The sequence below is a fragment of the Flavobacterium sp. GSP6 genome, from assembly GCF_003984855.1.
Lineage (GTDB): Bacteria > Bacteroidota > Bacteroidia > Flavobacteriales > Flavobacteriaceae > Flavobacterium.
On sequence record NZ_RYDO01000009.1, the window covers coordinates 1 to 57,671 of the forward strand.

54 protein-coding genes, 1 pseudogene and 1 riboswitch (1 of these 56 running past the window's edge) are annotated in these 57,671 nt (G+C 36.0%); of the genes and pseudogenes, 16 read left to right on the forward strand and 39 right to left on the reverse strand.

The annotated features are described in order from the left end of the window. Positions 1-110 precede the first annotated feature (110 nt). The 4 genes from EKM03_RS10150 to EKM03_RS10165 all read right to left on the reverse strand — a co-directional run bounded on the left by EKM03_RS10150 (position 111) and on the right by EKM03_RS10165 (position 8,740). Entirely contained in the window at positions 111-2,972 is a 2,862-nt protein-coding gene (locus EKM03_RS10150) for an alpha-amylase family glycosyl hydrolase (protein WP_126740335.1), read from the reverse strand. 75 nt (positions 2,973-3,047) lie between these two features. Then, positions 3,048-4,160, reverse strand: a complete 1,113-nt coding sequence (locus EKM03_RS10155) for a SusE domain-containing protein (RefSeq protein ID WP_126458358.1) — start codon at positions 4,158-4,160, stop codon at positions 3,048-3,050. A gap of 24 nt (positions 4,161-4,184) precedes the next feature. Next, positions 4,185-5,783: a RagB/SusD family nutrient uptake outer membrane protein gene (locus tag EKM03_RS10160; RefSeq protein ID WP_126458356.1), complete on the reverse strand. Its 1,599-nt coding sequence runs from the start codon at positions 5,781-5,783 to the stop codon at positions 4,185-4,187. A gap of 17 nt (positions 5,784-5,800) precedes the next feature. Then, positions 5,801-8,740, reverse strand: coding sequence for a TonB-dependent receptor (locus EKM03_RS10165; RefSeq protein WP_126576932.1), 2,940 nt, complete (start codon positions 8,738-8,740; stop codon positions 5,801-5,803). 233 nt (positions 8,741-8,973) lie between these two features. Between EKM03_RS10165 and EKM03_RS10170 the strand changes: the two genes are divergently transcribed. From EKM03_RS10170 to EKM03_RS10200, 7 genes are all read left to right on the forward strand, one after another. Beyond that, the gene (locus EKM03_RS10170) at positions 8,974-9,996 is read left to right on the forward strand and encodes a LacI family DNA-binding transcriptional regulator (protein WP_126515124.1); all 1,023 of its coding nucleotides are present in this window, start codon (positions 8,974-8,976) and stop codon (positions 9,994-9,996) included. A gap of 246 nt (positions 9,997-10,242) precedes the next feature. Further along, positions 10,243-11,604: an MFS transporter gene (locus EKM03_RS10175; RefSeq protein ID WP_126458348.1), complete on the forward strand. Its 1,362-nt coding sequence runs from the start codon at positions 10,243-10,245 to the stop codon at positions 11,602-11,604. A 3-nt stretch (positions 11,605-11,607) separates the two neighbouring features. Next, positions 11,608-12,264 carry a beta-phosphoglucomutase gene (pgmB, locus tag EKM03_RS10180; protein ID WP_126740337.1) on the forward strand — a complete coding sequence of 219 codons (657 nt, stop codon included), beginning with the start codon at positions 11,608-11,610 and terminating at the stop codon, positions 12,262-12,264. 93 nt (positions 12,265-12,357) lie between these two features. Beyond that, a complete protein-coding gene (locus EKM03_RS10185; protein WP_126740339.1) occupies positions 12,358-14,664 on the forward strand; it encodes a glycoside hydrolase family 65 protein in 2,307 nt (768 codons plus the stop codon). 213 nt (positions 14,665-14,877) lie between these two features. After that, positions 14,878-16,755 (forward strand): glycoside hydrolase family 13 protein, encoded by a 1,878-nt coding sequence (locus tag EKM03_RS10190; protein WP_126740340.1) that lies wholly within the window; start codon positions 14,878-14,880, stop codon positions 16,753-16,755. Between the two features lie 115 nt (positions 16,756-16,870). Next, complete coding sequence (locus EKM03_RS10195) at positions 16,871-18,556, forward strand: alpha-amylase family glycosyl hydrolase (RefSeq protein WP_126740341.1); 1,686 nt, start codon at positions 16,871-16,873, stop codon at positions 18,554-18,556. Between the two features lie 81 nt (positions 18,557-18,637). Then, positions 18,638-18,832, forward strand: a complete 195-nt coding sequence (locus tag EKM03_RS10200; protein WP_126553117.1) for a transposase — start codon at positions 18,638-18,640, stop codon at positions 18,830-18,832. 65 nt (positions 18,833-18,897) lie between these two features. On the opposite strand, the gene EKM03_RS10205 is transcribed toward EKM03_RS10200, so the two are convergent. Then, positions 18,898-19,311, reverse strand: a complete 414-nt coding sequence (locus tag EKM03_RS10205; RefSeq protein ID WP_126458331.1) for a hypothetical protein — start codon at positions 19,309-19,311, stop codon at positions 18,898-18,900. Between the two features lie 162 nt (positions 19,312-19,473). Between EKM03_RS10205 and greA the strand changes: the two genes are divergently transcribed. The 4 genes from greA to EKM03_RS10225 all read left to right on the forward strand — a co-directional run bounded on the left by greA (position 19,474) and on the right by EKM03_RS10225 (position 21,357). After that, the gene (gene greA / locus EKM03_RS10210; protein ID WP_126458328.1) at positions 19,474-19,950 is read left to right on the forward strand and encodes a transcription elongation factor GreA; all 477 of its coding nucleotides are present in this window, start codon (positions 19,474-19,476) and stop codon (positions 19,948-19,950) included. A 55-nt stretch (positions 19,951-20,005) separates the two neighbouring features. Further along, positions 20,006-20,395, forward strand: coding sequence for an HIT family protein (locus EKM03_RS10215; RefSeq protein ID WP_126553115.1), 390 nt, complete (start codon positions 20,006-20,008; stop codon positions 20,393-20,395). A gap of 225 nt (positions 20,396-20,620) precedes the next feature. Beyond that, the gene (locus EKM03_RS10220; protein ID WP_126563431.1) at positions 20,621-21,079 is read left to right on the forward strand and encodes a transglutaminase-like domain-containing protein; all 459 of its coding nucleotides are present in this window, start codon (positions 20,621-20,623) and stop codon (positions 21,077-21,079) included. 65 nt (positions 21,080-21,144) lie between these two features. Beyond that, on the forward strand, positions 21,145-21,357 hold the full coding sequence (locus EKM03_RS10225) for a hypothetical protein (RefSeq protein WP_126458319.1): 213 nt from the start codon (positions 21,145-21,147) through the stop codon (positions 21,355-21,357). 12 nt (positions 21,358-21,369) lie between these two features. On the opposite strand, the gene EKM03_RS10230 is transcribed toward EKM03_RS10225, so the two are convergent. Next, positions 21,370-22,524 carry a PAS domain-containing sensor histidine kinase gene (locus EKM03_RS10230; protein WP_126740343.1) on the reverse strand — a complete coding sequence of 385 codons (1,155 nt, stop codon included), beginning with the start codon at positions 22,522-22,524 and terminating at the stop codon, positions 21,370-21,372. A 174-nt stretch (positions 22,525-22,698) separates the two neighbouring features. On the opposite strand from EKM03_RS10230, the gene EKM03_RS10235 reads away from it, so the two are divergent. The 3 genes from EKM03_RS10235 (at position 22,699) to aat (ending at position 24,718) form a co-directional block, all read left to right on the forward strand. After that, positions 22,699-23,574 carry a flavin reductase family protein gene (locus tag EKM03_RS10235; RefSeq protein WP_126740412.1) on the forward strand — a complete coding sequence of 292 codons (876 nt, stop codon included), beginning with the start codon at positions 22,699-22,701 and terminating at the stop codon, positions 23,572-23,574. Between the two features lie 26 nt (positions 23,575-23,600). After that, positions 23,601-23,978, forward strand: coding sequence for a DUF3127 domain-containing protein (locus EKM03_RS10240; RefSeq protein ID WP_091203008.1), 378 nt, complete (start codon positions 23,601-23,603; stop codon positions 23,976-23,978). A gap of 101 nt (positions 23,979-24,079) precedes the next feature. Continuing rightward, the gene (aat, locus tag EKM03_RS10245) at positions 24,080-24,718 is read left to right on the forward strand and encodes a leucyl/phenylalanyl-tRNA--protein transferase (RefSeq protein WP_126740345.1); all 639 of its coding nucleotides are present in this window, start codon (positions 24,080-24,082) and stop codon (positions 24,716-24,718) included. Positions 24,719-24,721: 3 nt separating this feature from the next. On the opposite strand, the gene EKM03_RS10250 is transcribed toward aat, so the two are convergent. The 17 genes and pseudogenes from EKM03_RS10250 to rplM form a co-directional block, all read right to left on the reverse strand. Continuing rightward, positions 24,722-25,432, reverse strand: coding sequence for a HesA/MoeB/ThiF family protein (locus tag EKM03_RS10250; protein ID WP_126740347.1), 711 nt, complete (start codon positions 25,430-25,432; stop codon positions 24,722-24,724). Positions 25,433-25,664: 232 nt separating this feature from the next. Continuing rightward, the gene (gene thiH / locus EKM03_RS10255; protein WP_126740349.1) at positions 25,665-26,792 is read right to left on the reverse strand and encodes a 2-iminoacetate synthase ThiH; all 1,128 of its coding nucleotides are present in this window, start codon (positions 26,790-26,792) and stop codon (positions 25,665-25,667) included. Positions 26,793-26,931: 139 nt separating this feature from the next. Continuing rightward, the gene (locus EKM03_RS10260) at positions 26,932-27,309 is read right to left on the reverse strand and encodes a GxxExxY protein (RefSeq protein WP_126553103.1); all 378 of its coding nucleotides are present in this window, start codon (positions 27,307-27,309) and stop codon (positions 26,932-26,934) included. Positions 27,310-27,496: 187 nt separating this feature from the next. After that, positions 27,497-28,267 carry a thiazole synthase gene (locus EKM03_RS10265; protein ID WP_126740351.1) on the reverse strand — a complete coding sequence of 257 codons (771 nt, stop codon included), beginning with the start codon at positions 28,265-28,267 and terminating at the stop codon, positions 27,497-27,499. After that, entirely contained in the window at positions 28,254-28,886 is a 633-nt protein-coding gene (locus EKM03_RS10270; RefSeq protein ID WP_126740353.1) for a thiamine phosphate synthase, read from the reverse strand. Before EKM03_RS10270 ends, EKM03_RS10265 begins: the two co-directional genes overlap by 14 nt. Next, positions 28,879-29,634, reverse strand: a complete 756-nt coding sequence (locus EKM03_RS10275) for a hydroxymethylpyrimidine/phosphomethylpyrimidine kinase (RefSeq protein WP_126740356.1) — start codon at positions 29,632-29,634, stop codon at positions 28,879-28,881. Before EKM03_RS10275 ends, EKM03_RS10270 begins: the two co-directional genes overlap by 8 nt. Beyond that, the gene (locus tag EKM03_RS10280; protein ID WP_126561256.1) at positions 29,610-30,206 is read right to left on the reverse strand and encodes a thiamine phosphate synthase; all 597 of its coding nucleotides are present in this window, start codon (positions 30,204-30,206) and stop codon (positions 29,610-29,612) included. Before EKM03_RS10280 ends, EKM03_RS10275 begins: the two co-directional genes overlap by 25 nt. Before the next feature lie 32 nt (positions 30,207-30,238). Further along, positions 30,239-32,083, reverse strand: a complete 1,845-nt coding sequence (thiC, locus tag EKM03_RS10285; protein ID WP_126740358.1) for a phosphomethylpyrimidine synthase ThiC — start codon at positions 32,081-32,083, stop codon at positions 30,239-30,241. Positions 32,084-32,187: 104 nt separating this feature from the next. Next, positions 32,188-32,394: a sulfur carrier protein ThiS gene (gene thiS / locus EKM03_RS10290; RefSeq protein WP_126567973.1), complete on the reverse strand. Its 207-nt coding sequence runs from the start codon at positions 32,392-32,394 to the stop codon at positions 32,188-32,190. 63 nt (positions 32,395-32,457) lie between these two features. Beyond that, a riboswitch (TPP riboswitch) is annotated at positions 32,458-32,554 on the reverse strand. Between the two features lie 81 nt (positions 32,555-32,635). Further along, the gene (locus EKM03_RS10295; protein ID WP_126515140.1) at positions 32,636-33,202 is read right to left on the reverse strand and encodes a DNA-3-methyladenine glycosylase I; all 567 of its coding nucleotides are present in this window, start codon (positions 33,200-33,202) and stop codon (positions 32,636-32,638) included. Continuing rightward, on the reverse strand, positions 33,199-33,852 hold the full coding sequence (locus EKM03_RS10300; protein WP_126567972.1) for a queuosine precursor transporter: 654 nt from the start codon (positions 33,850-33,852) through the stop codon (positions 33,199-33,201). Before EKM03_RS10300 ends, EKM03_RS10295 begins: the two co-directional genes overlap by 4 nt. Before the next feature lie 395 nt (positions 33,853-34,247). After that, on the reverse strand, positions 34,248-35,621 hold the full coding sequence (locus EKM03_RS10305) for a S8 family peptidase (protein ID WP_126563440.1): 1,374 nt from the start codon (positions 35,619-35,621) through the stop codon (positions 34,248-34,250). Positions 35,622-36,023: 402 nt separating this feature from the next. After that, positions 36,024-36,439: pseudogene (locus tag EKM03_RS10310) on the reverse strand (queuosine precursor transporter); the annotation flags it as partial. A gap of 147 nt (positions 36,440-36,586) precedes the next feature. After that, positions 36,587-37,411: a translation elongation factor Ts gene (tsf, locus tag EKM03_RS10315; RefSeq protein ID WP_126458271.1), complete on the reverse strand. Its 825-nt coding sequence runs from the start codon at positions 37,409-37,411 to the stop codon at positions 36,587-36,589. A 107-nt stretch (positions 37,412-37,518) separates the two neighbouring features. Continuing rightward, positions 37,519-38,322: a 30S ribosomal protein S2 gene (gene rpsB, locus EKM03_RS10320; RefSeq protein ID WP_126740360.1), complete on the reverse strand. Its 804-nt coding sequence runs from the start codon at positions 38,320-38,322 to the stop codon at positions 37,519-37,521. 180 nt (positions 38,323-38,502) lie between these two features. Beyond that, positions 38,503-38,889 carry a 30S ribosomal protein S9 gene (gene rpsI, locus EKM03_RS10325; RefSeq protein WP_126453913.1) on the reverse strand — a complete coding sequence of 129 codons (387 nt, stop codon included), beginning with the start codon at positions 38,887-38,889 and terminating at the stop codon, positions 38,503-38,505. Continuing rightward, positions 38,889-39,344 carry a 50S ribosomal protein L13 gene (rplM, locus tag EKM03_RS10330; protein ID WP_066080505.1) on the reverse strand — a complete coding sequence of 152 codons (456 nt, stop codon included), beginning with the start codon at positions 39,342-39,344 and terminating at the stop codon, positions 38,889-38,891. Before rplM ends, rpsI begins: the two co-directional genes overlap by 1 nt. Before the next feature lie 340 nt (positions 39,345-39,684). Here rplM and EKM03_RS10335 point away from each other — a divergent pair, with 340 nt between their 5' ends. Next, on the forward strand, positions 39,685-40,710 hold the full coding sequence (locus tag EKM03_RS10335) for a LacI family DNA-binding transcriptional regulator (protein ID WP_126458265.1): 1,026 nt from the start codon (positions 39,685-39,687) through the stop codon (positions 40,708-40,710). A gap of 245 nt (positions 40,711-40,955) precedes the next feature. Here the strand turns inward: EKM03_RS10335 and EKM03_RS10340 are convergent, their stop codons facing one another. The 4 genes from EKM03_RS10340 to EKM03_RS10355 form a co-directional block, all read right to left on the reverse strand. Then, positions 40,956-41,912 carry a geranylgeranylglycerol-phosphate geranylgeranyltransferase gene (locus EKM03_RS10340; RefSeq protein ID WP_126458262.1) on the reverse strand — a complete coding sequence of 319 codons (957 nt, stop codon included), beginning with the start codon at positions 41,910-41,912 and terminating at the stop codon, positions 40,956-40,958. Positions 41,913-42,004: 92 nt separating this feature from the next. Continuing rightward, positions 42,005-42,943, reverse strand: a complete 939-nt coding sequence (locus EKM03_RS10345; protein WP_126458259.1) for a mevalonate kinase — start codon at positions 42,941-42,943, stop codon at positions 42,005-42,007. A gap of 59 nt (positions 42,944-43,002) precedes the next feature. Further along, a complete protein-coding gene (locus tag EKM03_RS10350; protein ID WP_126458256.1) occupies positions 43,003-43,197 on the reverse strand; it encodes a hypothetical protein in 195 nt (64 codons plus the stop codon). A 44-nt stretch (positions 43,198-43,241) separates the two neighbouring features. Continuing rightward, the gene (locus EKM03_RS10355; protein ID WP_126740362.1) at positions 43,242-44,342 is read right to left on the reverse strand and encodes a diphosphomevalonate/mevalonate 3,5-bisphosphate decarboxylase family protein; all 1,101 of its coding nucleotides are present in this window, start codon (positions 44,340-44,342) and stop codon (positions 43,242-43,244) included. A 113-nt stretch (positions 44,343-44,455) separates the two neighbouring features. On the opposite strand from EKM03_RS10355, the gene EKM03_RS10360 reads away from it, so the two are divergent. Further along, positions 44,456-44,935, forward strand: a complete 480-nt coding sequence (locus EKM03_RS10360; protein ID WP_126740364.1) for a TspO/MBR family protein — start codon at positions 44,456-44,458, stop codon at positions 44,933-44,935. A gap of 44 nt (positions 44,936-44,979) precedes the next feature. On the opposite strand, the gene EKM03_RS10365 is transcribed toward EKM03_RS10360, so the two are convergent. From EKM03_RS10365 to EKM03_RS10420, 12 genes are all read right to left on the reverse strand, one after another. After that, a complete protein-coding gene (locus EKM03_RS10365; protein WP_126740366.1) occupies positions 44,980-46,188 on the reverse strand; it encodes an NAD(P)/FAD-dependent oxidoreductase in 1,209 nt (402 codons plus the stop codon). Continuing rightward, positions 46,185-46,862 (reverse strand): glycerophosphodiester phosphodiesterase family protein, encoded by a 678-nt coding sequence (locus EKM03_RS10370; protein ID WP_126740368.1) that lies wholly within the window; start codon positions 46,860-46,862, stop codon positions 46,185-46,187. The genes EKM03_RS10365 and EKM03_RS10370 overlap by 4 nt, the downstream gene beginning before the upstream one ends. A gap of 538 nt (positions 46,863-47,400) precedes the next feature. Beyond that, positions 47,401-48,771, reverse strand: coding sequence for an NADH-quinone oxidoreductase subunit N (locus tag EKM03_RS10375; protein WP_126740370.1), 1,371 nt, complete (start codon positions 48,769-48,771; stop codon positions 47,401-47,403). A 13-nt stretch (positions 48,772-48,784) separates the two neighbouring features. Further along, entirely contained in the window at positions 48,785-50,227 is a 1,443-nt protein-coding gene (locus EKM03_RS10380; protein WP_126740372.1) for a NuoM family protein, read from the reverse strand. Between the two features lie 107 nt (positions 50,228-50,334). Next, on the reverse strand, positions 50,335-52,218 hold the full coding sequence (gene nuoL, locus EKM03_RS10385; protein ID WP_126564497.1) for an NADH-quinone oxidoreductase subunit L: 1,884 nt from the start codon (positions 52,216-52,218) through the stop codon (positions 50,335-50,337). A gap of 6 nt (positions 52,219-52,224) precedes the next feature. After that, complete coding sequence (nuoK, locus tag EKM03_RS10390) at positions 52,225-52,545, reverse strand: NADH-quinone oxidoreductase subunit NuoK (RefSeq protein ID WP_066079401.1); 321 nt, start codon at positions 52,543-52,545, stop codon at positions 52,225-52,227. 1 nt (position 52,546) lies between these two features. Then, entirely contained in the window at positions 52,547-53,059 is a 513-nt protein-coding gene (locus EKM03_RS10395) for an NADH-quinone oxidoreductase subunit J (protein ID WP_126453958.1), read from the reverse strand. Continuing rightward, a complete protein-coding gene (locus tag EKM03_RS10400) occupies positions 53,060-53,605 on the reverse strand; it encodes an NADH-quinone oxidoreductase subunit I (protein ID WP_126458232.1) in 546 nt (181 codons plus the stop codon). 205 nt (positions 53,606-53,810) lie between these two features. Further along, positions 53,811-54,863: an NADH-quinone oxidoreductase subunit NuoH gene (nuoH, locus tag EKM03_RS10405; RefSeq protein ID WP_126453962.1), complete on the reverse strand. Its 1,053-nt coding sequence runs from the start codon at positions 54,861-54,863 to the stop codon at positions 53,811-53,813. Beyond that, on the reverse strand, positions 54,856-55,905 hold the full coding sequence (locus EKM03_RS10410) for a 2Fe-2S iron-sulfur cluster-binding protein (protein ID WP_126740374.1): 1,050 nt from the start codon (positions 55,903-55,905) through the stop codon (positions 54,856-54,858). Before EKM03_RS10410 ends, nuoH begins: the two co-directional genes overlap by 8 nt. Before the next feature lie 67 nt (positions 55,906-55,972). After that, complete coding sequence (gene nuoF, locus EKM03_RS10415) at positions 55,973-57,340, reverse strand: NADH-quinone oxidoreductase subunit NuoF (RefSeq protein WP_126553081.1); 1,368 nt, start codon at positions 57,338-57,340, stop codon at positions 55,973-55,975. A 1-nt stretch (position 57,341) separates the two neighbouring features. Continuing rightward, positions 57,342-57,671, reverse strand: partial view of an NAD(P)H-dependent oxidoreductase subunit E gene (locus EKM03_RS10420; protein ID WP_126740376.1) — the 3' portion only. It continues 201 nt past the right edge of the window; 330 of the gene's 531 nt are visible here — the last part of the coding sequence; the start codon falls outside the window, past its right edge; the stop codon is at positions 57,342-57,344.

Genomic DNA, 57,671 nt, shown 5'->3' on the forward strand with positions numbered 1-57,671 from the left:
TAAATTCATAATTGTAACTGACTTTTCTTTCCATAAAAATACCCCCAGATAATGTCTAATTATTTGGGGGCAGTTCATTATGGACAGCCTTTTCAATCTTCAAGGTATTCTTAATTTTTCAACAGTTTCAATACTTTCATTTCATTATTTTCATCAAATGTTTTTACGATGTAAAGTCCTTGATTCAAATCACTAACCGAAAATTGAGATCCTGCCGTTTTATTGGTATCAAAACTTTTTAGCAATTGTCCCGTGATAGAAAACACCTGCACCTTAGCCGTTGTTTCATTCAATGTAAAATAATCAGATGCCGGATTTGGATACAACACAATCGTTGGTGATTTTTCGTAATCCGCTATTGCCAATGATGCTGTTTTATTCCCATAGATTTTAAATTCTCCCGGTTTCAAAGTAATTGCAACTGAGGTACTGATTACATTAATAGATGTATTGTCCATCAAATTGTACCATGTTCCGGTGTATGGAAACCCGGAAGGAGCATTTTTTGGCGTCACATCAAAATTAGCTACAATCAATACATCTTTCAGTTGTGTTGATGCTAGTGCACTGTTGGTAATTTTGATATTCGGTAATAACGAACTGCTATTATTGATTGTTACAGTTCCTAAAAACACAGGTTCTTCGGTCTTCATCGTAATCATTTTTGCCCAGTCGTCGTAAATTATGCTTCTGTTGGTATCTCCAAGCCAACTACCCGTCCATTGTGGCTGTGGCTTAGTGTCTAATTTACAATCCCCGGATGTACCATCAGAAGGAGAGTTCACAGTTCCATTATTGCAGGTAAAAATAGAAGAATTCCATCCTAATTCTCCAAATTGCCAAATCATTTTTGGCCCTGGAACCAATAAAGAAACAGCTCCTAATGCAGACATTCTGGATAAAGCTACAGTAAGGGTTCGTACATTATGGTCCGCAGTAGTATTGTTTCCTGCTTGCACATTATTGTACATTAAGCGCTCCTCATCATGACTCTCTGCATAGCCCATCAATCGGTGTGCAGTAAATCCTCGGCTTGATGAACTCATTCTTGAAATATTACCTGCATACCCTTTTGTAAGATTGTTATAGTCAAAAGTCATGATTCCCCACATCATCACGCCTTTACTTAGCGTTTCATTCAACCTGTAATTAGCCCATTGTTGTTCTTCCTCATTACCACCCAAATGTTCGAAAATAACGTAGTGATTTGGATCTAAATTCCAAGAATAATCGGCATATTTTTTCAATACATCTATTCTATCTTGTTGTAAACTGCCGGTACAATTTTCTTGCCCGCCAGCTACGTTCGCTGGACAATTTTGTGTAAAACCTTTGGTTAAATCCCAACGGAAACCGTCAATTTTATATTCTTCAACCCATTGTTTAATGACCCGTTGTACATAATTTTGTGTTCTGGGCTGTTGATGATTAAAATCTTCCCCCACACTATAACTGTGCATCGCTGTTGTATTAAAATAAGGATTTTCAGTGGAAGGCGAGCCCCAACCATTGCCGTCAGGATCATTCATCCACATGCGAAGCATTGGGTTTCTACCAAAAGCGTGATTTAGCGCCACATCAAGAATAACAGCAATTCCGTTTTGATGGCATAAATCAATAAACTCTTTCAATTTATCCGAAGTGCCATAGAATTTATCCAAAGCCATGTGAAAAGAGGTATTGTAACCCCAACTTTCATTACCTTCAAACTCCATTACTGGCATTAATTCAATCGCATTTATCTTCAAATTTTTGAAATAATCGATTTTATTAATCAAGTCCTGATAGCTTTTATTGGCATCAAAATCACGCACTAACAATTCATAAACTACTAATTTTTCTTTAGCTGGTTTAACAAAGTTTGTAGTGGCGCTACTCCAAGCGTAAGCAGCTTTCCCGGTTTGCAAAACGGTTACTTCACGTTCCTGACCAACGGGATATACCGGAAGATTTGGATAATTTACAGATGAAATCCCTGGATCATCAAAAGGAGATAAAACCAAAGTGGAATAAGGATCCGCAGTTTTTACTAAACCAGGCGAACCGGCCAAGGGAGTTGCGTCCCCCACCCAATATTGATACATGTAATTTGTCCCCGAGACCAATCCGGTTAATTCTAACCAAAATTTACCGCTGGTTGGGTCTTTTTTCATAGAGTGCGCTGATGTTGGCTGCCAGTTATTAAAACTCCCTGCTACATAAATAAAATCTTTTAAAGGTGCATCCAACACTAAAGTTGCTTTTGTCGCATCACCAGTATTGTAATTAATTCCGTCTAACAAACCATTAGCCATCGCGGCACTTATCGTTCCCGTATTTACAATCACACTGAATTTTTTAGTAATAACAGTAGTTCCTTGAGTAACTTCCAACTCATAGATTTGATTTCCGGTGATATTTGTGTGATTAAAAGTATAACTGGAAGCAGCTGTATTTATGTTTAAAGTTGTTCCGTTTGCCTTCAAAACATAACTGGCATTTCCGCCTGTATTAGAAGCTGAAATATTCAAACTGCCACCAGATGCAATAATTGTCGAGCTGTTTTCTGCTGGAGAAGTTAAAGTTGCCTGAAAAGCTCCAACATTAAAAAAAGTATCAGCAGTCTGCATATTTCCGGCATCATTTCTTAAGACTACACAAATTTCTGTAATAGAGCTCGTATTTGGAATCCCAAAATAAGCATACAAATCCGGAGTAAGATCCAATTTATAAGTAGTTCCTGAAACCAATGTTAATGCGGGTTGTGTGGAATTATTACCCCAACTCCCTTTCACGTTTTGCCATCTTGTGCCATTAACAGTTAAACCAATATGCGCATATATTGTACCTGTATAACTGGCGAGTGGCGTTCCTGTTTTGTTAAAATTAAGAGTAACTGCACTACTTGCAATTGCAGGTGATGGCGTAGTTGTAAATTGGGAATAACTTATAGAGGTTATAAGTAAAATTAATAAAAGTAGATTTTTTTTCATGGCTAAGTATTAATTAAATTAAAAACTAAAAAAAAGGGCTACCCATAGATAGCCCTTAAAAATTTTTGAAATAAATTATCCTTGATTAGGAATCATTAAATAACTACCATCTAAATCATTAAAATAGATTTTGTATTTAGATTTTGCAACCGGTAGGTCACCTCCACTTGTTCCGTTATTTGGGAATCCTGAAAAAGCAGTGTTTCCACCCCAACTTACGTCCCATGCATTATTTGCTCTAAATTTAGCTTTACCATCATTTAATGGCAACAAATTTAATGACCAAACATGAGAATTGAACGTAGATTGGGTTAATGCTGTTGAAGCATCCCATTTTAATGGTGTGCTATCTCCAATGATACCTACGGTAGTGAAAGTTTTAGCAGCAGCTGCATTATACGTCACTAAAGTGTATTTTAATGTTTCAGTATTCATTGTAAAAGTATAATAGCCTTCCGTTGCAATAGTAAAAGATGCTGGATCTGGATCAGCTTCTGTAGGTCTAGCCACAATAGCACCATTATCTCCTTTACCATACATTGGAGCCCATTGTCCAAGTGTAGAAATTAATTTGAATGCACCCGCTTTGAAAAATCCAGTAAATTGATACAAACTTGGGTTTGTTCCGCTTCTGAATAAAGGTTGGTTTTTATTATTATTGTTCCATCCTGAAGCAGTTGCGTCGCCTACAAAATACCAGTCTTTAAATGCGTAAGGAATTAATCCAGTGTACGCATTAACTAAAATAGTCAGTGGAGTTTTAGACATCATTTTTTCAATTCCTGCTAAACTAGAAACTACTTTGACATCATAAGAACCCAGTTGATCAGGTGTTCCTCCCAATTGAATTACTGCTTGATTCAATGTTTTTACAGTTACTTCAATTTGAGTTGCTCCAGAAGTTCCTCCTAATTCAATTGCTTTTGTAAAATTTCCTCCTTTAACATCCATCAAAAGTTTGTACCCAATCTCTACATTACCAGCATAAGTTGCTTTGGTCCACACAAAACGTTCTATAACATCTTCCGCATTTTCTTCTAGTAAAACGTATGATTTATCATTTTCAGGCGCCACTAATTCAGGAGTATCCACTCCTTGAATTACTGGTCTGTCTTCTACATCCTCTACGCTACAAGACAAGGTAAGAACTGCGAATAAGGCAATTACTGATTTAGTTATATTTTTCATTTTTTATTTATTATTTAAATTTTATTAATACCCAGGGTTTTGTTTCAATTTATTGTTTGATGCTAATGCTGTAGCAGGAATAGGAAATAAATTTTTAAATGCTTGCGTTGGCGCACCACCCGCTACATTTCCTTTCCAAGGCCACACATAACTACCGCCTGTAAATTTACCAAAACGAATTAAATCCGTTCTTCGGTGTCCTTCCCAGTGCAGTTCTTTTGCTCGCTCGTCTAGAATCAGGTTAGCACCTGCAGCATCCGCAGTAAGAGCGCTTATCGTTGAAGCATTCGCTCTGGTTCTTAAAGCATTTACATATCCTCTGGCAGTTCCTAGATCTCCTACTTTACCAACTACCGCACATTCAGCATACATTAAATACGCATCGGCTAAACGGAACATTGGAAAATCAGAGTCAGAAAAGTCTCCTGATTTATCTGAGCCCTGAACTCCGTTTACGGTCACATTTCTAAATTTCTGAATTGCGTATCCATCAGTAAATGTACCAATATCAGCAATTTCTTTAGTTTGTCCATCGGTATAAAATTGACCTCTTGCGTCTGTAGTATTTTCACTAAACTTATTTACAAATGCTGATGTTGTTCTGATACCAGCCCAACCACCATTGATTCCAAATTCAGAAGCCTTCATAGTACCACCAACTGGTGCATGCGTCAAGAAAGTAGTCCCACCATACGTTTGCGTTCTTAGTCCATCAAAAGCAATTGCAAAAATGAATTCGTTTTGAGCTCCGTTTCTATCATTATCCGCAAAAAACAATTGGTTATAATTGTTGTGTAAAGTATACCCTGATCCTATTACTTTAGTAATCAAAGGCAATGCTCCTGCATAATTATCAGTACCAATATATACTTTAGCATTCATGTATAACTTAGCTTGTAACATCCAGGCAGCAGCTTGATCCACACGATACGCCTCATTTGATTTTGGCGCTTTCAATTCTGGAATAATTGCTGTTAATTCGGCATCCACAAATTTGTATAATTCTGCTCTTGACGCATATTCCGGGTAGTAAAAACTCGTTGGGGAATCTTCAGTAACCAAAGAACCTCCGCCAAACATATCAATCAAGTGCCAATAGGTGAATGCTCTAATAAAACGCGCTTCTGCTCTGTAGGTTTTAATCTTTGCTATCAAAGCGGCATCAAGACCTCTGGAGGCTAATTTAGCATCCGTAGTTTGTCTTAAAAACTCATTACAGTTTACAATTTGAAAAGAAAATCGAGCAAATGTAGCCGTGATAAAACGGTCTAAAGAAGTCCATGTTTGTGAATGAAGGTCTTTTATTGTTCCGTCATTCCAGGCAATAACAGCTTCATCTGTTGTTAATTCCTGCATCAACCAGATCCCTCTGATGTATTGACTTTCCCCTTCATCAATTCCGGAGATATCTGGAGAACCAGCTGCAGTTTGCCCTGAAGTAGCAAATCCTGCGTATAACTTGGCCAGATTTTGTTTGTACGATTCCGGGGTGCTAAAAAACTGTTCTCCCGGAACTGCAACACTACTTGCCGGGGCTTGGCTCAAATCATCTGTACACGATGAGAATACCATCACGCACAGTAACAAAGAAATACCCAATAATTTTATTTGTATCTTTTTCATTTTTCTTACTATTTGTATTAAAAATTAACGTTTAAACCTAACGTGAAAGTAATTGGTCGTGGGTATAAATTTCCATCTATACCTCCAGAAATTTCTGGATCTAATCCTTCATAATTAGTAATGATCAAAACATTTTGTGCTGATAATGTCAATTTAACTAATGAAGACGTATTCTCTTTTTGATTGAAAGTATAGCCAACACTTACGTTGTCTAATCTTACAAAAGAGGCATCTTGAATGTAATAATCGGATTCGAAACGTTTGGTGTCATTAGATCTGAAACCTGTTTCCAAAACATTTTCAACTCCGTTTGACAAATCTGTGTTTCTGATCAAAATATTATTGAAAGATCCTTTACTGGAATCCACATTGTTGTAATTGTAATTACCCCATGATCCTCTCCAGTTCATTCCCATGTCAAAATTTTTGTAGGTCACACTAGTGTTAAACCCGTAAAAAACATCTGCTGCCGGTTTATGAAAACGGTATTTATCCAACTCTGATATTATTCCATCTTGATTTCTGTCAACATACACCCCATCTAAAGGTTTTCCGTTTACACCATACGCTTGCTCATACACGTAAAAAGAACTTGGTGCATAACCCACTTGGTGATTTTGAATAAAATTTCCGGTAGCACCTTCATAGCCTCCAACATTAATTCCTGGCGTATTAGGAAGTGTAGTAGTCAGCTTAGTGATTTTAGACTCTTGAAAGGTTACGTTTCCGCCAATTCTCCATTCAAAATCATCAGAACGAAATGGGATTACTTCTGCAGCAATCTCAATCCCCCTATTTTCAATTGTTCCTACGTTATAATTGTCAAAATTTGAAAACCCGAAGAAAGATGGATTTTGTGTGTACAATAATAAATCTTCTGTTGTTCTTTTGTACAAATCAACACTACCATTGATTCTATTGTTCAAAAATCCAAAATCCAACCCTGCATTCACAGTGGTGGTTTGTTCCCATTTCAAATTACTGTTGTACGGCTGTGGTCTGTAAGTGGTGTAAAACTGACTTCCAAACGGGTATTGAGCAGCAGTATTAGAGGCTAAATACAACGGAATAGAAGGATAACTTATTCCAATATCCTGTTGTCCGGTAATACCCCAACCCCCACGGATTTTTAAGGTAGAAATACTACTTACGTCTTTCAAAAAGTTTTCTTCGTTCAGTTTCCAAGCCAAAGCAACGGCAGGGAAATTAGCCCAACGATTTGATTCTGTAAATCTTGAAGTACCATCACGTCTATAGGACAAAGTCACTAAATACTTATCGGCGATATTAATATTTGTTCTTGCAAAGAAAGACTGCAAGTTGATACGGGACGGGAAATTAGGATCTACCGTAGTGTTATTACTCTGAAAATTAAAATTGGAAGAGTAAAAAGTCTCTCTGAAATCTTGGTAGGAATACCCTCCAGTAACATCAAAAACGGTATTGATCGATTCTACTTTTTTGTTGTAATTCAAGTACAAATCCATCAATTTATTGAAACGTGATTGGGTTTTTTCATACGTATTCTTGAAACCGGAACCGGAAAGTCCATTCAAAAAATTAGCTTCTGTATTACCAAATGAACGTCCTGTTAATTGATCGTATCCAAAATTAGCTACTGCTTTTAATTCTGGTAAAAAATGCATTTTATATTCGGTTTGAATATTTCCAATGCTTCTGTACGCTGTTCCAAAACTGTTTTGTTGTTCGATTTGAGACAATGGGTTTCTGCCTGCCAATTGGTTGATTTCAGTTGGAGACGTATACCATTGAAAAAAGGTTCCGTCAGGATTTCTTACCGCTTGTGTTGGATCAAAACGAATGGCTGAACCAATAGCACCACGATTACTATAATTACTATTAATCAGAGACGTATTATTATTCAATTCTATCTTTAAATGATCGTCAAAGAAGTTTCCGGTTATACCAGCAGACATTGTAGTACGCTCCATGTTATCTCTTTTTAAGATACCATTCAAATTAGCATATCCCACAGAGGCTCTGTACACTATATTATCAGAACCACCGCTTAGGGCAATATTATGATCTGTACCAATAGCTGTTCTGAATATTTCATCCTGCCAATCTGTATCAGCAGCACCCATCAACGCGATTTGAGCAGCATTTCCGTTAGCCGTTACAAAATCTCTGAATTGTGTACTTGATAAAGCATCTACTTTATTCGTGATTTCAGAAACCTGGAAGTTTGCATTATAATTAATTTGCATTTCCCCTGCTTTACCTTTTTTGGTAGTAATTATAATTACCCCATTCGAAGCACGAGATCCGTAGATAGCAGTTGCCGAAGCATCTTTCAAAACCGTAATCGATTCAATATTATTTTGATTAATAGTACTCAAAGGATTTCTACTTCCTTCTACGCCACCAGCAGCAACCGGTACACCATCAATAACATACAACGGATCGTTATTAGCAGATAGTGAAGAGCCACTTCTAATTCTGATAGTTGCACCTTCACCTGGAGAACCTCCTCCATTAATAACCTGCAAACCAGCTACTTTCCCTGTTATCATTTGATCTGCAGAAGTAACAGGTCCTTTATTAAAATCTTTGGAAGTCAGCACGGTTACCGCTCCTGTAGCATCTTTTTTCTTAACAGTCCCGTAACCCACTTGGATCACCACTTCTTTTAATTGATTGGCATCTTCTTCTAAAGACACGTTTAATGAATTTTGAGCAACATAAGTCACGACCGTATTGGTGTAACCAATATAAGAGAACACAATTTTATCCCCTCTTTTTACATTAGACAACTGATATTTACCATCAAAATCAGTAGAAACACCATTATTTGTACCCTGTACATTTATGTTTACTCCCGGAATTGGCTCTCCTGACACTTTATCAAGAACGGTTCCGCCAACAATATTCTGAGCCAGAACACTAAAAGGGAGCAGCAGTACTAAAATCAACAACTTTTTATAAATTGTTTTCATACATTTTCTTTAATTTAATTGAATTTTCCTTGAATTTTTAAGCGTAACTATTACTTCGAATGTTAAATTTATGTAAATTTTTGCACGCCCGACAAGAGCCCTTTTTAATTGGGTTACGAAAACGTAATAGTGTTGAAAACTTTTTGTTTTATTTAAATTTTAACCCGTTTAATTACCATTTGTAAAATTAAATTTTATCTTTATTACGAAATAAAATTTTACTCCCTCTCCACATGAAAAGGAAAATAACGCTTAAACAAATTGCCAAAGAATTAGACGTTTCTATTTCTACCGTTTCTAAGTCATTACGGAACAGTCCAGAAATAGGCGAGGAAACCAGACTTAAAGTACAAGCTTTCGCCAAATTTTACAATTACAAACCCAATAACATTGCGCTGAGCCTAAAAAACAGAAAAACAAAAACCATTGGAATTATCATCCCGGAAATTGTGCATCATTTCTTCTCCACTGTCATCAATGGAATTGAACAAGTGGCCAATGAAAACGGGTATAGCGTACTCATTTGCCTCTCAGACGATTCCTTTGATAAAGAAGTCCTGAATATGGAAATGCTCGCTAACGGCAGTATTGACGGATTCATTATGTCACTGTCTAAAGAAACCCAATTCAAAGGCGATTTTCACCACATTACAGAAGTCATCAATCAGGGAATGCCTGTAGTCATGTTTGACAGAGTTACGAACGATATCCTTTGCGACAAAGTCATTATAGACGATCAATCTGCAGCCTATGAAGCCGTTCAGAGCTTGATTGATAAAGGACGGAAAAAAATCGCCTTAGTTACCACTGTTGATTATGTGAGTGTGGGTAAACTTCGCACAGATGGTTATATCAAAGCATTACTGGACAATGACATCCCCTTCAATGAAAATCTTATTATCAAAATTGAAGATGTTGATACCTGCGAAATCACCATTGGAAAACTATTAGAAGACAAAGCCATTGATGCCGTCTTTGCAGTAAACGAACTTTTTGCAGTAACGATAATTAAAACTGCCAATAAAATAGGATTAAATGTTCCTAAAGACTTAGCCGTTATTGCCTTTACTGATGGTATCATTTCTAAATATTCTACACCTACTATTACTACTGTAAGTCAGAATGGTATCAAAATGGGAAATAAAGCGGCAAAAATGCTGATTGAAAGACTTGAATCTGAGGAAGATGAAGAAGATGAAAATTACAAAACTGAAGTAATTGAAACGCATCTGATAGAAAGAGAATCTACACATTAGATATTATACGTTTTCAGTTGCCTTCATAAAACTGCGACTGAAAACTGTGACTAATTTTTAAAACAGCTGTATTATATTCAGTACTACAACCTTGTAGTGAAAAATGTTCCTTTTTATTTGTATCTGAAAAACAAAAGTTTAAAATATATTTTTATATTTACCCCATCAAAGCCTCACTTTTACTTCGAAAATAAGACAAGTTTTGATAAGCATATCGCTTATCGTATTAATTTATAAATTACGATAATGGAAAAGCGTAGATTAAGTTTCTGGCAAATTTGGAACATGAGTTTCGGATTTCTGGGAATACAGATGGGTTTTGCACTGCAAAATGCTAATGCCAGCAGAATTCTTCAGATTTTTGGTGCTGATGTGCACGAACTATCCTGGTTTTGGATCATTGCCCCGTTGATGGGACTTATTGTACAGCCCATCATAGGCCATTACAGTGATAAAACGTGGGGGAAATTTGGAAGACGAAAACCCTTCTTTTTAGTGGGTGCTTTGTTGGCCTCCATTGGCTTAATATTAATGCCGCAAGCCGAAATTTTCATTGCTCTTTTGCCTGCCTTATGGGTAGGTGCCGGAATGTTGATGATTATGGATGCCTCTTTCAATATTGCTATGGAACCTTTCAGGGCTTTAGTAGGCGACAATTTAAGAACGGATCAAAGAACACTTGGATTTAGCGTACAAACCGCCTTAATTGGTTTCGGTGCCGTGATTGGTTCTTGGCTGCCTTATGTTTTGACGAATTGGTTTGGCGTTTCCAATAGAGATGAAGATGGCGGTGTTCCCATGCATTTGATTTTATCTTTTGTAATAGGAGCTGTTATACTTATAGGTTCTATCCTGGTTTCCATTTTTTCTACCAAAGAATATTCTCCGGAAGAGCTAGCCCAATTTGAAGACGAAATGGCGCATCAGAAAACCAAAGTGGCTGATGCCAATGCTAAAGAATCCAGCGTACTGGACATTTTTGATGATTTCAGAAAAATGCCTACCACGATGCGGCAATTGAGCTGGGTACAATTTTTCTCTTGGTTTGGTTTGTTTGGAATGTGGGTTTTTACCACTCCGGCCATAGCCCATCATATTTATGGTTTACCTATTTCGGACAGCAAAAGTGAGGCGTATCAAAATGCAGGAGACTGGGTTGGCGTGTTGTTTGGTATTTACAATTTGGTTTCTGCTTTCTATGCTTTTGCGTTGCCTTATATCGCAAAAAAAATCGGAAGAAAATTAACCCATTCCCTATCCCTTATTATTGGTGGCCTTGGATTAATTTCGATCTATTTTGTCCCTAACGAAAACTGGCTTATTCTTTCTATGGTTGCAGTGGGTATTGCTTGGGCTAGTATTCTATCTATGCCGTATGCCATATTAGCCGGATCAATCTCCCCAATGAAAATGGGAGTTTACATGGGTATTTTCAACTTCTTTGTCGTTATTCCCCAAATTATTAATGCCTTAATTGGCGGACCATTAGTTAAATATGTATACCATGACAATGCCATATTTGCATTAGTCACTAGTGGTGTCAGCTTTTTGATTGCTGCTATTTTAGTAGTTAAAGTACAAGATGTTGATGACCTAATAAAACAATAATCAATGAATACAAAAGCATTTATATTCGACCTAGACGGAGTGATTGTAGACACGGCTAAATACCATTATTTAGCGTGGCAAAAAATTGCAAATGAATTAAATATCGAATTTACACTGGAACACAACGAATTACTAAAAGGAGTCAGCCGGGTGCGCTCTTTGGATATTATATTAGAACTAGGAAAAGTAACCGCCTCACAAGAAGACAAAGACCAATGGTTAGTCCAAAAAAACGAGGAATACTTATCTTATTTAGTGGATATGAATGAAAGTGAGATTCTTCCGGGAGTTTTTGAAATTTTAAAATTTTTAAAACAAAACAACCAACCCATCGCATTGGGTTCAGCCAGTAAAAACGCCAGACCAATTCTGGAGAAAACAGGACTACTCTCTTATTTTGACGCTGTTGTAGACGGAAATGATGTGACCAATGCGAAACCCGATCCGGAAGTATTCTTAATGGCCGCTAAATTATTAAAAATAAAACCAGAAGATTCAATTGTTTTTGAAGATTCAGTCGCAGGAGTTCAAGCGGCGAATATTGGTAATATGACCAGCATAGGAATTGGGGAAGCAACTACTTTGCACGAAGCAAAATATATCTTCAACGATTTTATAGCTATCGATACCCAATTCATAGAAGAATTAATTAACAAATAACGAAACAAATTCAAAAAAGTAAAAAGGATAATGTTATTTGTGTATCACAATAATTTTTGAATTTTTAATCTTTGAATTTTTAAATTATAAAAAATGAATCAAGATTATATAAAACCAGACAATTGGTCTATCATAGAAGAAGGATTTGATGCCGAGTGTGTAAAATCATCTGAAAGTCTGTTCAGCATTGGCAACGGTGCTATGGGACAACGGGCTAATTTTGAAGAAAATTATACTGGTGAAACATTTCAGGGAAGTTATATTGCGGGAATTTATTATCCGGATAAAACCAAAGTGGGCTGGTGGAAAAACGGGTATCCAGAATACTTTGCTAAAGTTTTGAATGCACCAAACTGGATTGGAATTGATATTGAAATCAATGGAGAAAAATTAGATTTGAATACCTGTGCTGAAGTCAAAAACTTTCGTCGGGAGCTGAACATGAAAGAAGGTTGGTACCACCGCTCTTTTGAAGCCACTTTAAAAAACGGAACCGAAATCGCAGTTAGTATTCGTCGTTTTCTTTCAATCGTGTTGGATGAAGTTGGGGTTATCAATTATGAAATTACCCCTTTGAACAAAGATTCAAAAATCGTTTACAAACCTTACATTGATGCTGGTGTAACCAATGAAGATGCGAACTGGGAAGAAAAATTCTGGGAACCGCTTGATGTAAAAAAATCAGGAAATGAAGCTTTTGTAACGGCACAAACCTTCAAAACACATTTCAAAGTAACCACTTTCATGCAAAATAGCATTTTTACTAGTGGTGAAAAAACGGGAATTTCTCCTTCTAATATTGATGCAACTGCTGATAAAATTCAGTTTAGTTATGATGTAATTGTGGGACAGGGTCAAAAATCATCGATCCAAAAAATTGGCGGATATACGGTTTCTTTAAACCATGAAAATACCATTACTGCTGCCGAAAAAGTGATTCAATCCGCTTTAGCAGTAGGCTATGACCAAATGTTGCAGGACCAGATTGATGCTTGGGCAAAAATTTGGGAAATGTCAGACATTACAATTGATGGCGATGTTAAGGCACAACAAGGAATTCGTTTCAATATTTTCCAATTAAACCAAACCTATTTAGGCAAAGATTCCCGATTGAATATTGGTCCAAAAGGTTTCACCGGAGAGAAATACGGAGGTTCTACCTATTGGGATACGGAAGCGTACTGCATTCCGTTTTACATGGCGACCAAAGATCAGGAAGTGGCTCGGAATTTATTGACGTACCGTTACAATCAATTGGATAAAGCCATTGAAAACGCTACTAAATTAGGATTTACTAACGGAGCAGCTTTGTATCCAATGGTGACGATGAACGGCGAGGAATGTCATAACGAATGGGAAATTACTTTTGAAGAAATTCATAGAAACGGAGCTATCGCTTTTGCCATTTATAACTTTTACAGATACACTGGCGATTACAGTTATATTCCTGAAAAAGGACTGGAAGTATTAATAGGAATTGCTCGTTTCTGGCATCAAAGAGCGAATTTTTCGACTAATTTAAACCAATATGTAATTCTTGGCGTTACGGGTCCAAACGAATATGAGAACAACGTAAACAATAATTTTTACACCAATTATATTGCAAAATGGTGTCTGGAATATACCTACGAACAAATTCAGAAAGTATCGCTGGAATATCCTTCGGATCACAAAAGAATTACCGAAAAGGTAAAAATCTCCGATTCCGAATTACAGTCTTGGAAAAAAATTTCGGACAATATGTACTTCCCTTTTTCGGAAGAACATAATGTGTACTTGCAACAAGACGGTTTCTTGGACAAAGAATTGGTTCGTGTAGTTGATTTGGATAAAAGCCAAAGACCCATCAATCAGAAATGGTCTTGGGATAGAATTTTGCGTTCGCCATACATCAAACAAGCCGATGTTTTACAGTGTTTTTATTTCTTTGAAGATCATTTTTCGAAAGAAGAACTGAAAAACAATTTTGAATTTTATGAATCCTTTACGGTTCATGAGAGCTCCCTTTCGCCCTGCGTACACTCGATTCAAGCCGCTTTATTAGACAAAATGGACATGGCGTACTCGTTCTATTTGAGAACGTCACGTCTGGATCTTGATGATTACAATAAAGAGGTCGAAGAAGGGTGTCATATAACATCAATGGCCGGAACCTGGATGAGTATCGTAGAAGGTTTTGGCGGAATGAGAGTTAAAGATGATACGCTTCATTTTTCTCCAAAAATCCCAAAACAATGGAAAGGCTATTCGTTTAAAATCAACTTTAGAAATCAAATTCTGAAAGTAGCGATCAATCATAAAGAGACTTCATTTACAATTCTTGGAGATAAAGAATTGGAAATTGTGGTAAATGGCAAGACTCTTGTGGTCACTACTGAAAATTTAGTCTCCGTAAACTAACATTTGCTAGAACTTGTAGTTAATTCTATCATTTGAACCCAAGCCTTGCTAGGCTTACTGACAATCCCAATATCTATTGGGATTGTTCGATTGAAAACTACTCTTAAATAAAAAAAGAATGGCCTCTAAAATGCTGAAAATAGTTCTTTTCAAACATGAATCCGTTTTATTTGAAGCCAACACAACATTAAATAGCACTAAAAAATACATACAATGAAGAAAACAGATCAATTTCCGTTCTTAAACAGAAGCTTTCTAAAAAAAATAACTTTATTCCTTTTTTTTATGTCAATAACTGTACATGCGCAAATCGACAAAGTGGAACCGCCTTTTTGGTATGCAGGAATGCAGAATCCAGAGCTGCAAATTCTTTTTTATGGCAAAGGCATTGCTCAAAACCAAGTAACGGTTTCTAATGGCATAAAAATAACCGACGTAAAAAGAACGGAAAATCCCAACTACCTATTTGTTACCATTGACACTAAAAAAGTGGTGGCATCAGATCTGATTTTTACCTTTAAAAACAAAAGTAAAGAAACCTTTACACAAAAATACAGCCTTAAGAAAAGAAGAGAAAACTCAGCACAACGCAAAAGCTTTGACGCTTCGGATATGATGTATTTGTTGATGCCAGATCGCTTTGCCAACGGAAACAGAAACAACGATAGTGAAAATTCAACCCAAGAAAAATACAATAGAGAATTACCCGGAGGAAGACACGGTGGCGATATTGAAGGGATTATAAAAAATCTGGATTACATAGCAGAACTAGGTGCAACAACAATTTGGAGTACACCACTGTGCGAGGATAATGACGCTGCTTTTTCGTATCACACCTACGGACAATCTGATGTGTATAAAATAGATCCCCGTTACGGAACCAATGAAGATTATGTTCGATTGGCTGCTGAAATGCACAAAAAAGACCTGAAACTGGTGATGGATTACGTGACGAATCACTGGGGAATTGAACATTGGATGATCAAGGATTTGCCCACAAAAGAATGGATCAATCAATTTGACACCTACACCCAAACCAATCATAAAAGAACAGTTATTCACGACACCAATGCCTCTGAAATTGATAAAAAAATCACGCTGGACGGTTGGTTTGTCCCATCGATGCCCGATTTAAATTTGAAGAATCCGTTGACTTTAAAATACTTGATTCAAAATGCCATTTGGTGGATAGAATATGCTGATTTAGATGGCTTCAGAGTCGACACCTACAATTATTCTGATCCAAAAGGAATTGCAAAATGGACCAAATCCATAACCGATGAATACCCCAATTTTAATATTGTAGGCGAAGTCTGGATGCAAAGTCAAGCGCAAATGGCGTATTGGCAAAAAGACAGTAAAATTGCAGCAATACAAAATTACAATTCATATCTGCCAAGTGTAATGGATTTTACATTATATGAAGCAGTCACTAAAGTTTTCAATGAAGATGACGGCTCTTGGGACAAAGGAATGGTAAAACTCTATGACAATTTCACCAATGATTTTCTGTATCCTAATGTCAATAATATGTTACTATTTGCAGAAAATCATGATACCAATCGCATCAATCAAACCTACGGGAACGATATCAGAAAATACAAAATGGCAATGACTTTGATGGCTACCGTTCGCGGGATTCCACAATTGTATTACGGAAGCGAAATAGGCATGGCCGGTGATAAAAACAAAGGTGATGCAGCTATTCGTCTTGATTTTCCAGGCGGTTGGGAAGGCGATAAAAACAATGCTTTTACGAAGGAAGGACGAACTCCGGAGCAAAACCACTATTTTGATTTTACCGCCAAATTGTTCCAATGGAGAAAAACAAAAGCAGTGGTTCATTTTGGAAAAACAACCCATTATATTCCGGAAAATAATATCTACGCTTATTTTAGATACAATGCAAATGAAACGGTAATGGTTTTAATGAACAACAGCAACGAAACCAAGACGGTAAACACACATCGTTTCAAAGAAAATATCAAAGACTTTAAAACTGGAAAAGATGTCATTTCTGAACTCACCTTTGAGGTGACGAACGAAATTATAATCGAACCTAAATCTGTTTTGATTTTAGAACTGAAGTAATTCACACTCTAAAATACAAGAATCCGGAGAACTACTGAAAAAAATACCAGATACTGACTGCTGCTCCTTGAAAAAGAAGCTCCAGCAAAAAAATAATTATTCAATTTAAAAAAAAATGAAAAAAAAATCTTTACTATTAATTCTATCCGTGCTCGCTTTTTGCGTGAGTTGTTCCGGTACCAAACCTGTTACGGAAAACAACACTCCAATAAAAAAAACAAAAAAAACCCCTTTTGTCTGGGAAGGTGCTAATGTCTATTTCCTTATGACAGATCGCTTTAATAATGGTGATCGTTCCAATGACATTACTTTAAACAGAACTAAAACTACAGGAAAACTTCGTGGTTTTGAAGGAGGAGATATCAAAGGAATTACTAAAAAAATTGAAGAAGGTTATTTTGACAAACTAGGGATAAATGCCATTTGGTTTACTCCTGTAGTGGAACAAATTCATGACGCTGTAGATGAGGGCACTGGATTGAGTTATGGCTATCATGGCTATTGGGCCAAAGATTGGACGGCATTAGATCCCAATTTTGGAACTAAAAAAGAGTTAGCTGAATTAGTAAAAAAAGCGCATGCACGAGGAATCAGAATCATTCTTGACGGCGTCATTAATCACACCGGTCCTGTGACTGAAATAGATACTGTTTGGCCAAATTACTGGGTTCGTACCAATCCGGTTTGTGATTATAAAAATTATCAAAATACAACAACCTGCACTTTGGTGGCCAATCTTCCAGACATCAGAACTGAAAGCACCCAGAATGTAGACTTACCTCCTTTTCTTGTCGAAAAATGGAAAAAAGAAGGTCGATACGAACAGGAAATGAATGAGTTAGACGCTTTTTTTTCTCGGACAGGCTATCCTAAAACTCCAAAATATTACATCATAAAATGGCTGACAGACTACGTTGCTGATTATGGGATAGACGGCTACAGAGGAGATACCGTAAAACATACAGACGAAACCGTCTGGGCAGATTTCAAAACACAATGTGACTATTCATTTGAGACTTGGAAGAAAAAAAACCCTACAAAAGTACTGGATAACAACTCCTTTTACACCATTGCCGAAGTCTATAATTATGGTATCAGCGGCGGACAATATTTTGATTTTGGAGACAAAAAAATAAACTATTTTAAAAATGGTTTCAACAACATGATTAATTTTGAGTTCAAATGGGACGCCCAAAAAGACTATGAATTCATATTCTCAAAATACTCTGACAGGCTCAACAACGACCTAAAAGGATACAGTGTATTGAACTATTTATCCTCACATGATGACGGCGCTCCTTTTGATGCAAAACGCACCAAAAGCATCGAAGCCGGTACAAAATTATTGTTGAGTCCAGGACTTTCTCAAGTATATTATGGTGATGAGAGTGCACGTCCCTTAGTAATCAAAGGCACAAACGGCGATGCTACCTTGCGTTCCTTTATGAACTGGGAAGACATAAAATCCAATCCTGAAACTAAAAAAATACTGACACACTGGAGAAAATTAGGAAAGTTCAGAAAGAACCATCCTGCTGTGGGAGCTGGAATTCACACCATGATTTCGGACACGCCCTACACATTTTCAAGAACATACACTAAAGGAACTTTCACAGACAAAGTAGTGGTTGGTCTGGATCTCTCTACTGGCAAAAAAGAAATTATTGTAGCCCCTATTTTTGAAGATGGATCTAGAGTAAGAGATGCCTATTCCGGAAAAGAAGCCAAAGTTTCAAAAGGAAAAGTGACTATTCGAACCGACTTTGATATTGTTTTATTAGAAATGCGAATCAAGGGTTAAGAAGATAGATGTTCTTTTGGAGATAAAATTTATCAAAACAAAGAATTTTTATCTGATTTTGAAAAAGAAAAAAACGCTGTAATGTTCACACCCGTTAAAGCAGTAAAAGGAGAATCTCAAGAAATTAGAAATAGAGATAAAGTTTCAAACGACTTGTATTCAAAAGCAGTATCAAGAATTAGACAACCTATTGAATCCCTTTTTAATTGGTTGATTGAAAAAACCAATATTCAAAGAGCATGCAAAGTTAGATCCACAAAAAGATTATTAGAGTAGCTGTTTGGCAAGATAGCAGCTGCCTTTATAAACTTAATATTTTAACCCTTGATTCGCATTTGTAATTAATTATAAACCCGAAGCACATTTCCATTGACTTGAACGCGATACTGCTTCATAGGATATTGTAAAGTTCCTTGTCCGGTAAATAAACTGTATTCTTTACCGTCGCATCCGCAAACGGCATTTATCCCATTTATGGTCATGGTAGAACAAGAACTCATCGCTTGATTGGGACAAGCGGCATCAAAAGCATTGTAACCACTGCCTGTATTGAAAACAATAACACCTCGAGCGCCTATTCCGGATACATAAACCGCATTACTAACGAATTTAAGATTAGAGTATTCCGGCAAATTCAGGTTCAGGTCTACGGCGAAAGTATAATTAGGCACAAATGGATTGGTGTTGTCAAAACCAGAATCACTACACGAAAAAAATAAAGGAATAACAACGAAGAGCAGCAGAATTTTTTTCATTTTAAAATAGTGTCGAAGTATTAGTGAAACAAATTTAATTTATTTAACTTTGAATTATATATGATTAACATATATTTATCGACGAAAAAAAAATAATAATATCTTTGTGGAAAGAAATCCCGTCCTGATGGGATTTTTTCTATTTATATAAATGAAGAATTTATGAGTACAGTATCGTATTACACAGCAGAAGGCTTAAAAAAATTAAGAGAAGAATTAGATTATTTAAAAAGCGTAATGCGCCCAAAAGCATCGGCTGATATAGCTGAAGCACGAGATAAAGGTGATCTTTCTGAGAATGCAGAATACGATGCCGCAAAAGAAGCACAAGGGATGCTGGAAATGCGTATTGCCAAAATGGAAGAAATACATTCTAACGCCAGATTGATTGATGAAACCCATCTGGATGTTTCTAAAGTATTGGTATTATCCAATGTAAAAATCAAAAACCAAACGAACGGAATGGAAATGACTTATACATTAGTTGCCGAAAGTGAAGCCGATTTAAAAACAGGTAAAATCTCGGTAACCTCACCTATTGGAAAAGGTTTGTTAGGAAAATCAGTTGGAGAATTTGCTGAGATCACGGTTCCAAACGGTGTGTTGAAATTCGAAATTTTAGAAATATCTCGCGACTAATTAAAGGTTTATTCGGTTAACCGATTAATCGATTCAACAATTAACCAATTTCACAATGTCAAGTATATTTACCAAAATTATAAACGGAGAAATTCCGTGCTACAAGATTGCTGAAGATGTAAATTTCTTGGCTTTTTTGGATGTAAATCCAAATGCAAAAGGACACACACTTTGTATTCCGAAACAAGAAATTGATAAGATTTTTGAGATGGAAGATGATTTATATATTGGACTGATGCAGTTTTCTAAAAAAATCGCAGTTGCGCTTGAAAAAACGGTTCCGTGTAAACGAATCGGAATGGCAGTTGTAGGACTTGAAGTTCCTCATGCGCACGTTCACTTGATTCCATTGAATGAAATGGATGAAATGCGTTTTCAAAATAAAGTATCGCTGTCCAAAAATGAATTTGAAGCGTTGGCAGAAAGTATTAAAACCAATTTGTAAATTTGCACAAATAAAACAAATTGGTATGATTTTAGTTTAAAAGGGAATAGGTGAAAACCGATTCCCTTTTCTATTTTAGAGAACTTAAGTAAGTCGAAAGTTTAAAAGTCGTAAAGTCAAAAGAATTAACTTTAAGTAAAATAGCTTTAAATCAGATTGTTAAATAATTTTATCCTGATTTTAAAATACGACATTATACCATGGTTATTACTTACATTCGAGGCTATGAAAAATATATTTTTGTTGCTTACCTTCTTTTTCTCCTTTATGAGTGTTGGACAGGTCAATCCCGGATATCTATTGGTTGATGCTAAAACGGCAGCTATTCCAGCTAATTCAACTACATCTACTGAAGCTATTGCCAATTATATCAATGCTAATTTTAAAACAGAAACCGATAAAATAAGAGCTGATTTCTATTGGACCGCATCTAACATCAGCTATGATGTTGCGAATAGGTATGCCGTAAATTCCCATGAAACGGGAGCTGAGAAAATCACGAAGACATTAAAAACTAAAAAAGGGGTTTGCATTCATTATGCAACGGTTTTTAATGCGCTTGTGCAAAAGATAGGAATCCAATCCTATATCATTGAAGGATATACCAAACAAAACGGAAAAGTAAGTGACTTGGCTCATGCTTGGACAGCAGCTGAAATTGACAAAAAGCGGTTGTATTGTTGAATGATTTTATACACTATCGAAACAATAAGTTTAAGCCTTCTTTTTCAGATACTGAAATTAGCCGTATGATTGAAATTCCGAGAATGAAACTGGTAAAGTGTCAAAACGATATGTATATCGTGGGTTCCGTTGGTAATCAAAACGTTTCTAATGTCACATCGATTAAAAAATCAATTGGAGCCTCTTTGGCGCAAGCCGAAGAGCACGCATTGTTTGTTAAAAATTATTTGAGTAAGTCCAAAATAGTCAGAAAAACAATGTTTTCTAAAGTTACATAGTTTGGAGTTCCGTTACGCTAGGTTGTTTTTTTTAAAACTCACCTGCATAGTGGTTCCTTTTCCAATTTCGGAGTTCAGTACTTTGATGGTTCCTTTGTGGTATTCTTCCACGATTCTTTTGGTTAGTGAAAGTCCCAATCCCCATCCGCGTTTTTTAGTGGTAAATCCAGGTTCGAAAATGGTTTTAAATTGTTGTTTGTGAATTCCGCCGCCAGTATCAGAAACATTTATTTTTACATAATCCCCTTCTTGTTCAATTTCTAAAGCTAATTTTCCTTTTCCTTTCATTGCATCGATGGCGTTTTTTACTAAATTCTCGATGGCCCAACTGTGCAGCGTAGGATTAAGAGATACCATAATAGGAGTTTTTGGCGCTTGGAACGAAAACTCAATTTGTTTGGAGAATCGGGATTGCAAATAGTCGTAAGATTGTTGTGTTTCGGCTACAATATCTTTGTTTTCTAATTTGGGTTCCGATCCTATTTTCGAGAAACGATCGGTTATGGTTTGCAAACGCTCAATATCTTTTTCAATTTCGAAAGTAGTACTTTCATCCATGTTTTCAGATTTCAGGAGTTCAACCCAGCCTATCAGTGACGAGAGCGGCGTTCCTATCTGGTGAGCAGTTTCTTTAGCCATTCCTGCCCAAAGTTTGTTTTGTGTTGCCATTTTGGTGCTTCTATAAAAATTATAAACTAAACCGCCAAAAAGCACTATGATCAGCACTAAAGCAACGGGATAATATTTCAATTTATTCAGTAAAGCCGAGTTGCCGTAATATAATTTTTGAAATTTCCCAGGGACATACTCAATGACTATGGGTACGTTTTCGTTTTTTAGGTTATGCAAGAATGCGACTGCCTTTGAATTATTTTTTACAATAGCGTCGTCAATATTTACGGTATTTATGATGCTATCATTCTCTGTCAGTATAATAGGAATTGAAGTGTTGTCACTGAAAATTTGCAACGGAAGATCAACATCTGTATTTTCATTGGCATTAATGAGTGTTTTTTGGGCTTGTGCCCAAAGATTCATTTTTAATCGTTCTTCGTTTTTGAAGATTTGAAAAAAAGTGTATGTGTTCCAAAGAATCAGTGAAATGATTAAAAAAGAGGCAGAAATTATAATCCAACGGGTTGTATTTCTTCTTTCAGAAAACTGCATAAATGAAAATTTGAATTATAAATATAACGAAATAAACGCTGTGGTATTTTAGTTTTAAAGAAAGATTTTTTTTCAGAGTAAATTCAGATGTAATTTTATTCTAATTGGATATACTCTTTCATAAACTGATCCGATTTGTTTACTTTTGTAGAGTACAGCTATAAAGTAAAAAATATGATTACGATTGATCCTAAAAGTATCGAAACAGCAAAATTACAAGGCTATTTGCAAAGTTCAGTTGGACCTAGACCTATTGCTTTTGCCAGTACTATGGATGCGGAAGGTAATGCTAATGTATCGCCTTTTAGTTTTTTTAATGTGTTCAGCGCCAATCCTCCAATCCTTATTTTTTCACCAGCAAGGCGCGTTCGTGATAATTCGATAAAACACACGTTGATCAATGCTGAAGCAACTCGGGAAGTAGTCATTAATGTGGTGAATTATGACATGGTACAACAGATTTCGCTGGCCAGTACAGAGTATGCTGATGGTGTGGATGAGTTTTTAAAATCAGGCTTGACTCCGATTGCTTCAGAGGTGGTGAAACCCTTTCGAGTAAAAGAATCACCGGTTCAATTTGAATGCAAAGTCACTCAGATTATTCCGCTGGGAACAGAAGGAGGTGCGGGGAATTTAGTACTGTGTGAAGTTGTTCGCATTCATATTGACGAGTCTGTTTTAGACGAAAATGGTGCGATTGATCAATATAAAATTGACTTGGTTTCCAGGTTAGGCAGCAATTGGTATTCCAGATCAAACCAAGGGCTTTTTGAAGTGCCAAAACCCTTGTCTACTTTAGGAATTGGAGTGGATGCCATTCCAAATTTTGTTAAAGAAAGTTCGGTTTTTAACGGAAATGATTTAGGGATGTTAGGGAATATAGAAGCCTTGCCCACAATGGAAGAAGTTAGTATATTTGTAAAACAGAATTTTGCTGTAAAAGGAGTTTTAAGTGCTGATGACCAGCAAAAAGTACACTTGGAGGCAAAAAAATACCTGAATGAGAATGATGTCTTATCGGCTTGGAAAGTACTTTTGGCAAAAAAATAATATAAATAACATTAAAAACAACGAAGATGGAAGTTACAGGAAAAATTAAAATGCTTGGGGATGCAAAAAATGTGGGAAGCGGAAGTTTCTTAAAAAGAGAATTGGTCGTAACCACCGAGGAGCAATATCCACAACATATTTTAGTAGAATTTGTACAAGATAAATGCGATTTATTGAACAGTTTTAAAGTAGGTGAAGCGGTTAAAGTTTCGATCAATTTAAGAGGACGCGAATGGGTTGACCCACAAGGAGTGACTAAATATTTTAATGCAATTCAAGGATGGAGAGTAGAAAGAGTAGCCACAGAAGCCACTGCTGCTCAAATGCCTCCGATGCCGGCTGCTGAAGCATTTGCACCAGCAACAAACCTAAACGAAGAAGAAGCAGACGATTTGCCTTTCTAAGGGATGAAAAAATTAGAATTTAGAAGTCAGAAGTTTGAGTTTTACTTGAATTTCTGACTTTTTTATTTTTTGAAATTGGTATTGATTTTTGAAATTGAAAAATGTATTATTTATCCCCAACCTTATTTTTCCCTTCTGTTGACCAAGCCAATTGCGATGGAATTTTGGCCATTGGAGGTGATTTGTCCCCGGAACGCTTGCGACTTGCGTATCAAAGCGGCATTTTCCCTTGGTTTGAAGCGGGAGAACCTATTATGTGGTGGTCTCCAAATCCCAGAATGGTGCTATTTCTCGATGAATTGATTGTATCTAAAAGCATGCGAAATATCCTGAACCGGAATATTTTCAAGGTCACTTTCAATCAGAATTTTAGGGACGTAATTTCAAACTGTCAAAATATAGAACGTGACGGTCAAAACGGAACTTGGATTACCAATGACATGATTGAAGCCTATTGTAAAATGCACGAATTAGGAATAGCAAAATCAGTTGAGGTTTGGCAAGATGCCGTTTTAGTTGGAGGTTTATACGGAATTGATTTGGGAGGTATTTTTTGTGGTGAAAGTATGTTCTCGAAAGTATCTAATGCGTCGAAAATGGCTTTTATAGCTTTGGTCAACCAATTAAAAAAAGAAGATTACAAACTTTTGGATTGTCAGGTTTATAATCCGCATCTTGAAAGTTTAGGTTGCAGGGAAATCGACAGAACAGATTTTATGGAAATTTTAAAGAGTAAATAACTCTTAAAATTCCAGCTTCTTAAAACTCCAATCCAGCGTATTAAAAAGAACCAATTCATTTTCCAATGTCGGTAAATCCATAACAAGTTTCAACGTTTCATGCGCCATCATGGTGCCAATAATTCCCGGAAGTGTGCCCAATACTCCGTTCAAATTACAATTAGGAACATCTTTAGGATTTGGAGGTTTCGGGAATAAGTCCCGAAGATTTTTATTTCCATTATGGTTAAAAACGGCCACTTGCCCCTCGAATTTTAAGATGCTGCCGTAAATCAATGATTTACCTAATGTTACGCAAGTATCATTTACCAGATAACGGGTTTCAAAGTTATCACAACCATCAACAACTACATCAAAATCCTGGATGATTTGTACTGCATTTTTAATGGTTAATTTTTCTTCAAAAGCAACAACATGAATCAATGGATTCAGGATTTCTAAAACTGATTTTGCCGTGATTGCTTTTAATTGACCAACGTGCCTCTCCGTATATAAAATTTGACGGTGTAAGTTGTGCAACTCGATTTTGTCAAAATCAACTATACCAATAGTTCCTACTCCGGCCGTTGCAATATATTGTAAGATTGGACAACCCAATCCGCCTGCGCCGATCACTAAAACTTTCGCTTTTTTGAGTTTTTCCTGTCCGGAATCGCCTATTTCCGGCATCATCATCTGGCGGTTATAGCGTAAAAAATCTTGAATAATACTCATTTTTTTAGTCTTAAAGTTGAGAAGTCATAAAGTTGGACAGTTATAAAGTCAAAAGTCATAAAGTTGGAAAGTTTTAAAGTCAAAAGTTAAAAACAAGTCAATTCGAGCGCAGTCGAGAACTTTTTTAAAGTTAGTTGCTATTAGTAATAAATATTAAGGTGTGGCCCCATGTTGCTTTCTAAATTTTTAGACTCTTGTCTCTTGTCTAATTTTTTTGTTGATTTCTAAACTTTTAGACTTTCGACTTTTGACTAAAATTTCTGTCCCAATCTTTCCAAACGGGTTCATATCCTTTACTGGAAATGACTTTTGCAATCTCTGCCGCAGAACGTTCGTCACTGATTTCAAATTGCTCCAAGGATTGTGGGTCAACTGAATAACCCCCAGGATTAGTTTTAGAACCTGCACTCATACTAGTGATTCCAATGGGAATAATATTATCCCGGAATTTTTCGTTCTCCCGGGTAGACAGGGAGATTTCTAAGTCTTCATTCCACAAACGGTAGGCACAAATGAGCTGGGTCAAATCAGCATCATCCATGATAAAGTTGGGTTTAATTACACCTTCTGCCGGTCGTAATCTGGGAAATGAAACTGCATATTTCGTTTGCCAATACGTTTTTTGTAAATAATCTAAATGCAAGGCATTAAAAAAACTGTCAGTGCGCCAATCTTCTAATCCCAATAAGACACCCAAGCCTATTTTATGAATGCCCGCAGTTCCTATGCGATCGGGTGTTTCTAAACGAAAATCAAAATTGGATTTCTTTCCTTTGGTATGGTACTGTTTGTAAACATCACGGTGGTAGGTTTCCTGATAGACTAAAATCGAATAGACACCGGCTTCGTGTAATTGTTCGTATTCTTCTGTTGACAAGGGTTGTACTTCGGCTGAAATGGTGGAGAAATCGTTTTTTATCTGAGCAATTGTCTTTAGAAAATAATGAATGTTTACGGTCTGATTGGCTTCGCCTGTAACTAATAAAACATGATCAAATCCTGCTTTTTTTAAGACTTCAATTTCTTGCGTAATTTCATTTTCGGTAAGTGTTTTTCGTTTGATTTTGTTGTCTAAACTAAACCCACAATACGTACAAATGTTCTGACACTCGTTGCTTAAATACAAAGGAGCATACATTTGAATCGTTTTGCCAAATCTTTTTTTGGTTAGTTCATGTGTCAGTTGTGCCATTTGCTCTAAGTAAGGTTTGGCAGCTGGTGAAATCAACGTCAGAAAATCATCGAGACTGCGTTTGTTTTTGCCTAACGCAGATTCGACTTCTATCGAAGTGGTATGGTATATTTTTGTTTTGATTGTTTCCCAATCGTAGTTGTCAAAAACCGATCTAAATGTGTTCATTGTTTTATTTTTTTTCGCAAAAAGGATATGCGGTTTTTGGCACGCAGATTCTGCAAATTTTCGCAGATTTTTTTAACCGTTTTTTTTAATTTTAGCTGTATATATAAGTGAAATCTGCGTGCTATTTTCTAATCCTTAATTATAATTTATTTGCAATTCGTTTAATGTCATCTAAAATAGTGACTGTATTAAAATTGACAAGTAGGCCTAATTTTTTATTAGTAAGTTTTAAATAGTTTGTAATTTGTTTGTAATGAATAGGTGCTAAATCTTCGACAGATTTCAATTCAATAATTACTTTGTCTTCTACTAATAAATCAATTTTAAAAGCAACATCTAATATGATTTCATCGTAAGGAATAGTGATTTCTAATTGTCTTTCAACTTTTAAATTTATTTTAGTTAATTCATAATACAAAGCGCTTTCATAAACAGATTCAAATAAACCTGGACCGAGTGTATTGTACACTTTGAAAATGGCTCCTCTTATTTTGAATGATATGTCGTTTTCGGTCATTTTTAAGAATTTAAAAATTAGTACTAATTAAAAACTAAATGTAGTTATTTTGATACAACTATAAATTTCTGTAGTATGTAAATTGTACGAATTTTTGTAGATTTTTTTTAAGTTTTTATCTGCGTAAATCTGTAAAATCTGCGTGCCATTTTTTCAACAGTTTTCTTGTAAATAGACCAAAAACATATTACTCATACAAAAACGCAGTCAAAGGACTTGAGGCCATTGCATGATTTACTTTTTGTGCTAATTGTGCTTCGTAGGCTTTTCGACCTGCAATAACGGCTTCTCTGAAAGCCTCTGCCATCAATATAGGATTTCTTGCCACGGCAATTGCTGTGTTTACTAAAACCGCATCAGCTCCAAGTTCCATGGCTTTTGCTGCGTCGGATGGTGCGCCAATTCCGGCATCTATAATCACGGGAACTCTGCTCTGTTCAATTATTATTTCTAAAAAATCGATCGTTTTTAATCCTTTGTTGCTACCAATTGGAGAACCTAAAGGCATCACCGCCGAAGTTCCTGCGTCTTCCAGTCGTTTACATAAAACGGGATCCGCATGGATGTAAGGCAAAACGATAAACCCTAATTTGGCTAAAGCTTCCGTAGCTTTTAAGGTTTCGATTGCATCTGGCATTAGATATTTTGGATCAGGATGAATTTCCAGTTTAAGCCAATTGGTCTCCAAGGCTTCTCGTGCTAGTTGTGCCGCAAAAACGGCTTCTTTGGCATTTCGTGCGCCAGAAGTATTGGGGAGCAAATTAATTAGCGGGTGTTTGAGATGGGATAAAATGGTATCGGTTTCGGTTTCTAAATCGATACGTTTTAGCGCTACGGTTACTAACTCGGTTCCAGAGGCTAAAATGGCTTCTTCCATCTGTTGATTAGAACCGAATTTTCCTGTGCCTAAAAACAAGCGGGATTGAAAGGTCTTGTCTCCTATTTTAAATGGTACCATATAATTTGTCGTTAAGTTGAGTAATAAGTTGTGCTGGGTTTTCGCTTTGGGTGATCAAACCAGAAACGGCAATACCCTGAATTCCGTTTTCCATCAGGTCTTCAACGTTTTCTAGTGTGATTCCTCCAATGGCATAAATGGGAATTTGGATGTTTTTTATTTTCATTTGTTGGATAATCAATCGATACCCTTCCAATCCTAAAATGGGACTTAAATTTTGTTTGGTTGTCGTAAATTGAAATGGACCCAGACCTATATAATCACAGTTTTCGGCTGTCCTTTGGCGCACATCTTCAAAAGTATTTGCCGTTCCTCCAATAATTTTTGTTTTTCCTAAAATTAGTCTTGCTTCTTCCACTTTCATGTCACTTAAACCCAAATGAACGCCATCGGCATCCAATTGCTTTACCAAATGCACGTTGTCATTGATGATAAAAGTGGCTAAATATTCTTTACATAACATTTTTACGGCTTCCGCCAAAGTGAAAACTTCAAGCGCGTTTTGATTTTTGAATCGCAATTGTATCCAATGGCAGCCATTGTCCAGTGCTTTGTGAATGTTGTGCAATTGTTCTTCGACAGTATTTCCTTGCGAAATGTAGTGTAGCTTATTATACATGATGGTATCCTAATTTGGTTTGATTAGATTGTAAATAGGTTTCTATATATTTTTTGGCATTGATGCAAGCTGTTTTCAGGTCTAATCCCAAAGCTAAATTGGCTGTAATCGCTGATGATAATACACAGCCAGAGCCGTGTTTCTCGAAAACCGAAGTGTTATTTGGCGTAAGCATGAAGATTTCCTTTCCGGTATACAAACAGTCAACACCAATTGCCAGAGGATTGTGACCACCTTTTAGCAATACAGCGCACTGTTTTGACAGCTCGTGAGCAATTAATTCAGGATTTTTTTCTGCTGCGGAAAGCTGTAAAATTTCATTGTAATTGGGTGTTATCAAATCTATTTTTTTCAATATTTCGATCAAAACAGCTTGATTTTCTATAGTTATAAAACGAAATTTGGTTGTAGATTTTAATACGGTATCCCAAACAATCTTTGTTTTTGGCGAAAGCTTTTTTATAGCAAAAACAATTTTTTTTAAATAATCCAGTGAAGGAACAATTCCAATTTTTACGGCTTTGATAGCATAATTTTCAAACAATTTGTCCAGTGATCTCAAAACGAAAGCTTGGTCAGTCCAGTGCATTTCGAAGAACTGATTTTCGGTTTGAATGGTATTACCGGTATTGACGGCAAAACCATAAACGTGATGTTGCTCGAATGTCTTGATGTCTGCTAAAACTCCCGCGCCTGCAGAAGGATCAAAGCCTGCAATTGTTACTACGAAAGGTCTCTTTTCTTGCATTGTTTAAAATTTTCTATTGGATGGTTACTGTTCCAAATGGCACCTAAAAGTGCCACATCATCAAAGCCATATTTTAATGCCGTTTTAATTTTATCAGCTGTAATTCCACCAAGTGCTACTAATGAAGTTTCGTTATTCTTCCTTTGTTGCAATGCTTTTTTAAAGTCAATATCCGAAGCATACTTTGGTTTTGAAATACTTTCGAAAACAGGACCAAAAAAAGCATAAGCAAAAACAGTAGGTAGTTCTTCAAAATCAATCATTTGATGAATCGAAGTAGAGAGTTTAAATCCACTTTCTTTCCAGTTTTTTAAACTTTTCTCCGATGTTTCAATTCTTGCTTTTTCTGTAAAATGAATCCGATGTATTCCAGATGCTAAAGCCAGTTGGTGATGACTGTGCAAAACCACTTGCTGACGGAAATCTGATTTTATTTCGGATAAAAAAGCGTTCATTTCTGTTTCTGAAAAATCAGGTTTCCGAATATGAAGCAACTCCAGTCCATTCTCAAAAAGAGAATGAATGGTGTCGATTTCATTAATTACAGGAATTGGATTTGTGATTACGATCATAATCTTTTTTCTTTCCTCTTTCTTCTACAGTCTTATAAGTAAATTTCTTTGCCGCTTTCTACAAATTCTTTTGATTTTTCTTTCATGCCTTTTTCGGCTTCAGCTACATCGCGAATTTCCTGGGAGATTTTCATAGAACAAAATTTGGGGCCACACATCGAACAAAAATGAGCTACTTTGGCGCCATCCGCCGGTAATGTTTCATCATGAAATTCACGAGCTGTATCGGGATCTAGGGATAAGTTGAATTGGTCTTGCCAACGGAATTCAAAACGGGCTTTGCTCAAGGCATTGTCACGGTATTGCGATCCGGGATGCCCTTTGGCCAAATCAGCAGCATGAGCCGAAATCTTATACGTGATTACGCCGTCTTTAACGTCTTTTTTGTTGGGTAAACCAAGGTGTTCTTTTGGTGTCACGTAGCATAACATCGCACAACCATACCAGCCAATCATAGCCGCGCCAATGGCAGAGGTGATGTGATCATAACCTGGAGCAATATCAGTAGTTAATGGTCCTAAAGTATAAAAAGGAGCTTCATCACAGTGCTCTAATTGTTTGTCCATGTTTTCCTTAATCATGTGCATGGGTACGTGGCCAGGGCCTTCAATAAATACCTGAACATCGTGTTTCCAGGCGATTTTTGTCAGTTCGCCAAGTGTTTCCAGCTCTGCAAACTGAGCGGCATCATTCGCATCGGCAATAGAACCGGGACGTAACCCATCTCCTAATGAAAACGCTACATCATATTGTTTCATAATTTCGCAAATGTCTTCAAAATGGGTGTAAAGAAAGTTTTCTTTATGGTGAAACAAACACCATTTTGCCATGATAGAGCCTCCACGGGAAACAATACCGGTAACACGTTCAGCAGTCAAATGGATGTAGCGCAATAAAACACCGGCATGGATGGTAAAATAGGAAACCCCTTGTTCCGCTTGTTCGATTAGCGTATCACGATAAACTTCCCAAGTGAGATCTTCGGCCACGCCATTTACTTTTTCCAAAGCTTGGTAAATAGGCACGGTTCCAATTGGCACAGGAGAATTTCGGATAATCCATTCTCTGGTTTCGTGAATGTTTTTACCGGTTGATAAATCCATAATCGTGTCAGCTCCCCAGCGGCATGCCCAAACTGCTTTTTCTACTTCTTCTTCGATTGTTGAGGTTACGGCGCTGTTGCCAATGTTAGCATTAATTTTCACTAAGAAGTTACGACCTACAATCATAGGCTCACTTTCTGGGTGGTTGATGTTATTTGGAATAATGGCACGTCCTCTGGCTACTTCGCTTCGGACAAATTCAGGGGTGATTTTCCCCATCCCAGCCCGGCCCGAAGGAGAGGGAGTGTTTGCGCCCCAACTATTTCCTTCGTGTTGGTGTTGCATGGCTTTGGTTTGTTCGTTTATCAACTCCAAGCGTTGGTTTTCACGAATGGCTATGTATTCCATTTCTGGAGTAATGATTCCTTGTTTTGCATAATACAATTGGGAAACGTTGGCTCCTTTTTTGGCACGCTTAGGTTTGTGCAAATATTCGAAACGCAATTCGTTTAGTTTTTCGTCATTCAAACGCTTTTTCCCGTATTCGGAAGAGGTTTCACTTAATTCTTCGACATCATTACGATCCAGAATCCATTGTTCACGAATGCGGGGCAGTCCTTTTCGAATGTCAATTTCGATATTTGGGTCGGTAAATGGGCCCGAAGTGTCATAAACGGTTACAGGCGGGTTTTTTTCTATTCTGCCATTTGACATTTTAGTGTCAGTCAATGCAATTTCTCGCATCGCTACTTTTATGGGATGAATGGTTCCATCTACATAAATTTTTGTAGAATTAGGAAAAGGAGTGGTTGATATTTTTTCTTCGTATTTCATGTTTTTTTTATTGAAAGATTTAAGTATTAAAAAATTGAAAGATTGAAGAGTGGATTTGATAAATATTTTAATCTATAAATCTTTCAATCTTTAAATTAAAATGGTTATCCTCCTTGAGTTGCAGAGATGATGAGAATGTTATCGGTTTCTTGTATGATGTGGGAATTCCAGTTGGATTTTGGAATTATACTATTGTTAATGGCTACGGCAATTCCGTTTTGTTTTATTGGAATTTCCAAGTCAAGAAGTGCCTGAACAGTAAGACTGTCAGCTGCAAATTGTTTCGTTTGATTGTTGATTTTGAGTTCCATTCCTTTTGAATTTAGTATACAGTTATACTTTAGGAATGGCTATAGGAGTACATAAATGTACCAGGAAGTCATCTTACTTTTCCCTACGCTAGTATGAACTAGATCAGGTTCAGAGGGTAATTCTCAGCCTACAATGTTGTAGACACCCCTAAAGTGTGAAACAAATATAATGGTTTTTTTGATTAAAATTTCGGATTTAAAGTTTTATTTGATAATTTAAATGTCGAAAACGGATTACTCACTACTGTTTTTTCCAGCAATCTGCAACGTGATCATCAACCATTCCGGTGGCTTGCAGGAGTGCATAAACTACCGTTGAACCGACGAATTTGAATCCGCGTTTTTTTAAATCCTTACTTATTGTATCTGAAAGCGGAGTAGTAGCCGGAACTTCTTGTAAAGATTGTCGGTTGTTTTGAATGGGTTTTCCATCAGTGAATTTCCAAACATAATTTGAAAAACTGCCAAATTCTTCTTGTACTTTCATAAAGGCTGCCGCATTTGATACTGCCGACCTAATTTTTAATTGATTGCGAATTATTCCAGCATCTTGAAGTAATTCATGGATTTTATTTTCAGTATAAAGCGCTATTTTTTTATAGTCAAATTGGTTAAAAGCAGCTCTAAAATTTTCTCTCTTGTTCAAAATAGTAATCCAACTGAGTCCAGCCTGAAACGTTTCAAGTAGTAAAAATTCAAATAAAGTGGCGTCCTCATACACGGGAACACCCCATTCTTCGTCGTGGTATTTTTTATACAAAACGCTAGAAGTACACCATCCACAGCGGGGTTTATCGTCTGTAATCATTTGTTATCAGTGGCTAAATAGTTTTTTATTAAATAGTGACCCAAGTAAATTAAAGGAGTCAAGAGAATGGCAATACCAAGTTTAAATGTATAGCCTGTTAAGGCGGAGGTTAAAAATGTATCAAAGTTTATTTTTCCGGGCAACCAAAAAGCAATTCCCAACACAATAAAAGAATCGAATAATTGCGAAATGATAGTAGAACCCGTGGCTCTGAGCCATATTTTTTTGTTTCCTGTACGGTTTTTGAAAAACCAAAAAACGGTTACATCTATCAATTGAGAAACTAGGAACGCAATGATACTTCCCACTATGATCCACATGCTTTGTCCAAAAACGGCAAAAAACTGCTCATCATTGACTGGGCTTATTCCTTTTGCGGCGGGAATATTGATTGCAAAAAGTAAAACAAGGAAAGAGTAGGCGATTAAACCGGCAGTGATTAAGGACAATTTCTTTACTCCTTTTTCTCCAAAGTATTCATTGATTAAATCAGTAGTTAGGAAAACAATAGGCCAAGGCAAAATGCCGATGCTCATTACAAAAGGACCTATTTGTATCAGTTTCCCACCGATGAGTTCTGCTATAACGGCATTAGTGATAAAGATTCCGGCAAGAATAACAAAGACAAGTTCTTTTTTGGTTTTGAACATAAAAAACAATTAATATCCAAATTTAGTGTTTTAATTGAAAAGTATTAATTTGTATTGTTGTTTTCGATGTAAATTTATTCTAAACATGATTCTATTTTTTTTCATTTTTATTAAATAAAATCGTTTAATTAATTTATAATCAAATTAGTGAAAAAGAAGAATCATGTAACTTTAATATTTTGGCTAGAGATATTTTTTCGATTATTAAGTTCAAATTTTTACATTAAATAAGTCAATTTGTGCTTAGCAGTCTTATCTAACATAGCTTTTGCTATTCATCCTCTACTTAGGATATTTTAAAAATATGGATTTTTTGAACGGTATTGAAAAAAAATATGACCATAAAAAAAAGAGCCCAACTTGTGGACTCCTTTGTTTAATTAGTTTTAATTGGATTAAAATCCGCTTACATTCAATCTACCTCCTGTTAAACATTTTCCAGATAAAGAGGAAGTAGGAGTAGCACTGTTCAATAGTGCTGCTTTAATTTGTGCAGCTGTTGCACCAGGATTCAAAGATGCGTATAATGCAGCCGCTCCTGACACATGTGGAGTTGCCATTGAAGTTCCGTTATAACTAGCATAGCTAGATACAAACTTACCTTTAGATCTTGCAGGTACTGTTGACCATATTCCTGAACCAGGAGCGCCTAAATCAACAGAGGTAGCGCCAAATTGAGAGAAACTTGATAGAGCTCCTGTATTGGTAATTGATGCAACGGCGATTACATTTGCGTTAGGATAACTTGCAGGATAACTTGGTGTGGTGTCATTGTCAGTTCCACTATTCCCTGCAGCAGCAATGAACAGTATTCCAGCAGTATTGGCTCTCTCAATTGCATCCTGAAGACCTTGTGAGAATCCTCCTCCTCCCCAAGAGTTATTAGTAGCTACAATGTTTAAGCCATGTCTTGTTTTTAGATCAGTGAAATAGTCAATTGCTTTAATTGCATTTGCTAATGTTCCGCCTGTTCCACCTAAAAATTTAGCGTTTATCATTTTTACATTCCATACAACACCAGCAACACCTTTTCCATTACCTCCTACAGCACCAATAGTACCGGCAACATGTGTTCCGTGGTCATCGTCAACTCCGTCAAAAACAGTATTATCGTTTGCGGCAAAATCATAGCCATACACATCGTCAACAAGGCCATTGCTATCATCATCTATACCATTACCATCTATTTCACCTGGGTTTTTACCTGCATTGGCTGCTAGATCTTCATGAGTGTACATATAACCTTCGTCAATAATACCGATATACACAGTAGCTGATCCTAACTTATTGTTTGCCCAAGCAGCTGCGGCTTGCGAACCAAACTGATTCGATGGAGAAGTTGTAGATCCATACATGCCCCAAAGTGAACCATTAGTATAATAAGTGTCATTTGAAACTGCAAAATGATTGTATATCCAGTTTGGCTCTGCATACTCTACTCCTTGTAAATCTTTAATAAGCTCAATAGCTTCCATTGTGCCTAACTTTGAATTTACCAATAAAATTTTTCCACCTGTAGTGTTTGTTTTAGCAGTGGAAGTTTTCATAGAATTAGTGTTAATAACTTCTACTGTAGTTCCTCCAATTAGAGATAAAATGTTTGTTGATGTTTTAGCTCCAGTTTCTGTAGGTTTAAATTTAATAAGTAGTTGGTTCGCAACATAACTTGGTTGTACCTTATTTTGTACTACTTCTGTTGAATTTAAATTTTCATCAGTACAAGAGAAAAATGCGAACAAGACTAGGGATGCAATAAATAAATTCTTCATAAATTTGAGTTTTTGGTTTAAAAAGTTAAAAGTATTAAAAAAATAAGGTAACGATAACGTTTTCGGTAAAAATATAAATAATTTTAGGTGATGGTCGTTTTATGTTAAATTTTTACGATGCGCGTTTTTAGGTAGGAATTTTCGTTTTGTATTTATAAGCTATTTTAATTTAAATTGTTAGTGGTTAATGGACACTGCATGAAGTTCAGCTTTTTATAATCTAATATGTTTAAGAGTTCTTTTTGAATGAATGAATCCGATAAAAAAACCCATTTCAAATCTCTTTGAAATAGGTTGTATATAAATCTGAGTTCAAATATTATAATCTGAAATCAAAAAATCAATTTATCCTAACTCAGCTCTTTTGAAACCTGTTTCTCTGAGCCAGATTTTTTTATTTCATGTACGGTTTTTGAAAAACCAAAAAACAGTTACGTCTATCAATTGAGAAACTAAGAAGGCGATGATGCTTCCCACAATAATCCACATGCTTTGGCCAAAAACTGCCAAAAACTGTTCGTCATTTACCGGGATTATCCCTTTTGCCACGGGAGTATTTATGGATAAAAACAAGAGGTTGAACGCATAAGTAATTAAAAAAGCGGTAATTAAAGATAATTTTTTACTCCTTTTTCTCCAAAGTATTCATTGATTAAATCAGTAGTCAGGAAAACAATAGGCCAAGGTAAAATGCCGATACTCATTACAAAGGGACCTATTTGTATCAGTTTCCCACCGATGAGTTCAGCAGTAACGGCGTTAGTAATGAATATTCCGGCGAGAGTAACGAATACAAGTTCTTTTTTGGTTTTGAACATAAATAAAAATTAAATTTCAAATTTAGTGTTTTAATTTTTTTTCAAACAAAAAAAATCCCATCTTGTTTTAGAACAAAATGGGATTTTATATTGAGGTTAGAAAACTTCTAAAATAAATTTAGAGATTCTAAAACCATTTTAGGATGATTATCCTAACGCAGCTCTTTTAAAACCGGTAACGATAAGATCTTTGTCTAAAGATTTAACATAAGCAGCAACGCTCATTTTGTTGTCTTTGATATAATCTTGGTTTACTAACGTATTGTCTTTAAAGAAACGGGCTAGTTTACCTTTAGCGATATTGTCTAGCATTGCTTCTGGTTTACCTTCTTGACGTAGGATATCTTTAGCAATTTCTATTTCTTTAGCGATGGTGTCAGCATCAACACCCGTTTCGTCTAAAGCTATTGGAGCCATTGCAGCTGCTTGCATCGATACGTTTCTTGAAACTTCTTCAGCACCCTCTACATTTGCAGATAGCGCCACTAAAGTAGCAATTTTGTTTCCGGAGTGAATGTAAGATCCGATAAAGGCACCTTCTAATTTCTCGAAAGTTCTGATTTCTAATTTTTCACCGATAACACCAGTTTGTTCGATTAATTTATCAGCAACAGTGATTCCGTTGAAATCAGCTGCTAAAAATTCTTCTTTTGTATTGAAGTTCAATGCTAGATTAGCCATTTCAGTAGCCATTTTCACGAAGCTTTCATTCATTCCTACAAAGTCAGTCTCACAGTTTAAGGTGATTACAACTCCAGCAGTTTTATCAGCATTTACAACAGCAATTGCAGCACCTTCTGTAGATTCTCTATCAGAACGGTTTGCAGCTACTTTTTGTCCTTTTTTACGTAAGTTTTCGATAGCTAAATCAAAATCTCCTTCTGCTTCAACCAAGGCTTTTTTGCAGTCCATCATTCCTGCACCAGTGATTGTTCTTAATTTATTTACGTCTGCAGCAGTAATTGTTGCCATAATTTTTTTATTTTAAAGATTAAAAGATTGAGAAATTTAAAGACTTCATCATTAATTTTACAATCAATAATTTTTATCTTTAAATTCTTCAATCTTTAAATTTATTTTTATTCTTCAGTTGCAGGAGTTGGAGCTACTGTTTCGGTAACAGGAACAACTACTTCAGCAGCAACAGGAGCTACTACTTCAGCAGCAACAGGAAGATCAGTTTCTTTGTCAGATCCTCTATCAGAAAGTCCTTCGATAATTGCACCAGTTACTAAAGTTAAGATTTTGTCAATTGATTTAGAAGCATCATCGTTAGATGGGATTACAAATTCAACCTCTCTTGGGTCAGAATTGGTATCCACCATAGCGAAAACTGGAATGTTTAATTTTTGAGCTTCTTTTATTGCGATATGTTCTGCTTTGATATCAACTACGAACAATGCAGCTGGTAGTCTTGACATGTCAGCTATTGAACCTAAGTTTTTCTCTAATTTGGCACGAAGACGATCTACTTGCAAACGCTCTTTTTTAGAAAGTGTCATGAAAGTACCATCTTTCTTCATTTTATCAATAGTTGCCATTTTTTTAACAGCTTTACGGATAGTTACGAAGTTAGTTAGCATTCCACCAGGCCATCTTTCAGTGATGTAAGGCATGTTTGCAGCTTTAGCTTTTTCAGCTACGATGTCTTTAGCTTGTTTTTTGGTAGCTACGAATAATATTTTTCTACCTGATGCAGCGATTTTTTTCAAAGCTTCATTCGCTTCTTCAATTTTTGCTGCTGTTTTATAAAGATTGATAATGTGTATACCATTACGCTCCATATAAATGTAAGGAGCCATGTTTGGATCCCATTTTCTAGTCATGTGTCCGAAGTGTACACCTGCTTCTAGTAATTCTTTTACTTCTACTTTGTTTGACATTTTTTGTTTAGTTTACGTTCTGTTGATTAGCAATGTTCCTTTTTGATTTAAAGATTCAATCTTTTAATTGGGTTTCATTTAGATGCTAAACTAATTTCCCGTCTCAACGGGACAACAACAACATTGTTTTTAAATTTAATAATCAATACGTCTTGTATAAATAATACAAGACAGGTACTATTAACGTTTAGAGAATTGGAATCTCTTACGAGCTTTCTTCTGACCGAATTTCTTACGTTCAACCATTCTTGGATCTCTTGTCAATAAACCTTCTGGTTTCAGTATCGCTCTGTTTTCAGCATTTACTTCACACATAACACGTGCCAATGCCATTCTTACTGCTTCTGCTTGTCCAGTTGAACCACCTCCGTAAACGTTCACTTTTACATCAAAATTTGTTACATTTTCTGTCATAGACATAGGTTGTAATACTTTGTACTGTAACGTTGCAGTTGGGAAGTATGTTTCGAATGCTTTTTTGTTTACAGTGATTACTCCTGTTCCTTCCGAAACATAAACACGTGCAACAGCGGTTTTTCTTCTACCGATTTTGTGAATAACTCCCATTACTTAAGATCGTTAAGGTTAACTGTTCTAGGTTTTTGAGCGCCTTGTTTGTGCTCTGATCCTACAACAACATTTAAATTTCTAAAAAGTTCAGCACCTAATTTGTTTTTAGGTAGCATTCCTTTTATTGCTTTTTCAACTAGTAATGCAGGGTTTTTTGATTGCAATACTTCAGCAGTTAAAGTTCTTTGTCCTCCAGGATAACCAGTGTGACGGATGTAAGTTTTTTCTTTCATCTTGTTCCCTGTAAGGTTGATTTTTTCTGAGTTGATAACAATTACGTTATCTCCACAGTCAACGTGTGGCGTATAACTTGCTTTGTACTTACCTCTAAGGATCATTGCGATCTTCGAAGCCATACGACCTAAGTTATGCCCATCAGCATCTACAACAATCCACTCTTTTGTAACGGTGGCTTTGCTTGCTGATTGTGTCTTGTAGCTTAATGCGTCCATAATATTATTTTAATTAAACATTCCATCCCCAATAAAGGGGTTGCAAAAGTACAATTAATTATTTTAAATACAAATACCTTAAAAGATTATTTTTTTCTTGTTTTAGTGCTGATTATCAAATGTATATTTGAAATATTTTTCCGGCAATGAATTTAGAATTAATCGAAACCGTCGATAGATTGTTTTGTTGTGAATTTCTATGTAAATTTATTGAACATTCCTCATTTTTCAGAGCCAATTTTTATATTATAATCGCTATTTTTGTCGATCTAATTGTTAATATTCTATTTATTTACATCTTGTCCCTTTTTTCTTTATTAATTACACTAAACATTTTTTTATGAAAGCCAGAGCTACACTAAAACAAATCGCAAAAGAACTGAATGTTTCTGTTTCTACAGTTTCAAAAGCACTTAATGATAGTCCGGAAATTAGTGAGTTAACTAAAATAAAAATAAAAGAATACGCAAAGCTAAAAAATTACAAACCTAACGTAATTGGTTTGAACCTAAAAAACAGGAAAACAAGAACCATTGGGGTGATTATTCCTAATATTTTGAATTCTTTCTTTGCCAAAGTATTTAGTGGTATCGAGAAAGTGGCTGATGAAAAAGGATACAATGTGATTATGTGTATTTCAAATGAATCTTTGGATAAAGAAGCGCATACTTTGGAGATGCTCAGCAATGGTACTATCGACGGATTTATTGTTTCGGTTTCTGAAGAGGCTCAAAAAAATCAGGAATACAGTCATTTTTCGGCAATCATTAATGATGGAACTCCTATTGTGATGTTTGATCGAATTGCGGATGGCGTTGATTGTGACAAAGTTATTGTAGATGATTTTGATTCGGCCCTAGATTCTACCCAACATTTAATTGATTTAGGGTGCAAAAACATAGCGCTGTTTTCTTCAGTTGATAATTTGAGTGTCGGGAAATTGCGTGCTGCCGGCTATATTAAAGCCTTAGAAGTCAACAATATACCCATTAATAAGGCTATAATTTTGAGAACCGATTGTGATGAAAATCTAAATAATCTCATAGAAAATATTTTTGATACCAATACAATTGACGGGATTTTTGCTTTGGACGAAAATGACTCCGTAGCTGCTTTGAGAATTGGACTCAAAAAAGGATATAAAATTCCCGAAGCACTTTCTATCATAGGTTTTGCAGATGGTATACTCGCCTCCCGTAGGTTGTCTCCCAGTTTGACCACGGTCAGTCAGCATGGCATAGAAATAGGCGAAGTTGCTGCTAAACTACTTATTGATCGACTGGAATCTAAAGAAGAACACATTCCCTATGAAACGGTTGTCATTAAGACAAAATTGAAAGAAAGGGAGTCAACAAGAAAACTGTAGAACGTATTATAGCAATCCTGCGGAATCACGTTTAGCAATGAAATGAACCCGAAAAAGGGTTTGTACAATGCCCCATAGCATAAAAACTGCTCTTTTTTTGTTTTTATTGAATACATAAAATTAAAAATCAAATTAATAAATGGTTGTGATTTTCTAATTTTATAGTAGGAACCCTTTTTCTATTTCAAGAGAATGCCTAGCCTGATGATAGAGGTTTTTTTTAGTAATTCTTAAAAAGGGATTGTCTAAAGCATCATCAGCAATCTTTTGCCGTGCCATAAAACACTCGGATCAATCAGTACAATACAAAATACTCCAGAGACAATTAAAAATTTCAGGACATTATGAAGCAATAGGAATTGTGGTTTAGCATTTGATTTCCACAAGTAAAGCAAGGATAAAATAAGGATTATGAGCGAGGAATAAAAATAAATATCCATATATCCCACATCGTAAATTTCGATTAAAACATAAACGGGGAAAACGGTAAGGAGTGTCAAAAAGGTTATGATTTTTTTTGAAATTTCTTCTCCATAAACAATGGGAATCGTTTTATAATCAGTAATTAAATCGCCTTTCAGATTTTCTAGGTCTTTAATCATTTCCCGAATCAGCAGCAATAAGAACAAAAAAGAGGCATGCACAAATATTACTCCAAGCTGTCTTTTGTAATTTTCAATTTCTTCAAACGGGATCTGATTGTAGTAATACAATAGTATGGCAAAAAAAGGGGTCACGGCAAGTAAAGCCGCTGTCAAATTTCCTATTATAGGGTATTTTTTTATTTTATGGGAATAAAACCAAATAACGAAAATGTATAGGGAAAAGAATAAAAAAGCACGCCAAGAAACAAACAGAGCCATTAAGGCAACTATGAAATTCAATGTAAAATAGACGTTTAGTTTTGTTTTTTGACTCACTAATCGATCTAACATGGACTTGTTAGGGCGATTGATTAAATCTTTTTGGCTGTCATAAAAATTATTGATAATATATCCCGAAGCAATTGTTAGTGATGAAGCAAAAACCAAGATAAATAAATTGAAATCGAGTAAAATAGCCAAAGCTCTTGTGTCAGGAGCCAAAATAAATATGGCTGAGAGGTATTGTGCCAGGATAATGACCGGAATGTTATAGCCTCTAACCACAGAGAACAAACTTGCAATTTTCATTAGGAGAAGTTTGTGGTGCCTGCTTAACATTTAGATTTATTTAAGAATGTGCTCCCAATAATAAGGGTGCTATTTTAGGTTTTCTTCTCCCTCTCCTTTGAAGAGGGTTGGGGAGAGGATGTTTAAAACTGGTACACGACTTCTAGTTTATACTCTTTCAGGGAAATTTTGGCTTTTTCTAAATCTTCTGTGAATCCTAAGATGTAACCACCGCCACCAGAACCACATAATTTCAAATAATAATCATTACTGTCAATTCCTTGTTGCCAGATGCTGTGAAATTGTTCCGGAATCATTGGTTTAAAGTTATTCAAGACCACTTTAGATAGTTTCTTGGTATTCATGAACAATGATTTCATGTCTCCGCCCAGGAAATTTTCAACGCAGGCATCTGTATATTTTACAAATTGATTTTTCAACATGGCGCGGAATCCTTTGTCTTTCAGGTTTTCCATGAAAATATTCACCATGGGAGCGGTTTCGCCCACAATTCCAGAATCTAACAAAAATACGGCTCCTTTGCCGTCAAAGCTTTGATTTGGAATTCCGGTTGCTTGAATGTTATCTTTAGAATTGATTAAAATAGGGATACTCAAATAACTGTTCAAAGGATCTAATCCAGAACTTTTTCCGTGGAAAAAACTCTCCATTTGAGAAAATATATTTTTTAGCTGCAATAATTTTTCACGAGTCAAATTTTCCAGAACCGTAATTTTATTTTGAGCATATTTATCATAAATAGCGGCTACAAGTGCACCACTGCTACCTACGCCATAACCCTGAGGAATACTGGAATCAAAATACATTCCGGCTTCCACATCATTTTTCAAGAGGTCTAAATCAAAAGTAACCAGATTGGGGTGTTCGTCTTGTAAAGTGTCTAGATAGATAACAAAACGCCTTAAATTCCCATTTGATTTTACCGCTTCTTCAGACGAATTTCCGTCTCTTTTGAGCGCACCATTATAAAAATTATATGGAATTGAAAGCCCTTTTGAGTCACGAATTATTCCGTATTCTCCAAAGAGTAGTATTTTTGAGTAAAATAAAGGTCCTTTCATATGGTGTTGTAAATTAACAATTTGGGGGTTGGCAATTAGGCATTTTTTAATGTGCTGTTTTATAAATCAACTTGATCGCCACGATTCGCTTCCTGAATTTCAAGGTCAATTTCTTCTTGTTGTTCAGGTGATAAATTTTTCCAAACCTCTTTTTTTTGTGATTTGAAAATGTTTTTCACAGCTTCAATTATGGCTGTGTCGTCAGTTTCTAACAACATTTTTATCAATTCTAATTTCTCGGATTGAATGTCCATGTTTTCAGGTCTTTAAAAATTAAAGATAGTGAAAAATAAATAAATTAAAGCAATACCGCTCCATTTCCAATTTCGTCACAAATGTACTGACCATTTTGACAATAGCCAACTAATTCGTGCTGAATAAATTGTAAAACTTTTTCGGCAACATTCTCAGGATATAAAACATGCACATTTGCACCGGCATCAAGCGTAAAACAAACCGGAATTCTAGTCTCATTTCTAAATTTCCAAATCGCATTTATAATCTCCAACGTATTCGGTTTCATTAATATAAAATAAGGCATCGAAGTCATCATCATGGCATGTAAAGTTAAGGCTTCGCTTTCTACAATTTTGATAAATTCCTCTAAATTTCCACTTTCGAAAATTAAAATCAATTGGTCTAAATTTTCATGCGCTTGTGCAAACCGCCTTTCGGCAAAAGGATGGTTGTGCATCAAATCATGTCCCACGGTACTTGAAACTTGTTTCTCACCTTTGTCAACTAATAAAATAGTATCTTGAAAATTCTTGAAATTAGCATGAATTGCATTTGGAAATTCCACGCCAAATAAATCCGAACTTCCGGAGATATTTGCATGATTTCCCCACACTACAACTTGTCCTTTTACACTTCTGCAAGCGCTTCCAGAACCCAAACGTGCCAGCAAAGACGCTTTCTGATAAAAATATTCTTTGGTCATTTCAGGGTTTAGTGCTTTTTCTAAACTCATTAAGTTCATCGCCAAAGCTGCCATTCCAGATGCTGATGAAGCAATTCCGGAACTATGTGGGAAGGTATTTTCCGTGTCAATCGTAAAATGGTAGTCTTTCAAAAAAGGTAAATAAATTTCTATTCGCTCCAGAAATTTTTGGATTTTTGGTTTGAAATCTTCTTTTGGTTGTCCTTCAAAAAGTAAGTCAAAAGAAAAATCATCTTTTATGTTTAGCGCAGTTGAAGTATTTTTTTTGGCGAAAGCCAATTTCGTAATCGTTTTACAATTGTTCAACGTAAAACTCACCGAAGGATTTGCAGGAATTTGATTGTCTTTTTTTCCCCAATATTTTACAAGGGCAATATTGCTTGGTGCGCTCCATTGAAAATTGCCTTCTTCAATCGAATGTGTATATTGTGATGGGATAAAATCGTTTGCTGAAATCATGAATGTATAAATTTATGCAAAGATACTTTTTTTGGGTTATTTGTTTATTCGTTTAGTTGGTTAATCGTTACAAAGATTTGAGTAAATTTGGCTCACATTAGAAAAATATAAAAATGAATAAAATCACCCGAATATTAGCTGTTGTTGTTACGTGTCTTGCGATTGGTTATTTCTCTGGTACGGTTACTCGTTCTGCCATTACCACTTGGTATCCAACCTTAATAAAACCAATTTTTAATCCGCCCAATTGGATCTTTGCACCAGTCTGGAGTATGCTATATGTGATGATGGGTGTTGCGGCTGGATTAGTTTGGGACCGAATAGAAGTAGAAAAAGAACTAGTAAAAAAAGCGTTGATTTTCTTTGCGATTCAATTAGCACTGAATGCTTTGTGGTCGTATTTATTCTTTGGATTACACAACCCGATGTTAGCCGGATTAGAAATTATTGTATTGTGGTTGATGATCTTTGAAACGTACCTTCAGTTTTCAAAAATCAATAAAATTGCGGGCTATTTATTCATTCCGTATTTGGCTTGGGTAAGTTTTGCAGCGGTTTTGAATGGAAGTATCTGGTGGTTGAATAAAGGATAGTTTTTTAACCTTTTAGGCTTCCACACTGTTAAAGCGTTGATTTATTATATAGCACTCGCCACAATAAATCCACTAGTCCACGCATTCTGAAAATTGAATCCGCCTGTAATCGCATCAATATTTACGATTTCACCAGCAAAATATAGGTTTTCATGCAATTTGCTTTCCATGGTTTTGAAGTTGATTTCCTTTAAATCAATTCCGCCTGCCGTCACAAATTCTTCTTTAAAGGTGCTTTTTCCATTCACTTGAAAAGTGCCATTCGTTAATTGATTCGCAAGATTCGTCAATTGAATTTTAGACAAATCGGCCCATTTCGTCTCCGCTTCAATTCCGGAAGCGAACACCAAACTTTCCCATAATCTATTGGTTAATTCGAAAGGAGATTTCTTGGAAACTGATTTTTTCGCGTGTTCCTGTTTTAAGTCTTTTAGCTTTTTCTCGACATCTTCTTTGTCAGCATCGTTCAACCAATTCACGAAAATATTGAACTGATAATTTTTATCATGCAAGATGCGGGCTCCCCAAGCGGAGAGTTTCAATATCGCCGGTCCGCTCATTCCCCAATGGGTAATTAACAACGGTCCTGTTGAGCTGAGTTTGGTGTCTTTTACTTTTACGGTTACTTGCGCCGCAACTCCGGGTAATTCTTTTATTCTGGAATCTTTGATATTAAAAGTGAATAAAGAAGGAACCGGGCTGACAACTGCATGACCAAAATTCTGTAACATTTCCCATACTTTAGGATTACTCCCAGTAGCTAGAATCAGTTTTTCGGCAAGATAATTTTCAGTTTGGGTTTCGATTTTCCATTCATTCTCTTTCTTGAAAATTGATTGTACACTTTGTCCTGTAAGTACTGTAATACCCAGTTTTTGTGTGGCAGTTAGAAAACAATTAATAATTGTTTGTGAAGAATTCGAAACCGGGAACATGCGTCCGTCTCCTTCTATTTTTAATTCTACACCATGTTTCTCAAACCATTCAATCGTATCACCAGAACAAAACTGATGAAAAGGACCTCGTAATTCTTTTTCGCCGCGCGGATAAAACTTCACCAATTCATTTGGCTCAAAACAAGCGTGCGTCACGTTGCATCTTCCGCCGCCGGAAATGCGAACTTTTTGCAATACCTCTGCACCGCGCTCCAGAATGGCGACTTTCAATTTTGGATTTTTCTCTACGATATTAATCGCTGTAAAAAAACCTGCTGCGCCACCGCCTACTATTATTATATCAAAATTCTGATTCATATTCTATTTGGGAAATCGGTGATGATTCCGTTTACGTTGAACGTTTTTATTTTTTCAATATCTTCTAATTCATTGATAGTCCAAGGAAAAACCTGCAATCCTTTTTCTTGCATTTGCGCCGTGTTTTCTTTTGTCAATAAATGAAAATGCGGATGAATGGATTTTGCCTGAATGAATTTGGCGAAAGCCAAAGCCAAGTCTAAATCAGTTTCCGTTAAAACGCCAATTGAAATTTTATCATTTAAAAAAGCCACTTGCTGCAACGCATTCCAATCAAAACTGGAAATTAAAAAACGATCATATTTCCAACCTGTTTTAGCAACATATTTTTCAATGAGTGAGACTACTTTGTCTGTTGCTTCGTAGCTTTTGAGTTCAATATTGATCAGGCAGCCTTGGTTTACCAAATCAAAAACCTCTTGTAGCGTAGGGATTTGGTGCTTTCCATTTATTCGAAATGCCTTTAATTCTTGCAAAGATAAAACTTTTACAAAACCTTTTCCATTGGTCGTACGGTCAATGGTTTCATCGTGAATAACAATTAATTCTTCATCAGCACTCAAATGCACGTCGAGTTCAATACCGTCCACATGTAGGTCTAATGCTTTTTGGAACGAAACAAGAGTGTTTTCCGGTTCGTATCCTTTAGCACCACGATGTCCAATTTTGAGCATTGCCTTTTAATTTCGAGTAAAGATAAACATAAAAAAAACGCCTTCATTTCTAAAAGCGTTTGGATTTAAAAAGTAAACTCATAGTCAGTTTAGACTCTTCGGTATCGTCTCCAGCTTTTGGAGAGTCCCAGATTTTATTATTTCAATTCTAATGCGAAACAAGTGTTAAGAATCAGTATTACAAATCGATTAAAAAAAACAGAAACATCTTCTATATATCTTATTAAAGTATAAAAATCAGCGACTTACGGAATTCTCGAAGTGCTTTTAAACATACTATTATTCAGACTAAAGCATTAAAATTAGTGCAAATTTATTCGACAATTTGTGAAAAACTAGAAAAGATTTAAAATATACTTGTGAGCGATTCAGTAACAACGATAAGCCAGATTTAACAGATCCAGAAATTATGACCATCTATTTTGAAAAAAGACAATACCGTTCCATTAGATTGAGCACACAATTCATTGCAAAAACACATGACAAAAAAATTCTGATAGCTAAGTCATCAGGATTTTTTTTAATATACAGATTTAATTTATGCCAACAAATCCAACACTAAGGATGGAAACAACCCTAATGCGATATTCAACAAAATTGCTACAATGGCAACCGCATAAATAACAACCGGCGTTCCTTTTCGTTCCTCATTTGGTTCTTTAGTGTACATCGCCAAAATCAATTTGAAGTAGTACCCAACGCTTATAATCGAATTGATCACTGCTACGATCACTAAAGTCAAATAACCCGCTTGAATCGTTTGATTGAACAAAACCAACTTAGCAAAGAAACCCGCAAAAATAGGAATACCTGCCATAGAAAGTAAAGCTGCCGTAAGAATGGCCGCTAATAAAGGGTTGGTTTTTCCTAATCCGTGGAAATTTACAACATCTTCGTTGTCTCTATTTTTACAAACGTATAAAATCACACAAAAAGCAGCGATTCCAGATAAAGAATACGCTGAGGCATAATACAACAAACTTCCAGCTGATGTAGACAAACTCAATAAAGTCATCAACATAAAACCGGCATGAGAAACGCCAGAAAAAGCCAACATACGTTTCACGTTTGTTTGTCTCAATGCCATAATATTACCAACGGTCATCGAAGCCATCGAAATCACAACGACTACCATTTTGAATGACTCAGAAACATCCGCATTCATTACTGATAGTAATTTGTACAAACTAGCCATAGCAACTACTTTTGCCAAAGTACTCATTAATGCAGTGGTCAACGCTGGAGAACCTTCGTAAACATCAGGTGCCCAGAAATGAAATGGAACTGCCGCCACTTTAAACAACATCCCTATGGTAACCAACACAATTCCTATTGGAAACCAAACTGGCAATTCCGCTGATTGCGACAATTCACTGATTTCAGTAACGTCAAAACTTCCCATGGCACCATAAATTAAACAGATCCCAAAAAGAATGATTCCAGAGGCAAAAGATCCCATTAAAAAATATTTCATTCCCGCTTCGTTACTTTTCAAACTCAAACGGTCACTTGCAGCAAGAATGTAAAGTGCAATGGACAACACTTCGATTCCTAAAAAGAACATCGCTAAGTTTCCAAAAGAAACCATTGCCACTGCCCCTGCTAATAAAAATATTTTTATGGCAATATAATCCGAGATTTTAGATTGGTGATTTTCGTAAAAATTATGTCCTAAAGCTACCAAGAAAATGGTTAGCACAATAAACAAAGACGAAAAAGTAGTTGAAAATTTACTCACAACAATCATGTTGCTATAGTAACTTTCCGTTGAATTATATTCAGATATAGTTAAACCCAGCACTCCCAATAATCCAATAATCATTATTGGAACAATGGCTCTTCTTAAATTAAAGATTTCAAATAAAAGGCATAAAACACCTAATCCTATTATAGCTATTAATGTATTCATTTTTTTATTTGACTTAGTTAATTCGGTTTATTTGAGTTAAAATTTCTTCCAGACTTGGGGTAATCAAATCAGTAATTGGCTTTGGATACATCCCAAAAAAGAATAAAACACCAATTATTAGTACCAAAGTTATTCCTTCATTGAACGTTACATCCGCAAAAGGTTTTGAATTAGTTTCGCCCAACATGGCATGTTGAAACATTTTCAACATATAATACGCTCCTAATATTATGGTTGTTCCTCCTAAAATAGCAAACCAAATGTTGATTTGTGAAAGACTGTATAAAACGGTGAATTCTCCAATGAAATTAAAAGTAGTTGGCAAAGCAACAGAGGCTAAAACCAAGATTAAAAACATTGATGTAAATTTTGGTGTCTGTGAACGAATGCCGCCCATTTCAGCAATTGCTCTAGTTTCATATCTTCTAAAAATAATTTCAGCTACATAAAACAATCCAACAACTACAAATCCGTGTGCAATCATTTGTAAAACAGCACCACGCAATCCATCTAATGTCAACGTGTACGTTCCGGCTGCTATTAATCCAACGTGAGCCAAAGAAGAATACGCTAATAATTTCTTCAAATCTTTTTGTTTCAATGCAACGATAGACCCGTAAATCAGCCCTGCAAGTCCAAGTCCGATGAAAATATACATGTATTCCTTAGCTGCCAGAGGTGTCAAAGGCAATTGCCAACGAATAACGCTATACAATCCCATTTTTAGCATGATCCCTGACAAAAGCATCGTACCAACGGTTGGTGCTTTCTGATACACATTTGCCTGCCAAGTATGAAAAGGAATTAATGGAATCTTAATGGCATACGCCAAGAAGAAAGCTAAGAATATCCACAATTGTTCAGTTGCTGTTAGGTTCAATTTGTATAAATCTTCTAATAAAAGACTTCCCGCTTTTTGATACATATAAACAAAAGCCACTAACATAAATAAAGAACCTGCTAAGGTGTAGATAAAGAATTTAACTACTGCTTTTTTGCGTTCTTCTACGTCTCCGTTACCCCAAATTAAAGCGATGAAGTAAATTGGAATCAATGATAATTCCCAAAAAACATAATACAACAAACCGTCTGATGCTAAGAATGTTCCTGCCATTGCAAATGACATGAACAAGATTAACGCATAAAAAGATTTTGAATTTTCGTATTGATTTCCAAAAGAAGAGAATATAATTATTGGAGTCAAAACCGTAGTCAATAAAAGCATCGCCATTGACAATCCATCTGCTTTTAGAGCGAAAGAAATATTAGGTTGCGTAATCCACTGGTTGATGAAACTGATGTTTTCACCTAAATTATAGTGATTTAATAATACAATTGAAGCGCCTGCAGCAGCTAACCCAAAGAACAAAGCTACTTTTGAAGCTAGCTTATCGCCTGCAAGATACGTTGCAAACGTACCGACCAAAAGTATAATTAATATTAGAGATACATTCATTTGTAATTATTTATTGTTTTTTAAACATCCTTCGAACCAGATTTTTAAAAGAAAATTTATTTTAAAATTATAATTTTAGTATTATGAAAACTTGTGTATAAATTCGGTTATTCTGCTAAAAACAAATACGAAACAATAGCACAAAGTCCTAAAACAAAGGCAAAGAGATAAAGACCGATACTTCCGTTTTGGACTTTCTTTCCTTGAAAACTTATTTCGTTTGCTACTTTTCCAATACCAAAAACAAAAGCTGTTACACCCGTTTCTATTGTGTCTCTGAAAAAACGAGACAAAAAGTTAATTGGTTTAACAAAAATAGCATCATAAAATTCGTCCACATAATATTTATTGTAAAGAACTTTAGAAAATCCTGTAATGGCCGCATCCTCTGTAGGAACCTCGTTTTGTTTGATGTATTTAGCGTAAGCAATACCAATTCCAACCAATCCACCCACAACAGCAATAACCATTAAGATGTATTCAGTAGTTCCTAAATGGTGTTCTGCCGTGGCTAATTTAGGTACAATAGGAGTCAAATATTCATTCAACCAACTATTTCCAGGCAAACTGATCATACCACCTATAGTAGCCAATATTGCCAAAACAATCAAAGGAATGGTAATCAAAGCTGGACTTTCGTGCAAATGGTGCTTTTGTTCTGCTGTTCCTCTGAATTCTTGGAAGAACGTTAAAAACATTAAACGGAACATATAAAAAGCAGTCATTATAGAGGCAACCGAAGCTACAATCCATAACGGAATGTTATTATGGAAAGCCACTAATAATATTTCGTCTTTAGAGAAAAAACCGGAGAATAATGGAACTCCTGAAATCGCTAATGAAGCAATAAGCATTGTTGCAAAAGTAATTGGCATCGCTTTTTTCAATCCACCCATCTTGCGCATGTCTTGTTCACCGTGCAAAGCATGAATTACAGAACCGGAACCCAAGAACAAACAAGCTTTAAAGAAAGCGTGCGTGATTACATGGAAAACAGCCACTTCATAAGCGCCCAATCCCAAAGCCAAAAACATTAATCCCAGTTGAGAAACAGTAGAATACGCCAAAACTTTTTTGATATCATTTTGCAGCAGTCCAATGGTTGCAGCAACCAGAGCAGTAACCGCTCCAACAATAGCAATAATCGATTGTACATCCGGAGTCAAATCAAATAAGAAATTCAATCTGGTAATCATAAAAATTCCTGCTGTTACCATCGTCGCCGCGTGTATCAGTGCCGAAACCGGTGTTGGTCCCGCCATCGCGTCCGGTAACCACGTATACAATGGAATTTGTGCTGATTTACCACAAGCACCAATGAATAACGCGAAAGCAGCAACAGAAAGCCAATACATATCAAGATCCGTTGCACCGGCAATAGCAGTTTTTAAAGTAGCGTAATCTAAAGTCGAGAATAAATTACCCAGAATGAAAATTCCAACTAACAACCCTAAATCCCCAATACGGTTCATAATAAATGCTTTCTTTGCAGCGTCATTAAATTCTTGGTTTTTATGCCAAAAACCAATTAACAAATACGAACAAAGACCTACGCCTTCCCAACCGATGAACATCACTAATAAGTTACTTCCTATTACTAAAAGAATCATGAAAAATATAAACAGATTCAAATACGCAAAAAAGGTATGCATATTTTCATCCTCATGCATATAACTGATCGAATACAAATGAATCAAAGATCCAATTCCGGTCACAAAAAGCAACCATAAAATGGACAGTTGGTCCAATTGAAATCCAAAATCGACTTTGAAAGTACTGATTTGGATCCAGTCAAAAAGAGCAATTCGAATGCCTTCTGGTTGAGCAGCTATTCCCCCAAAGAAATAAGCAGTCGCAATAAAAGAGACAACAACAGAAAGTGTTCCGATTATTCCAGAAAGTGATTTTCCAAGGCTTTTGCCAAAGAAAACATTAATTAAAAATCCTAAAAAAGGAGCAAGAACTAAAACTAAAGCTATATTGGTATTCATTTCCATTTATCCTTTTAGGTTTTTTAAATTATCGATGGTAATTGAACCTAAATTTCTAAAAATAGAAACCAGAATTGCCAATCCTACCGCAACTTCTGCCGCAGCAACAGCCATCGAGAAGAACACAAAAACTTGTCCTTGCGCATCTTGATGATACGTCGAAAATGCTACAAACAATAAGTTTACTGCATTCAGCATAATTTCAATTGACATAAATACGATTATGGCATTTCGTCTGTACAACACCCCAAAAACGCCAATACAAAAAAGTATCACGCTTAGGAATATATAATTTTCAATACCAATGTGGTTTAAAATATTGTTCATTTTATTTTTGCAATTTTTCTTTTTTAGACAATAAAACAGTACCAATCATAGCGACCAAAAGCAATATAGAGGCAAATTCAAAAGGCACCATATATTCGTTGAGCAACACTTTACCCAGTACTTTTATAGATTGATAATCTTCGCCAGTGGTTACATATTCGCCAACAATAGGTTTTGAGTTGATAAAAATAGCAATCAAAATCAAACATATCAAACAAAAAGAAACAATTGCTCCTAATCTTGTTATTCTTGGTTTGTGGACTTCTTTTTCTTCGTTCAGATTCATCAACATGATCGTGAACAAAAACAAAATCATAATCGCTCCAGAATACACGATGACATGTACTATGGCTAAAAATTGAGAATTCAATAATAGATAATGACCCGCAATCGAAAAGAAACACACCACTAGATAAATAGCACTGTGAATCGGATTTTTGCTGAAAATTGTCAAAAAGGCGGTTGCTAATGTGATAGCAGCCAATACACAAAAAATTATAAGTATTGTAGACATTTAGTTCGCGTTTTTAAGTTGAGCATTTTTCATTGCGATATCTAATGGCATGACCAATCTGTCTTTTCCAAAAATGAAATCTTCTCGTTCATAACTTGAAGGAACCAATACTTTAGAAGTCGTCAGGTAAATGGCGTCTTTAGGACAAGCCTCTTCACACAAGCCACAAAATATACAACGCAACATATTGATTTCATATATCGATGCATATTTTTCTTCTCGATACAAATGTTTTTCATCCTCTCTGCGTTCTTCAGCCTTCATCGTGATGGCCTCTGCAGGACAAGACAACGCACACAAACCACATGCTGTACAGTTTTCACGACCTTCTTCATCTCGCTTCAACATGTGCTGCCCCCGATACACAGGACTCATTTCACGCACTTGCTCCGGATACTGAATCGTTACTTTTCTGGTGAACAAATGCTGAATCGTAATTATCAAGCCTTTGACAATCGCAACCAGGTACATTCTTTCCCAAAAAGTCATCTCTTTATTAGAGACTACTTTTTTCCTTCCCGATAAGGATATGTTTTCTATACTCATTTTTTAGTCATTTCGAGGAACGAAGCAATCGAACACTCAATTTTAATCCTTTCTACTTATTTTATTTGAAGCTTAATCCTGCTATTCGCTGTATCTTTTATTTTTTAAAGAAAAAAATAAAAGGATGCCGCTACTATCAGGGCTAGTGATTTTGAGATCTATGTATTAAATTTAATGCTAATTAATTTTATTTTAAGAGTAGACATTAAAATCCTAAATAAGCCGCAATATCGCTTCTCAAAATTACAATACCCGTAATCACTATATTGATGATAGACAGTGGAATCAATATTCTCCAACCCAAATGCATCAATTGATCGTATCTAAATCTTGGAATAGTCCATCGTACCCACATATAAAAGAAAATGAATCCACATATTTTTATAAAAAGAACTCCAATACCTATAACATTGGCAATATTGATTCCCCAATTTTCAACCACCCAACTCATCCCAGGATAATTATAGCCGCCAAAGAATAAAACCGCCAAAATAGTAGATGAAATAAACATATTTGCATATTCAGAGAACAAATAGAAACCCATTTTCATCGACGAATATTCCGTATGATACCCCCCAATTAATTCGGTTTCACATTCTGGCAAATCAAATGGCGTTCTGTTGGTCTCCGCAAAAGCACACACCAAGAAAATCAAAAAAGATAAAGGTTGGTAAAAAACATTCCAACTCATTCCAGACTGCTGTGCTGAAATTTCTCTCAAACTCAACGTCCCGGTCATCATCAATAGAGCGATAATTGAAAGCCCCATTGCCACTTCATAAGAAACCATTTGAGAGGCAGCACGAACCGCACCAATCAATGAAAATTTATTGTTTGAGGCCCAACCTCCAATCATAATTCCATAAACACCTACAGAAACAACTCCAAAAAAGTATAATAATGCTATGTCAATATCAGCTGCTTGCAGCAAAATATCCCTGCCAAACAAATGAAAACGATCGCCCCAAGGAATAACAGCACTAGTCATTAAGGCCGTACTCATTGCAATGGCCGGACCTGCAAAAAACAACACCCGGTTTGGCGTATTGGGTTCAAATTCTTCTTTCGAAAACAATTTCAAACCATCAGCGAGTGGTTGAAACAATCCCATAGGTCCCGCTCGGTTTGGGCCAACTCGATCTTGAAGCCATGCGGCAACTTTACGTTCTGCCCAAGTAGAATACATCGCCATAAGCATTGTTATAGCAAAAACTACTACAATAATGACGCTTTTATCAATGATAAGTGTACTATCCATTATTACCTAAGCTTTTTTGATTCGTAATATCTTCTTCAGTCAATGGAAACTCTACCATGCTTATTTTCTTGCGGTCTTTCTCTCTTCCTAAAAGAATATTCTCTTCGGTAGCGATTTCCACTTTTTGTAATTTTCTATTGTATTTATTTTGATTGATCACAGAATCTTTTTCAAAGGCTCTCGGCCCTTCAATAATCCAATCCGCAACATCTTTGTGATCAAAACGACACCCATTACAAATAAATTCATCTACTTCATGGTACTCATCTTTTCTTCCTGTAACGCGTTGAATTTCGTCACCAAACATCCAAACGGTAGTTTTTCCAGAACAAGTTGGGCAATCTCTGTGTGCATTATAAGGTTTGCTAAACCAAACTCTCGATTTAAATCTAAATGTTTTATCTGTTAAAGCGCCTACCGGACAAACATCAATCATATTTCCAGAGAATTCATTGTCAACCGCTTTTGAGATACACGTTGATATATTAGAATGATCTCCTCTATCCATTACTCCGTGCACACGATCGTCTGTCAATTGATCAGCCACCATCACACAACGGTAACAAAGAATACAACGGTTCATGTGTAATTGAATATTTAGTCCTATATTTTCGGGCTCAAATGTTCTTTTTTCTTCGATAAAACGCGTTTCTGACTTTCCGTGCTCAAAGCTTAAATTTTGCAAATCACATTCTCCTGCCTGGTCACAAACCGGACAATCTAATGGGTGATTGATCAATAAAAACTCCGTTACTGATTTTCTGGCTTCGGTTACTCTTGGCGAAGATTTACTGTTCACTTCCATTCCGTCCATACAGCCCGTTACACAAGATGCCATTAATTTTGGCATTGGTCTTGGATCAGCTTCACTTCCTTTTGCCACTTCCACTAAACAACAACGGCATTTTCCGCCGCTTCCTTTTAGTTTAGAATAATAGCACATCGCTGGCGGAACTACCTCTCCACCTATCATACGTGCTGCCTGCAGGATTGTTGTTCCTGGTTCTACTTCTATGCTTTGACCGTCTATGGTTACTTTCATTATCTACCAATATTTAACTCCTACGGAGTATCTTAATTCTGAAATCAAAAAACGTTAATCCTTACTCTTAAATCATTTCTTTAGAAACTAAATGCTTTACTTTTTCAAAAGGTTCCGCAACAAAATGATCTCTATGTTTTATTTTTTCCGGGAAACGAATGTGGTATTCAAACTCGTCTCTAAAGTGCCGAATCGCAGCTGCCACTGGCCAAGCTGCCGCATCACCCAATGGGCAAATCGTGTTCCCTTCAATTTTACTTTGAATGCTCAACAACAAATCGATATCTTCTTCACGACCGTGACCATTTTCTATTCGGTGCAATACTTTTTCCATCCAGCCAGTTCCTTCACGACAAGGGGAACATTGTCCACAGCTTTCATGATGGTAAAAACGAGAGAAATTCCAAGTATTACGTACAATACATGAAGTATCATTATACACAATAAATCCACCTGATCCTAACATAGAACCGGTTGCAAATCCACCGTCACTTAACGATTCGTAGGACATTAAACGATCTTCACCGGCGGCAGTTTTATAAATCAAATGAGCAGGTAAAACGGGAACAGAACTTCCTCCCGGTACAAATGCTTTTAAAGGTCTGTCAGAACTCATTCCTCCTAAATATTCATCAGAATTCATGAATTCATAAACACTTAAACCTAATTCAATTTCATAAACACCCGGATTTTTAATATGTCCAGAAGCCGAAATTAATTTGGTTCCTGTAGAACGACCAATACCAATTTTAGCATATTCCGCACCTGAATTATTAACAATCCATGGCACTGCGGCAATTGTTTCTACATTATTAACTACTGTTGGATTAGCCCAAAGTCCTGAAATAGCAGGGAATGGTGGTTTGATTCGAGGATTTCCTCTTTTTCCTTCCAACGATTCTATCAATGCAGTTTCTTCCCCACAGATGTAAGCTCCGGCACCGCAATGAACATATAGTTCTAAATCATAGCCTGAACCTAATATATTTTTACCCAAAAATCCAGCGGCTTTTGCTTCGTTAATGGCTCTTTCTAATATTTTATAAACCCACATATATTCTCCACGAATGTAGATGTAGGATAGGTTTGCACCCAAAGCATAACTGGAAGTGATCATTCCTTCAATCAACAAATGAGGAATAAATTCCATCAAATAACGATCCTTAAAAGTTCCTGGTTCTGATTCATCTGCATTACAAACTAAATGCCTTGGTTTTCCTGATTTTTTATCAATGAAACTCCACTTCATTCCCGCGGGAAAACCTGCCCCACCGCGACCTCGCAATCCGGAAGTTTTCACTTCTTCGACAACCTCGTCTGGCGTTAATGTTTTGATGGCTTTTTCTACTGAAGCATATCCACCATTCTGACGGTACACTTCGTAAGTTTTAATCCCCGGAATATTTATTTTATCTAATAATATTTTTTGTGACATATTATGTATCGTGTAAAACTATTGTATCATTTTTGCAATCTTCAATTAACTGGTCGATTTTTGCCACCGTCAAATGTTCTTTATAAAAGTCTCCTAATTGCATCATTGGAGCGTAACCACAAGCTCCTAAACATTCCACGCCTCTTACTTCAAAAAGACCATCTTGAGTAGTTTCACCTACTTTTACACCTAATTTTTCACAAGTGTAATCCATTAAATCCTCGACTCCGTTCAAACAACAAGGAGAGGTTTGGCAAAATTCGAACATGTATTTTCCAATTGGTCTTTGGTTGTACATCGTATAAAACGACACTACTTCGTACACTTCAAT

Excerpts from the sequence above, each read along its gene's own strand:
- EKM03_RS10170 (WP_126515124.1), top strand. The coding sequence starts at position 8,974 with ATGAAAAGGAAAATAACGCTTAAACAAATTGCCAAAGAATTAGACGTT.
- EKM03_RS10365 (WP_126740366.1), bottom strand. The coding sequence starts at position 46,188 with ATGAATCAGAATTTTGATATAATAATAGTAGGCGGTGGCGCAGCAGGT.
- EKM03_RS10165 (WP_126576932.1), bottom strand. The coding sequence starts at position 8,740 with ATGAAAACAATTTATAAAAAGTTGTTGATTTTAGTACTGCTGCTCCCT.
- nuoF (WP_126553081.1), bottom strand. The coding sequence starts at position 57,340 with ATGTCACAAAAAATATTATTAGATAAAATAAATATTCCGGGGATTAAA.
- EKM03_RS10305 (WP_126563440.1), bottom strand. The coding sequence starts at position 35,621 with ATGAAGAATTTATTTATTGCATCCCTAGTCTTGTTCGCATTTTTCTCT.
- EKM03_RS10160 (WP_126458356.1), bottom strand. The coding sequence starts at position 5,783 with ATGAAAAAGATACAAATAAAATTATTGGGTATTTCTTTGTTACTGTGC.
- EKM03_RS10360 (WP_126740364.1), top strand. The coding sequence starts at position 44,456 with ATGAATAAAATCACCCGAATATTAGCTGTTGTTGTTACGTGTCTTGCG.
- EKM03_RS10380 (WP_126740372.1), bottom strand. The coding sequence starts at position 50,227 with ATGAATGTATCTCTAATATTAATTATACTTTTGGTCGGTACGTTTGCA.
- EKM03_RS10240 (WP_091203008.1), top strand. The coding sequence starts at position 23,601 with ATGGAAGTTACAGGAAAAATTAAAATGCTTGGGGATGCAAAAAATGTG.
- pgmB (WP_126740337.1), top strand. The coding sequence starts at position 11,608 with ATGAATACAAAAGCATTTATATTCGACCTAGACGGAGTGATTGTAGAC.
- EKM03_RS10175 (WP_126458348.1), top strand. The coding sequence starts at position 10,243 with ATGGAAAAGCGTAGATTAAGTTTCTGGCAAATTTGGAACATGAGTTTC.
- EKM03_RS10370 (WP_126740368.1), bottom strand. The coding sequence starts at position 46,862 with ATGCTCAAAATTGGACATCGTGGTGCTAAAGGATACGAACCGGAAAAC.
- EKM03_RS10345 (WP_126458259.1), bottom strand. The coding sequence starts at position 42,943 with ATGAAAGGACCTTTATTTTACTCAAAAATACTACTCTTTGGAGAATAC.
- EKM03_RS10150 (WP_126740335.1), bottom strand. The coding sequence starts at position 2,972 with ATGAAAAAAAATCTACTTTTATTAATTTTACTTATAACCTCTATAAGT.
- EKM03_RS10215 (WP_126553115.1), top strand. The coding sequence starts at position 20,006 with ATGTCAAGTATATTTACCAAAATTATAAACGGAGAAATTCCGTGCTAC.
- nuoL (WP_126564497.1), bottom strand. The coding sequence starts at position 52,218 with ATGAATACCAATATAGCTTTAGTTTTAGTTCTTGCTCCTTTTTTAGGA.
- EKM03_RS10230 (WP_126740343.1), bottom strand. The coding sequence starts at position 22,524 with ATGCAGTTTTCTGAAAGAAGAAATACAACCCGTTGGATTATAATTTCT.
- EKM03_RS10295 (WP_126515140.1), bottom strand. The coding sequence starts at position 33,202 with ATGATTACAGACGATAAACCCCGCTGTGGATGGTGTACTTCTAGCGTT.
- aat (WP_126740345.1), top strand. The coding sequence starts at position 24,080 with ATGTATTATTTATCCCCAACCTTATTTTTCCCTTCTGTTGACCAAGCC.
- EKM03_RS10410 (WP_126740374.1), bottom strand. The coding sequence starts at position 55,905 with ATGAAAGTAACCATAGACGGTCAAAGCATAGAAGTAGAACCAGGAACA.
- EKM03_RS10260 (WP_126553103.1), bottom strand. The coding sequence starts at position 27,309 with ATGACCGAAAACGACATATCATTCAAAATAAGAGGAGCCATTTTCAAA.
- thiH (WP_126740349.1), bottom strand. The coding sequence starts at position 26,792 with ATGAACACATTTAGATCGGTTTTTGACAACTACGATTGGGAAACAATC.
- EKM03_RS10300 (WP_126567972.1), bottom strand. The coding sequence starts at position 33,852 with ATGTTCAAAACCAAAAAAGAACTTGTCTTTGTTATTCTTGCCGGAATC.
- greA (WP_126458328.1), top strand. The coding sequence starts at position 19,474 with ATGAGTACAGTATCGTATTACACAGCAGAAGGCTTAAAAAAATTAAGA.
- EKM03_RS10350 (WP_126458256.1), bottom strand. The coding sequence starts at position 43,197 with ATGGACATTCAATCCGAGAAATTAGAATTGATAAAAATGTTGTTAGAA.
- EKM03_RS10275 (WP_126740356.1), bottom strand. The coding sequence starts at position 29,634 with ATGCAAGAAAAGAGACCTTTCGTAGTAACAATTGCAGGCTTTGATCCT.
- EKM03_RS10265 (WP_126740351.1), bottom strand. The coding sequence starts at position 28,267 with ATGGTACCATTTAAAATAGGAGACAAGACCTTTCAATCCCGCTTGTTT.
- EKM03_RS10220 (WP_126563431.1), top strand. The coding sequence starts at position 20,621 with ATGAAAAATATATTTTTGTTGCTTACCTTCTTTTTCTCCTTTATGAGT.
- tsf (WP_126458271.1), bottom strand. The coding sequence starts at position 37,411 with ATGGCAACAATTACTGCTGCAGACGTAAATAAATTAAGAACAATCACT.
- EKM03_RS10395 (WP_126453958.1), bottom strand. The coding sequence starts at position 53,059 with ATGTCTACAATACTTATAATTTTTTGTGTATTGGCTGCTATCACATTA.
- thiC (WP_126740358.1), bottom strand. The coding sequence starts at position 32,083 with ATGAAATACGAAGAAAAAATATCAACCACTCCTTTTCCTAATTCTACA.
- EKM03_RS10235 (WP_126740412.1), top strand. The coding sequence starts at position 22,699 with ATGATTACGATTGATCCTAAAAGTATCGAAACAGCAAAATTACAAGGC.
- EKM03_RS10280 (WP_126561256.1), bottom strand. The coding sequence starts at position 30,206 with ATGATCGTAATCACAAATCCAATTCCTGTAATTAATGAAATCGACACC.
- rpsB (WP_126740360.1), bottom strand. The coding sequence starts at position 38,322 with ATGTCAAACAAAGTAGAAGTAAAAGAATTACTAGAAGCAGGTGTACAC.
- EKM03_RS10400 (WP_126458232.1), bottom strand. The coding sequence starts at position 53,605 with ATGAGTATAGAAAACATATCCTTATCGGGAAGGAAAAAAGTAGTCTCT.
- rplM (WP_066080505.1), bottom strand. The coding sequence starts at position 39,344 with ATGGACGCATTAAGCTACAAGACACAATCAGCAAGCAAAGCCACCGTT.
- thiS (WP_126567973.1), bottom strand. The coding sequence starts at position 32,394 with ATGGAACTCAAAATCAACAATCAAACGAAACAATTTGCAGCTGACAGT.
- EKM03_RS10335 (WP_126458265.1), top strand. The coding sequence starts at position 39,685 with ATGAAAGCCAGAGCTACACTAAAACAAATCGCAAAAGAACTGAATGTT.
- nuoK (WP_066079401.1), bottom strand. The coding sequence starts at position 52,545 with ATGAACAATATTTTAAACCACATTGGTATTGAAAATTATATATTCCTA.
- EKM03_RS10200 (WP_126553117.1), top strand. The coding sequence starts at position 18,638 with ATGTTCACACCCGTTAAAGCAGTAAAAGGAGAATCTCAAGAAATTAGA.
- EKM03_RS10250 (WP_126740347.1), bottom strand. The coding sequence starts at position 25,432 with ATGAGTATTATTCAAGATTTTTTACGCTATAACCGCCAGATGATGATG.
- EKM03_RS10375 (WP_126740370.1), bottom strand. The coding sequence starts at position 48,771 with ATGAATACATTAATAGCTATAATAGGATTAGGTGTTTTATGCCTTTTA.
- EKM03_RS10205 (WP_126458331.1), bottom strand. The coding sequence starts at position 19,311 with ATGAAAAAAATTCTGCTGCTCTTCGTTGTTATTCCTTTATTTTTTTCG.
- EKM03_RS10195 (WP_126740341.1), top strand. The coding sequence starts at position 16,871 with ATGAAAAAAAAATCTTTACTATTAATTCTATCCGTGCTCGCTTTTTGC.
- EKM03_RS10185 (WP_126740339.1), top strand. The coding sequence starts at position 12,358 with ATGAATCAAGATTATATAAAACCAGACAATTGGTCTATCATAGAAGAA.
- EKM03_RS10355 (WP_126740362.1), bottom strand. The coding sequence starts at position 44,342 with ATGATTTCAGCAAACGATTTTATCCCATCACAATATACACATTCGATT.
- EKM03_RS10190 (WP_126740340.1), top strand. The coding sequence starts at position 14,878 with ATGAAGAAAACAGATCAATTTCCGTTCTTAAACAGAAGCTTTCTAAAA.
- EKM03_RS10155 (WP_126458358.1), bottom strand. The coding sequence starts at position 4,160 with ATGAAAAATATAACTAAATCAGTAATTGCCTTATTCGCAGTTCTTACC.
- EKM03_RS10225 (WP_126458319.1), top strand. The coding sequence starts at position 21,145 with ATGATTGAAATTCCGAGAATGAAACTGGTAAAGTGTCAAAACGATATG.
- EKM03_RS10270 (WP_126740353.1), bottom strand. The coding sequence starts at position 28,886 with ATGTATAATAAGCTACACTACATTTCGCAAGGAAATACTGTCGAAGAA.
- rpsI (WP_126453913.1), bottom strand. The coding sequence starts at position 38,889 with ATGGGAGTTATTCACAAAATCGGTAGAAGAAAAACCGCTGTTGCACGT.
- nuoH (WP_126453962.1), bottom strand. The coding sequence starts at position 54,863 with ATGGATAGTACACTTATCATTGATAAAAGCGTCATTATTGTAGTAGTT.
- EKM03_RS10340 (WP_126458262.1), bottom strand. The coding sequence starts at position 41,912 with ATGTTAAGCAGGCACCACAAACTTCTCCTAATGAAAATTGCAAGTTTG.